Source organism: Thermodesulfovibrionia bacterium, from assembly GCA_030646035.1.
GTDB lineage: Bacteria > Nitrospirota > Thermodesulfovibrionia > UBA6902 > UBA6902 > JACQZG01.
In genome coordinates this window covers 115343-164003 of sequence record JAUSMY010000058.1, presented here as the reverse complement: position 1 = coordinate 164003, position 48661 = coordinate 115343, and the positions used below count along the sequence as shown (strand labels likewise).

50 protein-coding genes and 1 pseudogene (1 of these 51 only partly in view) are annotated in these 48661 nt (G+C 45.3%); 14 read left to right on the top strand and 37 right to left on the bottom strand.

Annotated features, from left to right (window positions below; all coding sequences use genetic code 11):
• The 10 genes from Q7U10_11155 to Q7U10_11110 form a co-directional block, all read right to left on the bottom strand.
• A partial coding sequence (locus tag Q7U10_11155) for a GTP-binding protein (protein ID MDO8283158.1) occupies positions 1–168 on the bottom strand: 168 nt, incomplete at its 3' end.
• A gap of 12 nt (positions 169–180) precedes the next feature.
• Positions 181–2259 carry an elongation factor G gene (gene fusA / locus Q7U10_11150; GenBank protein MDO8283157.1) on the bottom strand — a complete coding sequence of 693 codons (2079 nt, stop codon included), beginning with the start codon at positions 2257–2259 and terminating at the stop codon, positions 181–183.
• Between the two features lie 15 nt (positions 2260–2274).
• Positions 2275–2745: a 30S ribosomal protein S7 gene (gene rpsG, locus Q7U10_11145; protein MDO8283156.1), complete on the bottom strand. Its 471-nt coding sequence runs from the start codon at positions 2743–2745 to the stop codon at positions 2275–2277.
• A gap of 19 nt (positions 2746–2764) precedes the next feature.
• Complete coding sequence (rpsL, locus tag Q7U10_11140; protein ID MDO8283155.1) at positions 2765–3136, bottom strand: 30S ribosomal protein S12; 372 nt, start codon at positions 3134–3136, stop codon at positions 2765–2767.
• A 133-nt stretch (positions 3137–3269) separates the two neighbouring features.
• Positions 3270–3980, bottom strand: coding sequence for a YwiC-like family protein (locus tag Q7U10_11135; GenBank protein MDO8283154.1), 711 nt, complete (start codon positions 3978–3980; stop codon positions 3270–3272).
• A 4-nt stretch (positions 3981–3984) separates the two neighbouring features.
• On the bottom strand, positions 3985–4677 hold the full coding sequence (locus Q7U10_11130; protein MDO8283153.1) for a tetratricopeptide repeat protein: 693 nt from the start codon (positions 4675–4677) through the stop codon (positions 3985–3987).
• A 46-nt stretch (positions 4678–4723) separates the two neighbouring features.
• Entirely contained in the window at positions 4724–5269 is a 546-nt protein-coding gene (locus tag Q7U10_11125; GenBank protein ID MDO8283152.1) for a hypothetical protein, read from the bottom strand.
• Positions 5270–5347: 78 nt separating this feature from the next.
• A complete protein-coding gene (locus tag Q7U10_11120; GenBank protein MDO8283151.1) occupies positions 5348–6016 on the bottom strand; it encodes a hypothetical protein in 669 nt (222 codons plus the stop codon).
• Positions 6017–6049: 33 nt separating this feature from the next.
• Positions 6050–7963: a molecular chaperone HtpG gene (htpG, locus tag Q7U10_11115; GenBank protein MDO8283150.1), complete on the bottom strand. Its 1914-nt coding sequence runs from the start codon at positions 7961–7963 to the stop codon at positions 6050–6052.
• A 102-nt stretch (positions 7964–8065) separates the two neighbouring features.
• Entirely contained in the window at positions 8066–8773 is a 708-nt protein-coding gene (locus Q7U10_11110) for an alpha/beta hydrolase (GenBank protein MDO8283149.1), read from the bottom strand.
• 70 nt (positions 8774–8843) lie between these two features.
• Between Q7U10_11110 and bioC the strand changes: the two genes are divergently transcribed.
• Positions 8844–9620, top strand: a complete 777-nt coding sequence (bioC, locus tag Q7U10_11105) for a malonyl-ACP O-methyltransferase BioC (GenBank protein ID MDO8283148.1) — start codon at positions 8844–8846, stop codon at positions 9618–9620.
• Positions 9621–9755: 135 nt separating this feature from the next.
• Here bioC and Q7U10_11100 read toward each other — a convergent pair whose 3' ends face one another.
• Positions 9756–10331: a peptidylprolyl isomerase gene (locus tag Q7U10_11100; protein ID MDO8283147.1), complete on the bottom strand. Its 576-nt coding sequence runs from the start codon at positions 10329–10331 to the stop codon at positions 9756–9758.
• A gap of 122 nt (positions 10332–10453) precedes the next feature.
• Between Q7U10_11100 and Q7U10_11095 the strand changes: the two genes are divergently transcribed.
• The 7 genes from Q7U10_11095 to Q7U10_11065 all read left to right on the top strand — a co-directional run bounded on the left by Q7U10_11095 (position 10454) and on the right by Q7U10_11065 (position 17626).
• A complete protein-coding gene (locus Q7U10_11095) occupies positions 10454–12892 on the top strand; it encodes a TIGR03960 family B12-binding radical SAM protein (GenBank protein ID MDO8283146.1) in 2439 nt (812 codons plus the stop codon).
• A gap of 4 nt (positions 12893–12896) precedes the next feature.
• A complete protein-coding gene (locus Q7U10_11090; GenBank protein MDO8283145.1) occupies positions 12897–14378 on the top strand; it encodes an Rne/Rng family ribonuclease in 1482 nt (493 codons plus the stop codon).
• Positions 14379–14456: 78 nt separating this feature from the next.
• Positions 14457–15284, top strand: a complete 828-nt coding sequence (gene larE, locus Q7U10_11085; GenBank protein ID MDO8283144.1) for an ATP-dependent sacrificial sulfur transferase LarE — start codon at positions 14457–14459, stop codon at positions 15282–15284.
• Entirely contained in the window at positions 15281–16462 is a 1182-nt protein-coding gene (locus tag Q7U10_11080; GenBank protein ID MDO8283143.1) for a (Fe-S)-binding protein, read from the top strand. The genes larE and Q7U10_11080 overlap by 4 nt, the downstream gene beginning before the upstream one ends.
• Positions 16463–16511: 49 nt before the next feature.
• Complete coding sequence (locus Q7U10_11075; protein ID MDO8283142.1) at positions 16512–16844, top strand: PilZ domain-containing protein; 333 nt, start codon at positions 16512–16514, stop codon at positions 16842–16844.
• Positions 16845–17007: 163 nt separating this feature from the next.
• Positions 17008–17247, top strand: a complete 240-nt coding sequence (locus Q7U10_11070) for a type II toxin-antitoxin system VapB family antitoxin (GenBank protein ID MDO8283141.1) — start codon at positions 17008–17010, stop codon at positions 17245–17247.
• Positions 17231–17626, top strand: a complete 396-nt coding sequence (locus Q7U10_11065; protein ID MDO8283140.1) for a PIN domain-containing protein — start codon at positions 17231–17233, stop codon at positions 17624–17626. The genes Q7U10_11070 and Q7U10_11065 overlap by 17 nt, the downstream gene beginning before the upstream one ends.
• 6 nt (positions 17627–17632) lie before the next feature.
• On the opposite strand, the gene Q7U10_11060 is transcribed toward Q7U10_11065, so the two are convergent.
• The gene (locus tag Q7U10_11060) at positions 17633–18301 is read right to left on the bottom strand and encodes a cation transporter (GenBank protein MDO8283139.1); all 669 of its coding nucleotides are present in this window, start codon (positions 18299–18301) and stop codon (positions 17633–17635) included.
• 225 nt (positions 18302–18526) lie between these two features.
• Here Q7U10_11060 and Q7U10_11055 point away from each other — a divergent pair, with 225 nt between their 5' ends.
• The 5 genes and pseudogenes from Q7U10_11055 to Q7U10_11035 all read left to right on the top strand — a co-directional run bounded on the left by Q7U10_11055 (position 18527) and on the right by Q7U10_11035 (position 21608).
• The gene (locus tag Q7U10_11055) at positions 18527–18886 is read left to right on the top strand and encodes an endonuclease domain-containing protein (GenBank protein ID MDO8283138.1); all 360 of its coding nucleotides are present in this window, start codon (positions 18527–18529) and stop codon (positions 18884–18886) included.
• Between the two features lie 85 nt (positions 18887–18971).
• Entirely contained in the window at positions 18972–19364 is a 393-nt protein-coding gene (locus Q7U10_11050) for an ORF6N domain-containing protein (protein ID MDO8283137.1), read from the top strand.
• A 171-nt stretch (positions 19365–19535) separates the two neighbouring features.
• A pseudogene (locus Q7U10_11045) lies at positions 19536–19838 on the top strand (integrase core domain-containing protein).
• A 20-nt stretch (positions 19839–19858) separates the two neighbouring features.
• Positions 19859–20896 carry a glycosyltransferase gene (locus tag Q7U10_11040; GenBank protein MDO8283136.1) on the top strand — a complete coding sequence of 346 codons (1038 nt, stop codon included), beginning with the start codon at positions 19859–19861 and terminating at the stop codon, positions 20894–20896.
• A 424-nt stretch (positions 20897–21320) separates the two neighbouring features.
• Positions 21321–21608 (top strand): hypothetical protein, encoded by a 288-nt coding sequence (locus tag Q7U10_11035; protein MDO8283135.1) that lies wholly within the window; start codon positions 21321–21323, stop codon positions 21606–21608.
• A gap of 268 nt (positions 21609–21876) precedes the next feature.
• Here the strand turns inward: Q7U10_11035 and Q7U10_11030 are convergent, their stop codons facing one another.
• The 8 genes from Q7U10_11030 to Q7U10_10995 are packed head-to-tail and all read right to left on the bottom strand — an operon-like array spanning position 21877 to position 30842.
• On the bottom strand, positions 21877–23799 hold the full coding sequence (locus tag Q7U10_11030) for an aconitate hydratase (protein ID MDO8283134.1): 1923 nt from the start codon (positions 23797–23799) through the stop codon (positions 21877–21879).
• Positions 23800–23849: 50 nt separating this feature from the next.
• A complete protein-coding gene (locus Q7U10_11025) occupies positions 23850–24554 on the bottom strand; it encodes a thioredoxin domain-containing protein (protein MDO8283133.1) in 705 nt (234 codons plus the stop codon).
• Positions 24551–24988, bottom strand: a complete 438-nt coding sequence (locus Q7U10_11020; GenBank protein MDO8283132.1) for a disulfide bond formation protein B — start codon at positions 24986–24988, stop codon at positions 24551–24553. The genes Q7U10_11025 and Q7U10_11020 overlap by 4 nt, the downstream gene beginning before the upstream one ends.
• 53 nt (positions 24989–25041) lie before the next feature.
• Positions 25042–26388 (bottom strand): RIP metalloprotease RseP, encoded by a 1347-nt coding sequence (gene rseP, locus Q7U10_11015; GenBank protein ID MDO8283131.1) that lies wholly within the window; start codon positions 26386–26388, stop codon positions 25042–25044.
• Positions 26389–26413: 25 nt separating this feature from the next.
• Positions 26414–27559 (bottom strand): 1-deoxy-D-xylulose-5-phosphate reductoisomerase, encoded by a 1146-nt coding sequence (locus tag Q7U10_11010; protein ID MDO8283130.1) that lies wholly within the window; start codon positions 27557–27559, stop codon positions 26414–26416.
• On the bottom strand, positions 27556–28371 hold the full coding sequence (locus tag Q7U10_11005) for a phosphatidate cytidylyltransferase (GenBank protein MDO8283129.1): 816 nt from the start codon (positions 28369–28371) through the stop codon (positions 27556–27558). The genes Q7U10_11010 and Q7U10_11005 overlap by 4 nt, the downstream gene beginning before the upstream one ends.
• A 3-nt stretch (positions 28372–28374) precedes the next feature.
• Positions 28375–29070: an isoprenyl transferase gene (locus Q7U10_11000; protein ID MDO8283128.1), complete on the bottom strand. Its 696-nt coding sequence runs from the start codon at positions 29068–29070 to the stop codon at positions 28375–28377.
• The gene (locus tag Q7U10_10995) at positions 29067–30842 is read right to left on the bottom strand and encodes a hypothetical protein (GenBank protein ID MDO8283127.1); all 1776 of its coding nucleotides are present in this window, start codon (positions 30840–30842) and stop codon (positions 29067–29069) included. Before Q7U10_10995 ends, Q7U10_11000 begins: the two co-directional genes overlap by 4 nt.
• Positions 30843–31007: 165 nt before the next feature.
• Here Q7U10_10995 and Q7U10_10990 point away from each other — a divergent pair, with 165 nt between their 5' ends.
• The gene (locus tag Q7U10_10990; protein MDO8283126.1) at positions 31008–32801 is read left to right on the top strand and encodes a KUP/HAK/KT family potassium transporter; all 1794 of its coding nucleotides are present in this window, start codon (positions 31008–31010) and stop codon (positions 32799–32801) included.
• On the opposite strand, the gene Q7U10_10985 is transcribed toward Q7U10_10990, so the two are convergent.
• The 17 genes from Q7U10_10985 to fmt all read right to left on the bottom strand — a co-directional run.
• Positions 32782–34350, bottom strand: a complete 1569-nt coding sequence (locus Q7U10_10985) for an ATP-binding protein (GenBank protein ID MDO8283125.1) — start codon at positions 34348–34350, stop codon at positions 32782–32784. The genes Q7U10_10990 and Q7U10_10985 overlap by 20 nt on opposite strands.
• A 125-nt stretch (positions 34351–34475) precedes the next feature.
• Positions 34476–35951 (bottom strand): MlaD family protein, encoded by a 1476-nt coding sequence (locus Q7U10_10980; protein ID MDO8283124.1) that lies wholly within the window; start codon positions 35949–35951, stop codon positions 34476–34478.
• A complete protein-coding gene (locus tag Q7U10_10975; protein MDO8283123.1) occupies positions 35948–36706 on the bottom strand; it encodes an ABC transporter ATP-binding protein in 759 nt (252 codons plus the stop codon). The genes Q7U10_10980 and Q7U10_10975 overlap by 4 nt, the downstream gene beginning before the upstream one ends.
• A complete protein-coding gene (locus Q7U10_10970) occupies positions 36706–37479 on the bottom strand; it encodes an ABC transporter permease (protein MDO8283122.1) in 774 nt (257 codons plus the stop codon). The genes Q7U10_10975 and Q7U10_10970 overlap by 1 nt, the downstream gene beginning before the upstream one ends.
• Positions 37480–37564: 85 nt before the next feature.
• The gene (gene rodA / locus Q7U10_10965) at positions 37565–38689 is read right to left on the bottom strand and encodes a rod shape-determining protein RodA (protein MDO8283121.1); all 1125 of its coding nucleotides are present in this window, start codon (positions 38687–38689) and stop codon (positions 37565–37567) included.
• A gap of 9 nt (positions 38690–38698) precedes the next feature.
• A complete protein-coding gene (mrdA, locus tag Q7U10_10960) occupies positions 38699–40558 on the bottom strand; it encodes a penicillin-binding protein 2 (protein MDO8283120.1) in 1860 nt (619 codons plus the stop codon).
• Between the two features lie 19 nt (positions 40559–40577).
• Positions 40578–41084, bottom strand: coding sequence for a hypothetical protein (locus Q7U10_10955; protein ID MDO8283119.1), 507 nt, complete (start codon positions 41082–41084; stop codon positions 40578–40580).
• Positions 41081–41869: a rod shape-determining protein MreC gene (gene mreC / locus Q7U10_10950; GenBank protein MDO8283118.1), complete on the bottom strand. Its 789-nt coding sequence runs from the start codon at positions 41867–41869 to the stop codon at positions 41081–41083. The genes Q7U10_10955 and mreC overlap by 4 nt, the downstream gene beginning before the upstream one ends.
• A 59-nt stretch (positions 41870–41928) precedes the next feature.
• Complete coding sequence (locus Q7U10_10945; GenBank protein MDO8283117.1) at positions 41929–42954, bottom strand: rod shape-determining protein; 1026 nt, start codon at positions 42952–42954, stop codon at positions 41929–41931.
• 10 nt (positions 42955–42964) lie between these two features.
• Positions 42965–43423 carry a hypothetical protein gene (locus Q7U10_10940; GenBank protein ID MDO8283116.1) on the bottom strand — a complete coding sequence of 153 codons (459 nt, stop codon included), beginning with the start codon at positions 43421–43423 and terminating at the stop codon, positions 42965–42967.
• A gap of 251 nt (positions 43424–43674) precedes the next feature.
• Positions 43675–44712 carry a tetratricopeptide repeat protein gene (locus tag Q7U10_10935; GenBank protein ID MDO8283115.1) on the bottom strand — a complete coding sequence of 346 codons (1038 nt, stop codon included), beginning with the start codon at positions 44710–44712 and terminating at the stop codon, positions 43675–43677.
• A gap of 32 nt (positions 44713–44744) precedes the next feature.
• Positions 44745–44948 carry an exodeoxyribonuclease VII small subunit gene (gene xseB / locus Q7U10_10930; protein ID MDO8283114.1) on the bottom strand — a complete coding sequence of 68 codons (204 nt, stop codon included), beginning with the start codon at positions 44946–44948 and terminating at the stop codon, positions 44745–44747.
• Positions 44941–46182 carry an exodeoxyribonuclease VII large subunit gene (gene xseA / locus Q7U10_10925; GenBank protein MDO8283113.1) on the bottom strand — a complete coding sequence of 414 codons (1242 nt, stop codon included), beginning with the start codon at positions 46180–46182 and terminating at the stop codon, positions 44941–44943. The genes xseB and xseA overlap by 8 nt, the downstream gene beginning before the upstream one ends.
• 3 nt (positions 46183–46185) lie before the next feature.
• The gene (gene rpe / locus Q7U10_10920) at positions 46186–46839 is read right to left on the bottom strand and encodes a ribulose-phosphate 3-epimerase (GenBank protein ID MDO8283112.1); all 654 of its coding nucleotides are present in this window, start codon (positions 46837–46839) and stop codon (positions 46186–46188) included.
• A 42-nt stretch (positions 46840–46881) separates the two neighbouring features.
• Positions 46882–47583: a PASTA domain-containing protein gene (locus Q7U10_10915; GenBank protein MDO8283111.1), complete on the bottom strand. Its 702-nt coding sequence runs from the start codon at positions 47581–47583 to the stop codon at positions 46882–46884.
• 85 nt (positions 47584–47668) lie between these two features.
• The gene (locus Q7U10_10910) at positions 47669–48193 is read right to left on the bottom strand and encodes a DUF116 domain-containing protein (GenBank protein ID MDO8283110.1); all 525 of its coding nucleotides are present in this window, start codon (positions 48191–48193) and stop codon (positions 47669–47671) included.
• Positions 48174–48661, bottom strand: partial view of a methionyl-tRNA formyltransferase gene (gene fmt / locus Q7U10_10905; protein MDO8283109.1) — the 3' portion only. It continues 448 nt past the right edge of the window; the window shows 488 of its 936 coding nt (coding positions 449–936); its start codon lies beyond the right edge, outside the window; it ends in the stop codon at positions 48174–48176. Before fmt ends, Q7U10_10910 begins: the two co-directional genes overlap by 20 nt.

The window sequence follows — 48661 nt, the reverse complement described above, 5'->3', positions numbered from 1 at the left end:
CTCTTCAGGGGCGTTGTCTATCGAATCATATGCACGGTATACTGCTCCGCCGCTGAATGCCAGATATTTTGTTATAGCTGCCGTTAATGTGGTCTTCCCATGGTCAACATGCCCTATTGTTCCTACGTTAACGTGCGGCTTTCCTCTGTCAAATTTCGCCTTTGCCATAAATCCCCTCCTTTATTCCCCTTTGGCCTTGGAGATTATATCTTCTGAAATATTTTTTGGGACTTCTTCGTAGTGTTCAAACTGCATCGTATAATTAGCACGGCCCTGAGAGCTAGACCTCAAATCGGTAGCATAACCAAACATTGAAGAAAGAGGAGCAAGGCAAGTTATTACCTGAACCGGTCCCCTCTGCTGCATGCTCTGTATCTTCCCGCGCCTTGAATTCAGATCGCCGATAACATCCCCCATATACTCTTCAGGTGTTACTACCTCTATGACCATTATAGGCTCAAGCAAGGCTGGAGATGCATTTTTTGCTCCGCTCTTGAATGCCATTGACCCTGCGATCTTAAATGCCATTTCAGATGAGTCAACCTCATGATACGAGCCGTCAATGAGCGTCACCTTAACATCCACAACAGGGAAACTTGCCATCACCCCGTTCTCAAGTGCCTCTTTGACTCCCTTTTCAACAGCAGATATATATTCTCTCGGTATTGAACCGCCGACTACCTTATTAACGAACTCAAACCCACCGCCCGGCTCAAGCGGTTCCATATCTATAACAACATGGCCGTATTGACCGCGGCCTCCGGACTGCCTTATGAATTTGCCTTCTGCCTTTGTTTTCTTTTTTATCGTCTCCCTGTAAGCTACCTGAGGCTTTCCGATATTTGCTCCTACCTTGAATTCCCTGATAAGCCTGTCAACTATTATCTCAAGATGAAGTTCACCCATACCTGAAATAATCGTCTGGGCGGTCTCTTCATCAAAAGAGACCTTAAATGAAGGGTCTTCCTGTGCAAGTTTTCCAAGAGCGATAGAAAGCTTCTGCTGATCCGCCTTTGTCTTCGGCTCGATTGCAACAGATATGACAGGAGCGGGAAATTCCATTTTTTCAAGGATCACGGGATGGTCCTCGGAACAAAGAGTGTCACCTGTCAAGGTACTCTTTAATCCTACTGCCGCAACTATATCACCTGCATGTACATCCTTAATATCTTCCCTCTTATTTGCATGCATCTTAACAAGCCTGCCTATACGCTCTTTCACATCTTTCGAAGAGTTATAAACGTATGATCCGGTCTCTAAAACACCGGAATAAACCCTTAAGAAAGTAAGCTGTCCTACAAACGGGTCGGTCATTATCTTAAATGCAAGAGCAGAGAACGGTTCGCTGTCATCAGGTCTCCTAACTAACTCAGCGTCCGTATTAGGGTCGATTCCCATTATTGGCGGGACATCTAAAGGAGAAGGCAGGAAGTCTACAATTGCATCAAGAAGCTGCTGAACCCCTTTATTTTTAAATGCTGTGCCGCAAATTACCGGGGTAATCTTTAAGTCATTGGTGCCTTTTCTCAGAGCTTTCATCAAAAGGGCGCTATCGACATCTTCCCCTGCCAGGAACTTCTCCATTATCTCATTATCAACATCAGCAAGAGCCTCGATCATCTTCTCCCTGCATTGAATAGCCATTGGAATTAAATCATCGGGTATATCACATTCGCGATATGTAGCTCCAAGATCTTCAGCATCATATATATATGCCTTCATTTTTACGAGGTCAACAGAACCCTTGTATTGATCCTCACTTCCGATAGGCATCTGGAAGATAACAGGATTAGCTCCCAGCCTGCTGATCATGGAATTGACACTCATAAAGAAATCAGCGCCTACCCTGTCCATCTTATTGATGAACGCTATTCTGGGGACCTTGTACTTCTCTGCCTGGCGCCATACTGTCTCAGATTGTGGTTCAACTCCTGAAACAGCATCAAAGACAGCAACTGCTCCGTCCAAAACCCTGAGAGCACGTTCCACTTCAATGGTGAAGTCAACATGTCCCGGTGTATCAATTATATTGATTCTGTGATCATTCCAGAAGCAGGTTGTTGCAGCAGAAGTTATCGTTATGCCCCTCTCCTGTTCCTGAACCATCCAGTCCATAACAGCTGTACCCTCATGGACCTCTCCTATCTTATATGTCACACCAGTATAATAAAGTATGCGCTCGGTCGTAGTGGTCTTGCCGGCATCAATATGCGCCATTATCCCGATGTTTCTTGTCTTATCTAATGATATCGATGTCATAACCGCTTCCATAACCTACCATCTGTAATGAGCAAAAGCCTTGTTGGCCTCAGCCATCTTGTGAGTGTCTTCCCTCTTCTTAATAGAAGATCCAGTATTATTTGCCGCATCCATTAATTCTGCAGCCAATTTTTCTCTCATAGTCTTTCCGGGGCGTTTTGCAGCGAAACCAATTATCCACCTGTATGCCAAGGCCTGACGTCTATCCGGCATTATGTCAGTAGGCACCTGATAAGTAGCTCCGCCAACACGCCTGGATTTAACCTCTACTGCAGGCTTCACATTATCAAGTGCTGACTTGAAGACCTTTAACGGGTCGTTCCCTGTCTTTTCCTTGATGATATCAAGAGCGCCGTAGCAGATCTTTTCTGCCACAGACTTCTTCCCTTCTTTCATGAGCGAGTTGATGAACTTGCTCACTATCTTGCTGTTATGTATCGGATCCGGTAGGATCTCTCTTTTATCTGCTACTTTTCTTCTTGGCATTGTTTTTTACCTTTGGTAATTATTTTGGTCTTTTTGCTCCATACTTCGAGCGTCCCTGTCTGCGTTCAGTAACTCCAAGAGTGTCCAGCGTGCCTCTTACAATATGATATCTGACACCGGGAAGATCCTTTACCCTGCCGCCTCTGATCAGGACGATTGAGTGCTCCTGAAGATTGTGGCCGACTCCTGGGATATAAGCAGTCACTTCCATTTTATTGGTAAGTCTTAACCTTGCAACTTTTCTAAGAGCTGAGTTCGGCTTCTTTGGAGTTGTGGTATAGACTCTAGTGCAGACCCCCCTTCTCTGAGGACATTCCATCAGAGCCGGACCCTTGGCCTTCTTTACCACTTTCTTCCTGCCATTTTTTACCAGTTGTTGTATTGTCGGCACGTTTCCTCCGTTTTACCCTTCAAACACTGCTTTTGATAAACCAGTTGTAAGACTATACAGAATATCAATTAATACTTTTTTTGTCAACAGGTTGAGAGATAAAAACTTAAGTACCTGAAGATGTGGGGGTTTATTATATATAAAAAAGATATAAAAGTGTTAAAAACATAACGCCTTTTACAAGCTCGACATTCCCTGTGACCTTCAATCGCTCATCTCTGAACCAGATGGCATTTGTAATGTTTTCTACCAAAGGAAGCAGTATCATGCAGGATATATCACTGTAATAATAAAAGATCAAAACAGAGGAACAGTAGGTGACCATTACAGCTCTGAAGAAGGCCGTCTTTTTTATCCTCATTCTTACCTTGAATACTCCGGCACCAAAAAAGAGGAACACTGCAAGATAAAGTTTTAATGATAAGACTCCAGTTGCCATAAAATATATGATAGGAGCCGATATGGTAAGCAAAGAAAAACCTGAAAGTTCAGCAATAAGAAGATGCTCCTTATTAACACCAATGAAAAAAAGATAAAGAATAATAAGAAGGAAAAAGACATTGAAATGCGGCAGTCCTTTTTCTAAAAACGGCAACAGAAGAAGCAAGCCTGAAGTAAAAAATAAGACCGTCCATGCCAGAGCAGTTTTGTCCATACGCCTGCCTTTGACAAGAGGAGCAAGTGAAGCCTTGGAGTTAATAAGCAGAGCAATCCCTGCTGAGGTAAGAATTATATTAAATAATGTTTCATCCCAACTGATCGACTGGCCGGCCAGAATTCCTGCAGCGCAGGAAAATATAAAAACAAACCATGCGCCATGCTCTTTAACTAAAGGGACTCTCATGCCATTATTTCTTTATCAGATCCCAAAGCTCCTGAGCCGCATGGCCATCTAACAACTTAAGCTTTTCATATATCTCATTAGCAGAGCCATTGTCATGCAGGGCTATATAAGCGATCCCAAGATTATAATATGCCTCGGCATTATCAGGCCTGAAATTTATAAACTTCTCATAAGCCTCAACCGCTTCTTCAAATCTCATCAGCCTGGCATAGTTAAAGCCGAGGTCATAATAAATTTCAACATTATCAGGGCTTAATTGCAGTACCTTTTCATAAGCTGACACAGCATTCTTATGCATACCAAGTGTTCCGTAGTTCCAGCCAAGATTGATATATGCTTCTACAAAATCGGGCTTGAGCTTAATCGCCTCTTTATAAGCATCGACCGCCTCCCTGTACAACTCCAGGTTACTGTAGTTAATGCCGAGATTAAAATAGGCCTCAGCAAAATCAGGTTTAAGCCTGACCGCCTCCTTGTAAGCTTCTACTGCTTCACTATACTTTCCTATCCTGGCATAGCTCAGCCCGATATCAAATTGTATCCCGGCATCCCGGCTTTCTGTAGCAGCAATAGTGTTGCCTTCAATGGCAGTATTTAACGCGGCATCAGAGACCCCTGCAAACATAAGCAATATAAAATTAAGGACTACAAGATGCGCTAAAAAAAACCTGTCTCTAAAAATATTTATCTTATTCACCTTTACCGAATAAACCTTCCAATCTCAAAGTTGACCATAAAACTGATCAAGGAAATGTCACAGCCTGGAATTTACCGTTCTTGTCTGTGAAATGCAATTTTTTAATATCTTTCCCGGAGATAAGATACTCAAGAGTTGCATTTATCTCATCGGAAGAAACCCCCTCTATCTTCTTTCTGACAAGATATATGGCATCTACCACCTTGATACTGCGATGATGCGAATTGATATATAACTCATCCAGCCCGGCAACAAGCTTATCGCTTGCTATCCCTTTGATAAAGAAGCGGGTCATATCCTTCTCATTATCATCCTGAAGATACATTATAAGTGAAGTTATCTCATCCTTCTTCTCTCCCGGCTTTTTTGTGGATACTTCTTCATTTTTCATGTCCTTATTGATCATGTCAGCCTGACTGCTTATTGCGACATACGCCCCTCCGGCAATGAAACCGCCTATAAAACCATATTTTGAAGGGACATCCCATCTTACCCATTCATTCCCTGAAAAATGAAAGACATCTAAAACCTCGGCATTGCCTGTGGAAACAAAACTAAAGAGCAGCGCTATTAATAAAAACGTTCTTTTCATAATACCCTCCTGATGTAGTCTCTTATGGTCTATACCTATTATTGTAAATCAAATGGGGAGATTATGGAAAAATGGAAGTTATTTGCTGCCGGCAAGCACTCTTTCCAGATCAGAAGAAAACTGTTTTGATTCCCGCTTAAGAAAGCCCTTAACCTCATCCCAGCTGACTTTCTGACCTTTCATGTACACAGGTTCAGGATTAAAATCCGCACTTGAAAAATCAACAAGCGAATGGCCTATATCAATGGCGTTCACCATCTCTTTTCCAAAGCGTTTTATCATATGCTTGGCAACATCCTGAAAAGGAATGCTCTTGAGGACAAAATATATATCTACAAAATCCCCTTTGGTGCCGTTCTGGCTTACAGCCATAAGCTTCATAGTGACTATATCCAGAACACCTGCGATATTAATATCCTCAACAGATAACGACTCCTGAATAAACGGGTAATCATATTCAAACAGAGAGAACCTTATGCCATCCACTTCAGCAAAGAGATACCCGTCTTCCTCGGAAATGATATTAAAAGGCCGACCGGTCCTTTTAATATCTGAGATGAGGGATTCCATACTGAAGAAAGTATCTGTATAAAAATCCAGGTTGCCGGAGATCCTGTGCCCGACCTGCAATGCCAGAGCGGTGCCGCCTGCCATAGTCCCATGATATTTTTTGATTATATCCTTGAGGCTGAGCAACACCTTCCAGCCTGCCTCTGAGAGACACTCTTTATGGATCTGTATTGTCATATAGATGAAATTCTCATGTAAATAAAGATACCTCTAATTGTCATTATGCCCGACATTCTCAACCATGAGTTTTGCTATGGCCTTTGCAAAAGCGGCAGAATCCTTTGGCTTGGAACCCTCAAGCAGAAGCGCCTGATTATAAAGAAGGTCTACGTACTCCTGCAGTATCGGGCTGTTCTTGTCTTTTTCAAACATGCCGTTCATGGAATGCAGGATAGGATGTGACGGGTTTACCTCAAGTATCCTAAGATTTCTGGGCACATCCTGGCCCATCTGTCTCAAAAGCTTCTCGACCTGCGCGTCCATCTCCCCTTCATCCGCCACAAGGCAGCATACCGAATCCCTGAGCCTTCCGGAAAGCCGCACATCCTTCACATCATCCTTAAGCCGGTCTTTTATAAGGTCAAGGAGTGCCTTATACTTCTTCCCAGCCTTCTCTTTTTCCTCTTTATTGTTACTGTCCAGCGTCACATCGCCTTTGATCACTGACTTCAGCTTCTTCCCTTTATACTCAAGAGAACTCATTACGATATCATCAATATCATCCAGCATTATGAGGACCTCGTAATCTTTCTCCTTAAATACCTCAAGATAAGGGGAATTAAGAGCATCATCAAGTGACGCAGCTGTTATGTAAAATATCTCACCCTGACCCTCTTTCATATCCTTAACATAGTCCTGGATGGTCCTGAGCTTGTCGCCTTCGGCCTTGGTGGACTGGAAGAGAAGCAGCTCAGCGATCGCCTCTCTTCTTTGAAAGTCAAAGTGAATACCCTCTTTAAGCACCCTTCCAAAGTCATAATGAAACTTAAGGTACTCGTCATAATCATTGTTCTTCATCTCAGCGAGGGTATCGAGTATCTTCTTGGTAAGGTTATTTTTTATGATATCGATCTGCCGGTTGTTCTGAAGCATCTCTCTTGAAACATTCAGCGGCAGGTCTGAAGAGTCAACGACGCCTTTTACAAATCTCAGATAAGGGGGGATCAGTTCCTCACAATAATCCATGATCTTCACCCTCTTGACATAGAGGGATAGGCCTATCTTGTACTCCTTGTATAAAATATCCAACGGCCTCTTTGCCGGGATATAGAGAAGCGCTGCAAATTCATAATTCCCCTCAGCCCTGAAGTGTATCACCTTTGCAGGGTCAGAAAAATCATGCGCTATGTGCTTGTAGAATTCATTGTATTCTTCGGCAGAGACATCTGATTTCGGCTTAAGCCATATCGCCTTCTGGGAATTGAGCTTCTCTTCCTCTTTTATCTTTATCTTATCACCCTTCACGATCGAGCTCTCTTCTTCATGCTCAACATCCATAACTACAGGGTGTTCAATGAAGTCAGAGTATTTCTTGACAGTCTCCCGTATGGTCCACTCATCAAGATACATCTTCTCTTCTTCTTTGAGATGCAGGATCACATCCGTGCCCTTCTTCTCTTTTGCCGCATCCTCAACTGTAAAAGTCCCGTCAGCAGCAGATTCCCACCTTACACCTGTGGCCTTATCATGTCCTGCCTTTCTCGAAAGTACGGTAACCCTGTCCGCAACCATATATGACGCATAAAACCCCACGCCGAACTGCCCGATAAGTTCGGGGTTGTCCCTGACCTCCTTGCTCTGTATCGCTGCAAGGAACTCCCTGGTGCCGGAGTGGGCGATGGTGCCTATCTCCTCAATAGCCTCTTCCTTTGTCATGCCGATGCCGTTGTCGCTTATGGTCAGAGTCCCGGCAGCCTTGTCAGCGGATATCTTTATCTTCCACTCCTTATCATCTTCAAGGATGTTCTTATTCGTCAGGGATTCATAACTCGCCTTGTCGATAGCGTCAGACGCGTTGGAGATAAGCTCCCTGAGAAAGACCTCCTTATGCGAGTATAGAGAGTGAATCATCAGATCAAGTATCTGCTTTGTCTCTGTCCTGAATTCCATTGTCTGTTTAGTCATTAGAGTTACCTCGCTCAATTAAAGATGAATTTAAAAACACAACCATATATATAATTTAAAAAATAAAAAAATGTCAATTTTTCGCGAAAGCAGATAGCAGAGTTATATCATTTTTGTAAATCTTCGGACCTCTTCCGCAATTGACCCTGAAAACCGTATCGGCAGGTCATGCCCGGCGCCTTCAATTAGTTTAAATGAAGCGTTAGGAAGCCTTTCTGCCAGAAACCTGCCTGCCTGCCAAGGGATTATGGAATCTTCTTTGCCGTGAATCACTAAAGAAGGGATCTTAATGTTCTTAAGTAAATTACGAAGGTCTGTATCCTTAAGATATCGAAGCCCTTTAATCAATCCTTCATTTCCTATCAGACAAGACGCATCCGCTTCCTTCCGGACTAAAGCAGTATCTTCCATAAAAGGCTTGTGAGTATTTATCAGGAAATTGGTGAGCGTTGTCCTTGCATCCTTTTTAATTCCGCTGATCATGGCGCGTAAAACTGAAGGTGAAGTCCCGATATCATAATCCGCGCTTGAAGAGAACCGGGAAGTTGTGCTGATCAGGACCATGCCGTCTATCTTATCTTGGCAATGAACAGCAGCCTCAAGAACTGCCATCCCGCCTGTTGACCAGCCTGCCAGCAGACAGTTTCCGCCTGCATCGTTGATGATATCCATAAGGCCCGTAGCATAACCTGAATGGAGATCATGTATTGATATGGTCAGGACATTAGAGAATAATGAACATGCATCAGAAAGTTTTTGCAATGACTCTTTTGGAGACGCCCAGCCTGACACAATAATTATTTTAGTCACAAGAAAGATCCTTTCTGCAGCAAATCTGGTCTAATCCAACGCTGAAAGACTATAATTACAATACCACAAAATGATACTGCAAAAAGATAAAATAGAGTCGGCATTTTCTCAGGCGGCAAAAACATATGACGCCCATGCGGATATCCAGAAAGAGTCAGCTGCGAGGCTTATGCTTCTGCTTGAAAATATTGATCCGACATCAATTCTTGAAGTAGGCGGTGCTACCGGAAATTATACGATACAGCTTTCAGAAAGATTCCCAAAAGCCTCCATAACCTCAGTTGATTTCTCTCCGGCAATGATAGAGATAGCAAAGACAAAGCTCTTTGGAAACTCTCATGTGAACTTCATCTGTAGAGACGCGGAGAAACTGCTCAATGAGACCGATAAAATGTATGGCCTGATAACCTCAAACGCGGCGCTGCAGTGGTTTACTGATATAAACAACTCTCTCATCAATATCAAAAAGCTGCTCTCGCCTCATGGAATTTTTCTTTTTTCTGTCTTCGGCCCTCAAACCTTTCATGAACTTTCCAACGCTCTTGACCATATTTACGGCAGACCTATAACACTTCCGGCGCACAGCTTCTCTCAGGAAGAAAAGCTGCTGTCAATGCTGCATGACATCTTTGAAAGAGTGGTTTTAGAGGAGGTCAATTTAACACGCAAATATGCCTCAACTCTTGAGCTTCTCAGGCATATAAAAAAGACCGGCGCCACCGGCGGCCGGCCTTCTTTAAGCCTTAACAAGTCTATGCTCAGAACAATGGACGATTGGTTCAAACAAAATCACGGGGAATGCACAGCGACATATCAATTGTTCTTTGTCACAGCCCGCAATAAATAAGGTCCATTAATAAACTCCACTTTAAGATGTCATTCCCGAGGTCTGTTAATCGGGAATCCAGTGTTTGTAATATTTCCTGGATACCCGCTTTCGCGGGTATGACAAACAAAATGAAATCACAATCAAACTTTTCCGCTATTCAACGACACTAACCTTCATCTCGATCTTTTCGTTCGGCTTATCATTGGCGTTGCGAGGCTGGCTCACTATCTTATCCACAGCATCCATGCCTGATACAACCTCGCCGAATACCGTGTACTGCTTATCAAGGAATTTGGAATCAGCGACACAGATGAAGAACTGGGAACCAGCGCTGTTAGGATCTGAAGACCTTGCCATTGAAACTATCCCGCGCTTGTGGGACTTATCATTGAACTCAGCCTTAACTGAATATCCCGGCCCGCCGGTGCCGTTTCCGCTTGGGTCTCCGCCCTGTATCATGAAGCCCGGAATTACGCGGTGGAACGTCGTGCCGTTATAAAAACCCTTCTTTGCGAGATCAATGAAGTTCTTTACATGGTTAGGCGCGACATCAGGAAAGAACTTTATCTCTATCTTCCCGAACTTGGTATCTAAAACAGCTTTTGTCGTTGACATCTTCTTGATCTCCTCTTTTGTAAACTTAGCGTTTTTTGTCTCAGCAGCATTCACATGAAAAGTGAAAACAGCCGTAAGCATCAATACTAAAATTCCTGCCTTGAAAAATCTCATATCCCCTCCATGAAAAATTGAAAGTTAAAAGTTTTGGGTGTTTTTATTATATCAGAACCGATCTATGGAAGTCCGACTCCAATAATTGCATTAAAGACAGCCCTATGAAATAATAACAGGCTATGAATCTTGCTTCTTTTCAGAGACCCAGTCAATACATTGGCAATGAGATAAATATTATCCGCAAAGAGGCCGATATTAAGGTTGCTTTGTGCTTTCCTGATACTTATGAAATCGGGATGTCTCATCTGGGACTGAAGATACTCTACTCGATAATAAACAGCATCCCTGAGACTTCTGCGGAAAGGGTATTTGCCCCGTGGACAGACCTTGAGGCACACCTGAGAAAAGAGAGGCTGCCGCTTACATCGCTGGAATTCGGGAGGCCGCTTAAAGATTTCAGCATCATCGGCTTTACACTTCAGTACGAACTCTCTTATACGAACATCCTGAATATGCTTGACCTTGGAGGCATCCCCGTCCGTTCTAAAGACAGGAACGACAGCTATCCTCTTGTAATTGCAGGCGGCCCATGCGCGATGAACCCGCTGCCTCTGGCCCCGTTCATCGATGCCTTTGTGATAGGTGACGGAGAAGAGGTCATCCTTGAGATCATCGAGACATGCTCAAAGATAAAAAACAAAACTGAACTGCTGGCTGCACTCTCAAAAATAGAGGGGATATACGTGCCTTCCATTCATGATACACAAAAGGACATTATCAGGAAACGGATAGTCCAAAACCTTGATGATGCGCCGTTCTCTGATGCCCCGCTTGTGCCTTATGCCGCACCTGTGCATGACAGGGTCGCGATCGAGATATCAAGGGGATGCACTAAAGGATGCAGGTTCTGCCAGGCAGGCATGATCTACAGGCCTCTTCGTGAAAGGTCCAAGGAGAATCTTCTCTCCATTGCGCTGAACTCACTCTCAAAGACCGGGCATGAGGAGTTATCTTTCTCATCATTAAGCACAGGCGATTACAGCAGCCTTCTGCCTCTGATAAAGTCTATTAACAGCGCCTGCTCAGGTTCCCACATATCAGTTGCCCTTCCATCGCTCAGAGTAGGCGCGATAACCCGGGATCTTCTTAAAGAAGTAAATAATGTGAGAAAAAGCGGATTCACCATGGCGCCGGAGGCAGGGACCAAGAGGCTGCGCGACATCATCAATAAGGACTTCACAGAAGAAGAGTATAACGAGACGCTGGAGATACTCTTTTCTGAAGGATGGCAAAGTATCAAACTCTATTTCATGATCGGCCTTCCAACAGAGACGCGGGCTGATCTAGACGGAATAATAGATATGGCAAAGATAGCCCTGACAAAGGGCAGAAAGATCACGGGGAAACGGGTGAATATAAATGTCGGCATATCCGCGTTCGTGCCGAAACCGCATACACCGTTCCAGTGGCATGGCCAGAGCCCTTCTGTTGAACTTCGCGCTAAACAGGACCTGCTGAGAAATGTCCTCAGGAAAAGAGGCATGAACTACAAAGGCCAGCATGTTGAAGTGACGCTTTTAGAGTCTGTCTTTGCAAGAGGAGATGCTCAGAGCGCGATCCTTCTGGAAGATGCATGGAGGTCAGGATGCCGGTTTGACGGCTGGTCAGAGATGTTCGACTTTAATAAATGGACAAAGGCAGCAGAAAAGTCAGGCATGAACCTTGAGAGTTATGCTTGCAGGACATTCTGCCTGGATAAGAGATTGCCTTGGGAATTCATAGACACCGGAGTGACCACTGACTTCCTGAGGTCTGAATATAACAAAGCGCTTGAAGGCATAGTGACCCCTGACTGCACCGATGTATGCACCGGATGCGGGCTGAAATGCGTAAGCAAAAAGAATATAACGGAATGCAGTCCCGCTCAAACAGATATGCTTCCAATGACTCAAACCATCAACAAGAACCTGCCGCCGTCAAAGATACGGGCCAGATATTCAAAGACCGGAATAATGCGCTATCTTTCCCATAGTGAGGTTATGACAGCTATACTGAGGGCTGCAAGAAGGGCAAGGCTGGCTGTGGGTTATTCATCAGGTTTCCACCCTCACCCGAAGCTCTCATTCGGGCCTGCGCTGTCTGCTGGCGTTGAGGGGTTCAATGAGTATTTTGACATTGAACTGTCTAATATAATGAATCCTGCGGATTTCCTGAACCGGATAAACATTGAGCTGCCTGAGGGGCTGAAAGTGTCAGCTGCTGAAATGGTCCAGTTAAAGGCCAGGGCGCTGGATGATTTCATATGCCGTTACAAATATGAAATTTCTATTGACAATAATGCTGAAAAACATATAAATTCCTTTATGCAGTCGGCTTCTGTTCCTGTTTCAAGAGAGAAAGGCGATGTAGATATCAGGCCTTTGGTTGAGCAGGCTGAAGTAAATAATGGCAGGCTCTACCTAACTCTTAAAGATGATGGTAGAATAAAAGTCAGGCTATGGGAGATATTAAAAGAGTTGCTCAAAAAGCCGGCTGAGGAATTATACTCGCTGTCGATAAGCCGGACAAATGTATACGGCCTTGATAACGGTGAGTGGAAAGAACCTTTAAAGGATTAACAATATGCCCGGAAAAATAATAATGAACGTAACTCCTGAAGAGACCCGAGTGGGGCTTCTGGAGACTGACAACCAGCTGCTGGAGCTCTATATAGAGAGAAAGAAGGATGCCAGCCTGGTCGGCAATGTATATAAAGGAAAGATCGTAAAGATACTTCCGGGGATGCAGTCAGCTTTTGTTGATATAGGCCTTGAGAAGGCCGCGTTCCTTCATGCTGCTGATGTTTATTCATCTTATGACAACTCGATCTTCAGTGAAGACCTGGATGAGCCGATACCTGTCAACCTTCCAATAGAGGACATGCTTCAGGAGGGACAGGATATCTTTGTGCAGGTCTCAAAAGACCTCATAGGAACCAAGGGTGCAAGGGTCACCTCCTACATCACTCTGCCCGGCAGGCACCTCGTATTGATGCCGGGTGTCGAGCACATCGGCATCTCAAGAAGGATCATGGATGAAGACGAGAGGGACAGGCTCCTGAAGATAATTACCAGGCTCAAACCTGACAACTTCGGCTTCATAGTAAGGACTGCGAGCGAGGGATGCACTGAAGAAGATATTGAAAAGGATATCGCATTCCTTATGCTTCTGTGGAAGAACATCCAGAGCAAGATGGGCAACCCTGATGCGTCCCGCCTGATCTACAGCGACCTGGACCTGGGACTAAGAAGTGTAAGGGACCTCCTTGGACTCGAAGTAGACCAGCTTATCATCGACTCTGAAGAAGAGTATGACAAGATAGTTGATTTCATTAAAAATTATTTTCCGAAATTAATAAGCAACGTTCATCTTTACGAAGGGCCTGAGCCTATATTCGACGCCTACGGCATAGAGCTTGAGATACCAAAGGCTTTGGGAAGGCGTGTCTGGCTCAAGTCCGGGGGATACATAGTTATCGACCAGACAGAGGCGCTGATATCAATTGATGTCAATACCGGAAAGTATGTCGGCAAGGCATCGCTTGAAGATACCGTTCTCAAGACAAACCTCGAGGCTGTAAAGGAGATCGCGTATCAGATAAGGCTCAGGAATCTGGGCGGCATAGTAATTATTGATTTTATTGATATGGAAAAAGATGAGAACAAAGAGAAGCTCTTCAACGTCTTTCAGGAAGCAGTGAACAAAGACAGGGCAAAATGCACTGTGCTGCAGGTATCAGAGTTCGGTCTTATCGAGATGACAAGAAAGAGGGTAAGAGAGAGCCTCGGCAGGGTGCTGGCGCAGACATGTTCATATTGCGAAGGCAAAGGCTTTGTTAAATCTCCAACCACCGTATGCTACGAGATATTCAGGGAGATAAGAAAGATAGGATCCACAAAAAGAAACGGAAAGGTCGTTATCACTGCCCACCCTCTTGTCGTGGACCTTATATACGAGGAAGAGAGAGAGGGGATTGAAAATATTGAAAAAGAGAACAATCTCAAGATAATAGTCAAAGCCGATAAAAATTATCATCAGGAATACTACGAACTGGTTATAATGTAAAGTCTTTGGCAAATCCCCGGCTGAACCTGTCATAATAATATATATCCTGCCTTAAGGAGTTGTTGCGGATACCGTCAGATGAAGACCAGTGAGAAGCTCAACATATTAAAGCAAAACCTGAAGAACATGGAACGGGTCATCATAGCTTTTTCAGGCGGTGTTGACAGTACATTCTTACTCAAGGCAGCCTCTATCTCAGGGCTTAAAGAGATACTTGCGGTGACCGCGGTCTCCCAAAGCCTTCCTGAAGAAGAGCTCTCTTTCGCAAAAGAGATCACCGCTGAATTAAATATCCCTCACAGGATCATCACGACAGATGAACTGCACGATGAAAACTACTCAAACAATCCGCCCGACAGATGCTATTACTGCAAAAAAGAGCTCTTCACAAAGCTGAGAGAGATCGCAGTTGAAGAAGGAATTTCTTACATACTTGACGGCAGCAACATTGATGACATGAAAGACTGGAGGCCCGGAAGCCGTGCGGCAAAGGAACTGAATGTAATAAGCCCTTTATCAGAAGCCGGCCTTGGCAAAGATGAGATAAGAGACCTGTCAAAAAGCCTCGGCTTAAGGACATGGGACAAACCATCATCTCCCTGCCTCTCATCACGATTCCCTTATGGGCAGAAGATCACATCTGAAGCGCTCGAGCGTGTCGGCCGCGCTGAATCTTATTTAAAGACATTTAAACTGAAAGAGCTGAGGGTGAGAGACCATGGCGATATCGCCAGGATTGAGGTTCTTCCCGAAGAATTTCATATACTCTTTGACGCGTCTGTCAGAGAAAAGATCAACGCGTACCTCAAGGCCCTCGGGTATAAACATGTAACGCTTGACCTCCGGGGTTTTAAGAGCGGCGGATTTAATGAGCATCTTAAGATACAGGGTTCAGACAAGAAATGAATGAGGCTAAATACTGCAGCGAGCTCTCCAGGTGCGTAAAATGCGGCACGTGTAAATCACTCTGCCCTACATATCTTTCTTCCCTGAACGAATCCATGGGCGCAAGAGGCAGGGTCGCGATGCTCGGAGAGCTGTGTTCAGAAAGGCTTGCCCCGAGCAGAGGAATGGCTGACAGAATATTCAACTGCATACTCTGCGGCGCGTGCAAGGGCCTCTGCCCGTTAGGCATCAATATCCCTGAGATGATATACCATGGAAGAACCCTTCTTAAGGATTCATACCGCAAAGGCAGCCTGCTGAGTAAAGCAATGCGGTATTCAGCCTCAAGAATGGACACTGTTTTTTCTATCTTAAGCGGACTGCAAAAGATACTCTACCGTCCGCTCTACAAGTCAGGAAAGCTGCGCTACATGCCTGCCATCACTTCACACCCATTCAAAAGCGGAATACAGGTCTATAAAAATACAAAAAAGATAGGGAGAGTTGCGATCTTCACAGGCTGCCAGATCAATTATCTATACCCACATCTCGGTGATGCGCTTGTAAATATACTCCTCACAAAGAGATACGAGGTCATAGTATTCAAGGGAGAGGTATGCTGCGGCGCGCCCATGAGAGGAGCCGGGCTTGAGGATGAGGCAAGGGCTGCGGCAAGGAAGAATATTGATACCTTTAAGATGACAAGGGCTGAAGCTGTGATCAGCATGTGCCCTACATGTACAAATACCATCAGGTCAGAATACCCTGAACTTGCAGGCGACACAATTCCAAATATAATGGATGTGAACGAGTTCTTTATAAAAAATAATATAACTCAGGGACTGAAGCTGCCGCACGAAATTGTGACATACCATGACCCATGCCATGCCCGGTACGGGATGAAGATGACCAGAGAACCGCGCGAGATACTCAAAAGCATTAAAGGGGTTGCGTTTGTTGAGATGAAGAATGCTGATGAATGCTGCGGATTCGGGGGTTTCTTCAGCATGAATTACAAAGACCTCTCAAGGTCTATCGGAAGAAAGAAGTTTGAGAACATAAACAACACCCATGCCGGTACTGTAGTAACATCATGCCCCGGCTGTGTCATGCAGCTTGAAGATATGAAGAGGGAGACAGGCAGCGATATCAAGATCAAACATATCGTTGAAGTGGTTGATGAGGCGATGCACGGCTGAGTGCTTACTGTCCCTGTTAACAATGAAATATCATCTGCTATAATACTTCATGGAAAAAAGGCGTTCAGAAAGAAAACAGGTACATATCAGGGTCAAGCTTAACGTAGGCGATAACAGCCATGATGCTTTTATAAATAATGTTTCATACGAAGGCATAGGCTTAAATATAATATTAGCCCCTGAAGAAAGGGTGGACGGCATCCTTCCCAATACAATACTCGGATTAAGATTTCAAACCAGCCCGTCAAATGAGACAACCCTGAAGTGCGATATCAAATGGGTGAATATATCTTCAGATAAAAGTGTCGGGCTTATATATATGATAGGCTCTGAAATTTTAGACCCGCCTGCTGAATATAAACATTTCATAAAGAATTTGTAGATTTTATTGCTCTTCCGCTTTCCTCTGTGGTTAATTCCTTATCTTGAAAATTCAAACCATTATGGTTTTTAATTATAGCCATGAAAGGCGGGACAATTATCATCTGTTTGACTTTTCACTAAAAACACGCATACAATTAATGCATATCAAGGAGGTGCATAATATGCGTGCAACATTAAACATACCCGACGACCTCGTTTCTGAAGTTCAGAAGCTGTCCGGCGAGAAGTCCAAGACAAAGGCTATAACAGCAGCCATGAAGGAATTTGTCCGGCAGAACAAAATTAAAAAACTGATAGCTCTAAGAGGGAAAGTACAGATTGATTATGATTGGCAGAAGGAAGAAGAACTCGAGATGAAAGCGCAGAAAGAACGGGAGAAACTCCATGGAAGAAAAAAATAAAGGCATATTAGCTGACACAAGCGTATGGATAGAGTTCTTCAAACTGGAATCCTTAACAGGCAAGAAACTTGAGTCGCTTATAATTAAAAACTCCATATGGACCTGCGGAGTGATACTCTTTGAATTGCTGCAGGGAGTAAGGTCAGGAGATGAAAAAGCATTGATCCTTGAAGCCCTGTCAGATATGAAGTATATGGAAATGACACAGCCTCATTGGAAAAAAGCTGCTGAACTTTCCGCCTTATTAAAAAGGAAAGGGTTGAATCTGCCGCAGTCAGACATATTTATCGCATCCATTGCCATAGAGCATAACCTCTCTGTCTTTACCCTCGACAAGCATTTTGAACAGATACCCGGGGTAAGAATATATAAGGCATAACATTTATCACATTTCCTTCGCCTTACATCCGCACCCGCACGCTAAACTTTTCGCCTTTGCTTTTCCGAACGCTTCCTTCCCTTCCTGATAACAGAGCCACGCTATCACGAACGTCCCGGCTGAATCTATCCAGCCGATATGTGTCAGTTCATACCCCGCGCTTGCGATCAGAAGCACGATGGAGAGCCGCAGACATGCGCGTGTGCAGGCTGCGTCTGAGAGAATGGCATCGGAATTGAGCTGCTTACCGACCTTCATCTTAAAGTGTATCAACAGCCACATCGCTGCAATGGAGACAAGGGAAACCACAATGCCCCAGAAAGCTGTATCCGGTTTATGCCCCTGATAAAGATTGACAGCAGCGGTGATCGAAAGCCCGATGGTCAGGACATAGAACCCGCCTCCTGTGATCCTGAGCGCGCTCTCTTCGAAATGATCGAGTTTCTCTGTACCGTTATTTCTGATCCTCCGCACCATATGCCATATGCCAATACCCGAGACCACCTCGACAAATGAATCCACACCAAACCCGAAGAGAGACATGCTGCCATCCTCAATGCCGAAGCTGACGGAGACGATGCCTTCAATGATGTTGTAGAAGATCGTAAAGAGCGCCAGCGCCGCTGCCGTGGAGTAGAGTTTGCTGTTTTGTTGTTGAGAATTGAAATTTATCATGGATGATTCTCTTTATATAATAGATTATTGGAATGGGATTCAGATAGTTTTACTTTTCTCTCTGGTTAATTTCTTATCTTGAAAATTCAAACTGTTATAAATCATTATCATTAACCTCCCCTACCCCTCCTTGGTAAAGAGGGGATTACATTCTCCCCTTACCAAGGGGAGATATAGAGGGGTACTTTTACTCCTCACCATATTAAAAAGAAATACAAAATAGTTATGACAAAGGCATTTAATAAACACACCGAAAAGGAAAAACGAAGGCAACTGAGAAAAAATATGCCTAAGGCTGAAATCATACTATGGTCTAAACTTAAGAATAAAAGCCTATGCGGATACAAATTCAGACGTCAATATAGTGTTAACAAATTTGTAATTGATTTTTATTCACCGGAACTAAAATTAGCCATAGAGGTTGATGGTGATTCTCACTTTACAGATGGAGCAGATATTTGCGATAAAGAGAGACAAATAATTATCGAATCATACGGCATAGAATTTCTTCGATTTACTAATAGAGAAGTATATGAAAATGTTGATGGAGTAATTGAGTTTATTATTGAAAATATCAAAAGATAACCTCCCCTACCCCTCCTTGGTAAAGAGGGGATATAATTCTCCCCTTTACAAGGGGAGACACAGAGGGGTCTCTTTTCTCTTTATCATATTAAAAAGAAATATAAAACGATTCCCTGATGATTTCATGTTTCAATTAACAAAAGAGGAATACTCTGAGCTTTTAAGGTGCCAATTTGACACCTTAAAGCAAGGCCAACACAGCAAATATCTTCCATACGTCTTTACAGAAAATGGCGTTGCGATGCTCTCAGGTATTTTAAACAGCAAAAGAGCTATCCATGCAAATATCCAGATAATGAGAACATTCACCAAACTGCGTGAAATGTTAGCAACCCATAAGGAGTTGAGACAGAAGATCGAGGAGATGGAAAAAAAGTATGACCATCAATTCAAGATCGTTTTTGATGCCATCCGCCAGATGATGACACCGCCTGAGACGAAGAGTAAAAAGATAATCGGATTTGGAGGAGAGAAGTAAGAAATTAAGAAAAACGGGTTAAGTGGCTCTCTTAACCCTCTTAGGCAAAGAGGGGCAAGGGGAGATTTTACAATAAATGTTGTTACCTGCCTGGTCATTCCGGCTTGTCTGGAATCGTTCACCTTCCAAACGCTTCATAAAATACAAGTTTATTCTTGACATTCCCAAACGAATAAAGACATATTAGCCATAGAGATAGATACATCGATAACCGGAAAGAGACTGATCCGGGTATTTGAAAGACTGCGGGACAGCAGTGGACTGCCGGATGAGATGCGCTGTGACAACGGCCCTGAGTTTTTAAGCGGTGAGTTTATAAGTTAAGCAGAAGCAAACGGTATGAAGATAAGATACATACAGCCTGGCAAGCCGAATCAGAATGCATCCATTGAACGGTTTAACCGGACATACAGGGATGAAGTGCTTTATCTGTATTTGTTCAGAAATTTACAGGAAGTAAGGGAACAAACATACTGTCGGAGAGGTAAAAATAGGTGAAACTCCTGATCATTGACGAATTAAGTAAAAACAATGCTGGCTTTCTAATGGCTTTGCAGGGGGCAGAGCTGGAATTTTTTGATGCTTCAAAAAGTTCGCAGCAAAAGTTTTCCCATAGATCAAGTCAAGCACTATGGAGCAAAATTTCCGCTGGTGTCTATGATGCCATCATCATAGGCCATATAGGAACATTCAGCGACAAAGGATACATCAGCCGACAATGGGCCAACATCAAGTGGCCCAATGCTTTTATTTGGCAAAGGTTGATCAAGAACAATAAACCGAATCCGGGGGGGGGGCCGGCCATCGTGGCCATTAATCTTTCGGACAGTCCCGCTTTTACCGTTGAGGATACCGATTTACTCCTTAGCTGCGATCTCTATTTTAAACGAGAATTGCCGCAAAATGTGATCAATGGTTTTATTAACATCCACACCCTGCGCCGAACCAGTATTGCCAGCTATCACTTTTTAAAGAACAGGGGAGCCATTGATAAATTACGGCCTATCTCGGTTGGGATCGACCCTGAAGCTTTACCTGATCACCTAGTTGGCAGTGAAAAAAAGTATGATCTCTTTTTTGCTGGTATGATCCACCCACCCATGACCGTTCGTAATGCTGGTTTGCCCATTATCCAGCTTTTAAAAGAGCAAGGTTTGCGCATCTATCACCCGGAAAAACCAATCCCCAGAGAACTTTTCTTGCAAAAATGTGCGCAATCCTATCTGGTATGGTCTCCTGAAGGGGGCGGCTGGGATTGCTATCGACATTACGAGGCCACTATGGCGGGTTCGGTACCGGTGATCAACTATCCGACCATTCGGCGTTACGCCCCTCTGGTCGATGGCCAGCATGCCCTATACTACGGTTGCGAGAATGACCACTTAGCCCATGTTGTCCTAAAGGCTCTTCAGGATAAAGCCCGTCTGGTAGAGATGGGCCATGCGGCCCATGAACATGTCCGCCGATTTCATACCTACCAAGCGCTAGCGCGCTATGTAGCCGACACCATAAAAACCCATTGCGGCATCTGACAGCGATTGACTTTAAGAGTTAATCATCAATTACAATGTCTACACGAGTTATTGATAACATGATATTATTAATACCCTTACTCTTTTTGTCTCTTTTTTAATTCACATTTCCCCATAAATCCCATACCACTCATCAACCCATTAAACCAGAATTATTATTCATATTCTCTCAAATCAATGCGCAAATATATTATTATTCGCTGATAGTTGTCAAGGAAAGGCTTTTCATATATGCATAAACCTCCCCTACCCCTCCTTGCCAAGGAGGGGATTTAATTCTCCCCTTACCAAGGGGAGACACAGAGGGGTTTCTTTTATACAACCAGTATGATTTAAATCATACATATCTCACCAGCCATTATTGTTATAATTAATAAAGACACAATTAAGAATCTTAAGATGATAAATAACAGGAGGCATTGATATGGGAGAAGGATGCGGATGTGGTTGCGGTAGTGGGGGGGGAGGGCCTTTTGCTGAAGGCAGGGAGCTTGTGGAGTTTGTTTCAAAGGCGCATGGCGGAGCTATAAAGGACCAGCTGCTCCAGGGCGGCGGGCTTAAGACAAAGTGCCAGGGATGCGGTGAGCCTTTTATACTTAAAACATTTGTAGGCAAGTGCCCGAAATGCGGGGGCGTGCATGCTGTCTCGCCGCCGAGATGTTCTGATGCTGCTAATATTCAGTATGCGGGTAAAGACTTTAAACTGCCGTAATAGATACCCATTGCTATAAAAAAAGACCCCTGTGTTTTTCAGGGGTCTTTTTTTGTCTGCTTAACCTAATGTGAAAGATCGTGAATTATTTCTTTGTAGTATCAGACTGTTCCTGTTTCACGGCGTTATCCCTGTACTTGCAGGTTGTGGTGCAGCCGACCAATGTAAATGAGAGCACGATCAATAATACGGCAAGTTTTTTCATATGATGCCTCCTTTTATTATTCAAGTTAATGTTATATAAATTATAAGTATTATTTGCAAATATTCAAGCTTTTTTTGTCTTTATGTAATTAAGCATCCCGCCGGCAAGGATCATCTCCTTCTCCCGCTCAGTAAGGCCATGCTCTATTTTATACTCTGTGCCCGGCTTCCCGCCTGTCATCGTGACTGAGGCGGATGTCTTTATATCCTTTGCGAGGGACGGGAAGAATATCTCATCATCCTCGCTTAACAGATCATATATTTCATCCTTCACCGTAAGAGGAAGTATTCCGAAGTTCACAAGATTATCCCTGTGGATGCGGGCGAAAGATTTTGCCAGGACAGCCTTGATGCCCAGATACATCGGAGCAAGCGCGGCATGCTCCCTGCTTGAGCCCTGGCCGTAATTTGTTCCGCCGAGGATTATGCCTGAGCCTGCGGCCTGAGCCCTTGCAGGAAAAGAAGGATCGACCTTTGAGAAGACATATTCACTTATCGCAGGTATGTTAGACCTCAGCGGCAGTATCTTGGCGCCTGCAGGCATGATGTCATCGGTGGTTATATTATCACCAACCTTAATTATTACCTTGGCTTTTAAAGATTCCCCGATCTCATCAGCCAGAGGGAACGGCTTTATATTCGGGCCTCTTAATATCTCAACCTTCTCAGGCTCGTTAGACGGAGGTATTATGAGCGAGTCATCTATGTCATATTTCGCAGGAACGCCTACAGGCGCAAAGTCTTTAACATATTCACGTGCATCGGTTATCGTGCCTGTGATCGCAGAAGCTGCTGCCGTAAGAGGGCTGCAGAGATAGACCTTATCATTCTGAGTGCCGCTTCTTCCTGGGAAGTTCCTGTTGAATGTACGAAGAGAGACCGAGCCGGTTGGCGGAGACTGTCCCATGCCTATGCACGGCCCGCATGTGCATTCAAGCAGGCGCGCTCCTGCGGCTATGAGGTCGGACAACGCGCCATTCTCAGTTATCATCTTTAAGACCTGGCGTGAGCCCGGGCTTATCGTGAGGCTCACCTTTGGATGCACCTTTCTGCCTTTCATAATCCTCGCTGCGGAAACTATATCAGCAAATGATGAGTTGACACAGCTGCCGATACAGACCTGGTCTACGGCCATTCCTGAAAGCTCTTTAACGGTCATCACCTTGTCCGGGCTTGACGGCGCTGATGCAAGAGGCTCAAGTTCGTTCACAGCTATAGTTATCTCTTCATCATAAGATGCACCTTTGTCAGCCTTAAGTTCAGTCCAGTCTTTCTCACGACCCTGAGCCTTGAAGAATGCGAGTGTCTGTTCATCAGAGGGGAATATCGAAGAAGTGGCTCCAAGCTCAGCGCCCATGTTGGTTATCGTTGCCCTTTCAGGAAGGGTCAGGTCTTTAAGCCCTTCGCCGCTGTATTCTATGACCTTTCCGACGCCGCCCTTTACAGTCAGCTTTCTCAGCACCTCAAGTATTATGTCCTTTGCGCTTACGCCCGGCTGAAATGTGCCTGTCAGATTTACACGCACAACCTTTGGCATCACAAGCCAGAAAGGCTCACCTGCCATGGCAAGAGCGACATTAAGCCCTCCCGCTCCTATGGCGAGCATGCCTGCTGCGCCTGCATTCGGGGTATGGCTGTCAGAACCTATGAGCGTCTCTCCGGGTTTTGCAAACCTCTCAAGATGAACCTGATGGCATATGCCGTTGCCGGGCTTGGAAAAATAGAGGCCGTATTTGCTTGCGATGGACTGAAGGAACCTGTGGTCATCAGCATTCTCATATCCTGACTGAAGTGTATTGTGGTCAACATAGCTGACCGAAAGTTTCGTCTTTACCCTGGGCACGCCCATGGCCTCAAACTCAAGATACGCCATCGTGCCTGTCGCATCCTGGGTCAGGGTCTGGTCAATGGAAATGGCTATCTCATTTCCGGGCTTCATAGTTCCTGATACTAAATGCGCAGCTATAAGTTTCTGAGTAATATTCATAAAAGCAGCTCCTTCGTTATTAAAAGGTAAAAAACAAGAAAGACAATATACTAATAATTTGCTTTGATCTCAGATTCTATTAACTCTTTTAATGGGTCATAGCCAAAGTTTGGAAGCGGCTTCCCATTTACAAAATATTCAGGTGTCTGCGTGACATTCAGGGTTTTAGCATCCGCAAGATCCTGCGCAATGAGTTTTGCTATTTCAGGGTCATTCATATCACTTCTGATCTGTTCAATATTCAGCCCTGCCTCCGGCAGAAATTGCCATATTAATTCAGGCTGGGGATTATGATGGCTTGCCCAGTAAGGCTGATATTTAAACATGACCTCCAAGGTTTCCCAATACCTTCCTTGTTTCCTCGCGGCTTCAAGTATCTTTACAAAATAATCTGAACCGTCATGAAAAGGGGCATACCTGGCAATGAGTTTTATTTTGCCCTGGTTAGCAGTCATCAGGTTTTTAACGAAAGGATAAAAATCTCTGCAGGTTTCACACGCAGGGTCAAAGAATTCTACGATATAAACCTTTGCGTCATCATTGCCGATCGTTGGTGAATGTTCCCGAATAAATGTTGAAATGTTTTCCCGGGCCATAAAGCTGATCCCCTCAGCCTGCTGTTTCTTATAGAAATAACCACCGGTCACAAAAGCAAGTATCAGAAGAATACCTGCTATTAAAACTATATTTTGCTTTTTCATTGTTTTCTGTTTTGTGTCTGTATTCTGCTTTTTGTTTGTTTTCTGCTTTTTCATTCAGAAAGCCTCCTCCTTAATATAAATAATAATACTGCTATGGATGAAAACGATATTAACGACAGCATGGGAATTGTCACAAAACCAAACAGGTCCAGATTGACCTCTGTGCATGAAACACCTTTACTGCAAGGCTGCAAGCTTTCAGGAATGATGCCGGTATACAGAAGGTTATGATAAAACGCGATAACCCAGCCTGCTAAAGCTAAAGGGAGGGAATATTTAATAACGCTTTTATCAAAAGGGAAGAGCCCTGCCAGGATAATTATCACCAACGGAAACATTGAGATCCTTTGATACCAGCATAAAACGCAGGGAGGAAATTTAACTATTTCACTGAGAAACAATGCCCCCAATGTAGAGATACCGGCTATCAGCCAGCATATAAAAAGAATGGTCCAGTTTGAATTGGAAGTTTGATCTAACTGAGACATGTTCCTGTTTTCCATAATTATTGATTATCAATTTAATCTGTTACAGATAAGGATTACCACTGGCCCCAGACCTTCTGCGCCCACGGCACGATAACCTTGATGGTGTCGTTATACAGAACAAAAGCTATAAGCATCAGAAGCAGGCCGAAGCCGATCTTTGTCAATATATCCTGAAATTTTTCATTTAAGGGTTTTCCCCTGACAGCTTCAATGCACAGGAATACAAGATGCCCTCCGTCCAGTACCGGAACGGGAAAGAGGTTGATGACAGCAAGGTTAACGCTGATAAGCGCGATGAGATAAAAGTAATCAGCCATGCCTGATGATGCAGCCTTGGACGCCTCATTCACAATTACTATCGGGCCGCCTAACATCTTCGATGACATGTTGCCTGTTATCAGCCTTCCGGCCACATCCAGCGTTAGCGCGCACCATCCGTAAACCGCCTGAAAACCTTTTACAGGCGCAGACCATATACTTGAACTCTGGATGACATTGAAACCCATTCCCTTTGATATGCCTATCCTGCCGTCAGCATCTGTCCTGACGTTAATGTCAAAAACAGCATCACCTCTTTTCACATTAAGAGTTATCTCTGTATCAGGATTCCCTGATATCAGCTTTGCCATCTCACCCCAGTCGCCCACCGCCTCACCGTTTACAGAAAGGACCGTGTCGCCTTCTTTCAGTCCGGCCTTCATCGCAGGCGAATCCTTGACAATGCCCTCGAGCCTGGTAGAGAGCCTTGATATGCCGATATCACCGATAGTGCTCTCATCCCCATTCTTGTTTCTGACCTTAGTCTCCTGAGGAGTTACAGTAATATCAATAATGCTCTCGCCTCTCTTCACCTTCATAAAGACCTCTTTAAGAGGGCTCTTCATAACAACCTCGTCTATCTCCACCCAGGTGCTGATCTCCTTACCGTTCACGGAAAGCACGGTATCCCCGGACCTCAGGCCTGCATTCATTGCAGGCGAGTCTTTGGTGATGCCCTCTATCTTTGTATTGGTCAGGTCGCTCAGTACCGGTATTACAACCGGAAGGCTGGCGCTAAGGAAGACAACAAAAATAAGGTATGCAAGGACCAGGTTAAATATGGGCCCGGAAATCACTATGGCAGCCCTCTTCCAGACAGGCTGATTGTTGTAAGCCCTCGGTATGTCTTCCTCAGGTATCTCGTCTTCCGAATCCTCACCTAACGGTTTTACATAGCCGCCAAGAGGCAGAGCTGAGAGTATGTATTCCGTCTCACCTATCTTCTTCCCGAATATCTTCGGCCCGAAGCCGATCGAGAACTTGAGTACCTTTACATTTACAAGCTTTGCAACGAGAAAGTGTCCGAGCTCATGAAAGAAGATCAGAAGCCCGAAGAGTATTACTGCCCATAGTATTGTCATAAATTAATTTCTCCAGTGATTGTTATCAATTTCCTATTAACTCCCCTGCCTTATTTCTTGCCCACTCCGAAGCATGCATTACATCTTCAATGCTCTCACATGGCTTTACATCGTGAGCAGTCATTGTATCAGAAACGAGGCCCGGGATTCCTGTGAAAGGTATCTTTCCCTGCAGGAATGCCTCTACCGCGACCTCGTTTGCCGTGTTTAAAACAGCAGGCATGGTCCCGCCCGCCCTGATAGCGTCATAACAAAGTGAGAGAGATTCATATTTATCCATATCCGGCTCCTCGAACATAAGCCCGCCGAGCTTTCCAAAGTCCAGATAAGGCATTACATCCCCGAGCCGTTCAGGATATGAGACAGCATAGCTTATGGCGCCCTTCATATCCGGGACCGACATCTGCGCGATAATGCTTCCGTCAATAAACTCGACCATTGAATGAACAACGCTCTGCGGATGGACCACGACTCCTATCTTCTCAACAGTCATCCCAAAGAGCCAGAACGCCTCTATGACCTCAAGCCCCTTGTTCATGAGTGTGGCAGAGTCTATACTTATCTTCCGCCCCATTTCCCAGTTCGGATGATTTAGCGCCTCTGCCGGTGTTACTTTGACCAGCTCTGCCTTGCTCTTTTTGAGGAACGGCCCGCCTGAAGCAGTAAGGATTATCCTTCTGACCTCATTCATATCCCTGCCATGCAGGCACTGAAATACAGCGCTGTGCTCGCTGTCAACCGGAAGTATCCTGACATTATTTTCAGATGCTTCGGACATGATTATACCGCCTGCCATGACCAGCGCTTCCTTATTGGCAAGCGCGACATCCTTGCCTGCACGCACCGCCGCGAGTGTAGGCAAAAGTCCGGCTGAACCTACTATGGCCGAAACCACCATATCAACACCATTGAGCCGGGCTACTTCAATAACACCCTCTTCGCCTGAAAGTATCTCAACCGGAAGGCCCTTCTTTCTGAGTTGCGCTGCTGAGGATTCATCAAATACAGCGACGACCTCCGGCCTTAAAGCAGTTATCTGCGACTCGAGCAGTTCTATGTTGCTCATAACAGCAAGCCCTGAGACCTTGAATAGTTCCGGATGGCGCCTGACGATCTCTACGGTGTTCTTTCCGATGGAACCGGTCGATCCTAAAATAGAGAGGTTTTTCAAATGAACCCCAATAGAAAATAAAGAACAGGGCCTGCGACAAGGACCCCGTCAAGTTTATCAAGAACGCCGCCATGTCCCGGAAAGAGAGAGCTGGAATCCTTCACACCGGCATCGCGCTTGAACATTGATTCGATCAGATCGCCGAAGATCGTTACTGATCCTAACACAGCTCCAATGATCACAACTGTAAATACTGTCAGGTCCTCAAAACCAAATATAGAAGTTATTATTAGGGCTCCGGCAATACCTCCAACTATGCTGCCGGCAGCGCCTTCATATGTTTTGTTCGGGCTCAGAGAGGGGCATAGCTTATGCTTCCCAAGATAAGTTCCGACATAATAAGCCGTACTGTCAGCAAGCCAGACCGAACCGTAAAGAAGAAAAATATTATACCTGCCGTATGCGTCGCTTCTCAGCAGCCATTGAAAGCCCATAAACCACAATATATACAAATACCCTGTTGCAACAGGCCCTATCCCGCTCATCGCCCCTGCAGGTGAAGCAACGGCAAAGAGCCTTATCAGAAGAAGGGCAATGAAACAGAAAAACATAGTTTCAATGATCATGTAAGGGTAAAAACATATTACAAAAAATAATAATGCTCCGGCGATCAGCGCTGGAATGCTTAATGTCAGGGGGACCTTATACATTGCGTGAAATTCACGAAGCGCAATAAGGCTTACTAACAATAAAAGAAGAAAAAAATCAGGATAATGCCTTCCGTATTGTATAAACAAGACCAGAAGGGGAATTACAAAAAAAGCGACAACCAGTCTTTTAAGATCAAATGGCTTTTTTACAGTATCCTGCATCTCTTAACTCTTGGCCGGCAAAGCACCAAACCTTCTGTCTCTTCTCCCGTATTCTGCTATCGCTCTCCTGAACTCCTCTTTGCTGAAATCAGGCCATAGCGTCTCGGTAAAATAAAATTCAGAATAAGCAGACTGCCATATAAGAAAATTGCTGAGCCTTAGCTCGCCGCTGGTGCGGATTATAAGGTCAGGGTCAGGTATGCCGTATGTATAAAGATGGGATTGAACTGTCTTCTCATCTATCTTGCCGGACGGAACACCCTCTTCAACAATGCTCCTGACCGCGTTCACGATCTCATCCCTGCCGCTGTAACTTAGCGCGCTGTTGAGCATCAGGCCTGTGTTATTCTTTGTCATCTCCTCAAAATCCTTAAGCAGTGACTGTATCCCGGTTGGTAGTCTCTGGAGATTGCCTATCGCCCGAAAAACTATATTCTTGCGTGCCAGGCCTTTCATCTCGTTCTTCAGATATGAACGGAGAAAACGCATCAGCGCGTTTACCTCAGCCTTGGGCCTCTGCCAGTTCTCCATGGAAAAGGTATACAGGGTAAGCGCCTTAAGCTTCTGCTCGATAGACTCGTCAATAATATCGTTGACGCGCTTTATGCCTTCCCTGTGCCCTTCAATGCGGGAGAACCCGCGCTGCTCTGCCCAGCGGCCGTTCCCATCCATAATGACTGCGATATGCTTGACTTTCATTTCTCTTCAAAATTGTAATAATAAAGAATACTGGGCCTTGATATCTCGCCCCTTACGGCATTATTCGCAAAAGCAAACAGCCCTGCCCTGGCAAGAAGGTACAGCCGCTTGCCCTCTATCCAATAATCTGAGACTGTGCCTGATACTCCCTCAAGCATAAGTTCTTCTTCCATGCTGCTTCCGTCCCACGACAAGGTATAAACCTCTGCGCTGTAAGAACCAAGTCGCGGTGCCCGCGGCACCAATTCCTCTCTCTTTACCGCAACGACCTTCTGCCCCTTATCAGTATTTACCGCGATGAGCCTGCCCCTTACTATCCACTCAGTTGCAGGATTGATCATAGAGCCTGTAGCTTTCTTAAAAGATATCGCAGGCCTTCCATAAGTATCGCTGCTTTCCCATAGCAGCTCGTTATTCCTGTACAATCTCAGGAAGCCGTTATCGCTAAGGGTCATTATATGAACATCCCCTTTATTCTGCCAGTCAACATGGACAAAACCATAGATATTGACCCCTTCAGGAAGCTGAAGCTCTTTGTCCTGCTCATAGCGGCCCTCACTCCATCTGCCTGTATAAACAGGCGTGGAAAAGATCTCTTTATCAGCAAAGCCCTGCATGAGCAGCTTGCCTGATGTTACCCTTAGAAAATACGGCAGGCCTTCTGATGTTTTTTTGTATCCTTCTGCAGGGCTGTATTCGATGACAAAAGAACTTATCCTGCCCCTGTCGCTGCCGGCCCCGTTGCCGGTCATTGAGCTGATCCTTTCCTCGTTGCTCATTGATGTAACAAAGATCTCATCTATCCCGTTTTTATTAAGGTCAAGGACATCTATAGAGATATGCCTGTCCTTCGTACTGCCGGCTATGGACCAGACCTCCTGCATCTCCTTGTCCATGTTATAGATCCTTATCACATTGCCGTCACTGGCGATCAATTCCTTTGTGCCGGTGCCGGTTATATTGCCTATCGCAAACAGCTCTCCGCCATTCAGCTCAGAGGTGTTCCACGGCTCTTTATCAGAAAGGCTTTTTGATAAGAAATCATCATATTGAGTCAGCTCATTGAGGTATTCAGAAGAGACTTCAGAGCTCATGTCTGAGAAAAGTTTTGAATCATCAACCCGGTACAGCTCGATCCGCAATGATTTTTTATTCTTCACAACAGGAGTGGACAAAAAGAGCAGAACCTCAGCTCCAAGTTCCTTTGATATCCCGATCAGTTTATTCCTTTCAGTACTTGGAGAGTACTTTTCGAGCATATCAAAACGGCCTGTATCTTTTAAAGAACTGAAGAACGCCTCAGAAAGCGTCCAGTCTGATCCCCTGTCCTGAAAAAAAGCAATCTTCACTTGTGAAGAGGTGATCCTGACTATATCTCCGCTCTTGAGCTCTCCACTGACAACGATGCAGGTATAACGCCCTGTAACGGCAGCTCCTTTGATGACCTCAACGATGCCTGCGAAGTCTTCAGCAGCGCCGATCAGCTCTTTGGTGGTAGGATGATAAAATGGCTCGCCCTTTCTGAAGACAGAAAGCCTCGCCCCTTCCTTAAGCTTCCTGCCTTCGCCTATGCTTATCGTGACGATTCCAGCTTCAACCTCATCGATATTGCCGGTTACAGGCTCAAAATAAGAGAGCACCTCGCCCTTCAGGAAACTGACGGCATTATTTTTGCCTAAGTCCTGTGAAACGGTCTCAGAGGCATAGGCAACGCCGCAGATAAAGCATATAGAAAAAATACTTATGAGGCAGAATTTGATTGTTTTATTCATGAACCGTCCTTAATCCATATTTAGAAGCTAAATAGTATAACCTATTTATATCGTTAATCCAAGAAGAGGTCAGGGGCGGGATATCTGTTGCTTTCACATTCTGAGCTGGCGTATGATATATAGTTTTTTAATATTGAAAATAGTAGAATCTAACAGGTATATACGATGACAGGAATTCTTAAAGCATTAGGGCTTGTGTTCGGAGACATCGGAACAAGTCCTATATATACTGTTACAGTAGTTTTCATCCTTCTGCGCCCGACACCGGACAACATCATCGGCGTCATGTCGCTGATCATCTGGACGCTTGTGATCCTCGTCTTTCTGCAGTACAACTGGTTTGCGATGGGCCTTAGTATCAGGGGTGAGGGCGGGACTATCGTGCTCAAAGAGATACTTTCTCCCCTTATAAACGGCAAAAAGAAGGCAGTGTTTATAACAATACTCACCTTTATCGGCGTCTCGCTCCTCATAGGCGACGGTGTTATAACTCCTGCCATCAGTATCCTGAGCGCGGTGGAGGGTTCGGCCCTTATTCCGGGGTTTGAGAATATTTCGCGGGGCACCATTGTGTCAATTGCGATACTTATCGCCATAGTGCTTTTTCTTTTCCAGCGCAAGGGTACTGAAAAGGTCTCCTTTGTCTTTGGCCCGATCATGTGCGTCTGGTTTTTTGCACTCGCTTTTCTCGGCATCGCAGCTATATCCGAGGCTCCTGAGATAATAGGGGCGCTTAACCCTTACTGCGGGATAAGCTTTCTTGCAGAGAACGGATTTAAAGGATACATAGCGCTTGGCGAAATAATTTTATGCGCCACAGGTGGTGAAGCTCTTTACGCGGATATGGGGCACCTGGGCGCAAAGCCGATACGCGAGGCATGGGGCGGGGTATTTTTTGCACTTGTACTGAACTACCTCGGCCAGGGCGCATTCCTGTTAAGACATCCTGAGGCAAGCAATGTGCTTTTTGAAATGGCATTCCATTACATACAGATGCTGTATGTGCCGTTCCTCCTGCTCAGCATATTTGCGACTGTCATTGCATCTCAGGCGATGATCAGCGGGATGTTCTCGGTCATATATCAGGCGATAACGATACGCATCATGCCTCCGCTGAAGGTAGGCTATACCTCTATTGACAGAAAGTCCCAAATTTATATTCCTTCTGTAAACTGGTGCCTGCTGGCTGCAGTTATCTTCATAATGCTGGAGTTCAGGGCTTCAAGCAGCCTTGCCGCTGCTTATGGGCTTGCTGTCACAGGCACAATGACCATTACCGGCATCATGATCACATGGATCTTCTACCGCCGGAGAAAAACCATGTACGCGCTCCTGGCATTGTTTATCACCTGCGTTGACATGGTATACCTCTCTTCCAATTTCTATAAGATCCCTCACGGCGGTTACTGGTCATTAATACTCGCATCTGTTCCGCTTGGCCTGATATTTATCTTTACAGAGGGGCAGAAGAAGCTTTACCAAGTGATGACCTTCATGCCTTTTGCGGAGTTCATCAAAAAATTCAATCTGTCATATGCCGCAGGGCCGAGGATAAAAGGCACTGCGCTTTTTCTGTTAAAGGATGTCAAAAACATCCCACCTTATATTACACAGACAATGTTCTCTCACGGAATAATGTATGAGGAGAATATCTTTATCTCCATCATGAGCAGGAGCGACCCTTTCGGCATTACAGGTTTTTACCGCGAAGATTTAGCAAAAGGCCTGAGATTCTTTGAGATACAGGCCGGCTACATGGAACTTGTCTCAGCAGAAGATATCCTGTTAGAGGAAGGAATTGAGGAAAGGGCGGTATATTACGGGCTTGAAGATATCTCCGCCGGGCATATTGTATGGAGGATATTCTCTCTCATCAAGAGAACAATGCCTACATTCATAAAGTTCTACGACTTCCCGCCTGAAAAACTGCACGGGGTTATTACGAAGGTGAGGATGTAAGCATTACGCCGGGCAGTTCCACAAAGAACCTGCTCCCCTTGCCTGCCTCAGACTCAAGCCATACCTTCCCGCCGTGCCTCTCAACTATCCTCTGCACTATCATAAGCCCCAGCCCCTCTCCTCCCTTTGCAGGATCAAGCTGGTGGAATATGTGGAATATCTGCTTCTGATGCTCAAGTGCAATGCCGATGCCGTTATCCTCAACGCAATAGACAGAGCTGTCACCTTCCTCATAGCCTGTGACTTTTATCTCACCTTTTCGAGCAGGGTCAAGATATTTAACAGCGTTTTCCATAAGATTTGAGAAGACCATACTTATCTGTTTCCTGTCTCCATTGCATCCCGGCAAGTCCGTTACTTCAATACTTGCGCCTGCATCCTTTAATTTATAATTAAGATTGCCTGATATCTCATTTATCAGCATATTCATATCTATATCTTCTTTCTTTAATTCAACACTGCCGGAACGCGAAAACTGCAAAAACCCGTTAAGAAGAATGTCCATATGTGAAACGCTCGTGCTTATAAAACCAAATGAATCGGGAAGTTCTTTTGTAAGTGATGTTATCTCTTTCCTGATCTCTGAAGATATATCTGCCGTCTCTATCAGATTCACTATGCCCTCTATGGATTTCTTTACCTCACCGGTGTAACCGTTAATGTTGACAAGCGGTGTCTTCAGGTCATGCGTGGCGGCATAGAGTATCTGCTCAAGTTCACGGTTCTTGATGTCAAGTTCACTTATTAAAAGATCACGATCCTCCTCCGCCTTCTTTTGATCACTGACATCACGAATATTACACTGTGCCAATTCTGCTTTGTTGACCATATATATATCCGCGTCGATATGTTGTCCGGACTTGGTTTTTATCGGAACATCCTTATAATTAATAATGCCGCTCTTATCTAAGGCTTGTATTATCGTTGGCATATCACTTGTGTCGAGCGATATGCCGATATCCTGAAGTTTTTTTCCGATGCTCTCATGTTTGGTATAACCCAACATTTTCTCTGTGGCCGGATTGACATGTGCTATAGTCCCTTCGCTTTTTTCGAGAAGCACTATCCCGTCGTTTGCGGTCTCAAAAATTCGCCTGTAGCGCTCCTCAGACTTCATTAACAACTCTACCAACCAAATGCGCTCTGCAGTGTTTTCATCTGCTAACAAGACTTCCATTCGCTTGCGCTCGGTGATGTCCTCGATGGCAAGGAGGATTATCGGCTGTCCGATTGTCTTTTCTGTGATTTTGCAGGCGTTAAGGAGCATGGCTTTCTGTCCGATGCTCTCAAAATTATGTTCAATTGTGAAGTTCTCAACGCTGGTTTTCTTCGGAAGAATATCCTCAAGCAGAACGCGAAGAGCCGGGACATTCCATTGTCCATTTCCAAGATCGTATAAATAAGTACCGATAGTATTTGCAGAATCTACTTTGAAAATATTGAAGAAGCTCTGATTGGCCGACAGAACTTTAAGGTTTCCATCCAGAATGAGAATAGGTTCACGAACAGTGTTGAAAATATTTTTGAAATAGTCGCTCTCTATTAACATCGAATCTCCATAAGAGAACTGACTGACTGACTGACTGACTGACTGAGCAAATTGTATGCCAATACCATTTAGTTATCGTATCAAACAAATAGGGAATTGTCTAATTATTAAAGAAATGAAAAGAGTTACGGCAATGAAAGGTTTGGTGATTTGCCGAAGATGTATTTGAAGTCCTCATCCTCAAACATGAAGCCGCCGCCGATGTATGCGCCGACCTGGTCTTCATTAAAGAAGTTATCTATACCGCCGCTTACAAACATATAATTAAAGAATTTATAATCGACACCTATCTTTGCATGGGCCCTGTCTGCATTTACTTCATCGGCATTAAAGTCCCAGATATCAAACCTTACCCTGCCGATATCATCATTAAAATAATAATCACTGCCGACCCCGAGAGTTGACTCTGTCATGCCTATCCTGAGAGCAAGATTCTCAAATCGTTTTGCAAACTGCGCAGTAAACTCGACTTTACTGGCAACCTCCTCTTTGGTTGATATGACCCCGTTTATATCTGTAACTGTTGTTTCCACCGAACCATTGGGGTCTTTTACCACTCCGAGAATATAGTATTTATCAGCCCTCGGCTGAAGCGTAAGGTCAAAATACCCTCTCCAGTCACTGCCCCTGATACTGTAGTCTGTCCTGAAGTCCATGTAGGTCCTGAGCTTGTCAGCAACATCCATCGCCTTTCCTGCCCCATCGGCAACCTTGTTCAGAGAGTCATACAGATCCTGCTCTTTCAGAAGTTTCCCGATCGTGCCCTCGCCTTTTTCCAGCTTGGTGGTGATCTTATTGACTGACGCAGACACATCTCTGATATTTTCAACACTATCCTTCAGCGCATAACGGTTCTCCTCGATCACAACTTTAAGGTCTCCGACAACCTGCTGAAGATCATCAACCAGCCCGGGCGCCTTTTCATCCAGCTTGGCAGCAACCCTCTCAAGGCTGGCAATAAGGCTCGGGCCTTTTTCAGCAAGCGTCTTTGAAAATTCCTCAAAATTAGCAAGGGTAACATGCAACGGCTCCTTATTTTCGGTAAGTATGACCTTCAGGTCTTCTGATATTATCTTAAGGTTATGGATCATCTCTGATATCGCCTTTTTTTCAGGATCCTGAAGTATGTCGCCTAATGTTCCCGCAAGTGTGCCTACGTTAGCACCGGCAGCTGTGAGCTCAGTGGCAAGCACATCCATATCAGCGGAAGGGTCGATATGAGTTATATAATCGCCGTCTTTAAGAAGGGCATGGTCAGAGGTTCCTGTTGTAAGGGAAAGGTACTTGTCACCAAGAAGCCCTGTCATCCTCAAAGAGGCTTTGGCATTCTCATAGATCTTGTTCTCAGGCCTTATCATGAGCGTCAGCTCTGCCTTGCCATCCTTAAGCTCTATCTTTTTCACAATGCCTGAGTCAACGCCTGCTATCTTTATCCTTGAGTTCTCGTCAAGGCCGCTTATATTGTCAAAGACCACATGCAGCCTGTAGCCCTTATCCAATATATTTGAGAGGATACCAACCTTCAGGGTCATATAAGAAAGGATAAGGATGACTATGATTGCAAATATCCCCACTTTTAGCTCTGCTGATAAATTTTTCATCTTTCCATTCCCTGAAGTGTTATAGGGCCCTCGGCATTTCCCTCGACAAACTGTTTCACCGCAGGGTCTTTGGTATTTTTAATCTCATCCGGTGTGCCTTCTGAAATAATAACTCCATTATAAAGCATGGCGATCCTATCTGCAATCTTATAAGCGCTCTTCATGTCGTGAGTTATGGCGATAGAGGTGATATTCAGCCTCTCCCTCATCTCTATGATAAGCTCATCTATTACATCAGCCATTATAGGGTCAAGCCCTGTGGTCGGCTCATCATAAAGCAGTATCTCAGGCTCCATCGCTATCGCACGGGCAAGCCCGACGCGCTTTCTCATGCCTCCTGAAAGCTCTGAAGGCATAAGGTCTTCCACACCGGCAAGACCAACGAGTTTGAGCTTCTGCGACGCTGCCTCTTTGATCTCCTTTTCAGACATCCTGGTATGTCTCATCAAGCCGAAACCCACATTCTCCCAGACTCTCATGGAATCAAAGAGCGCTGCTGACTGAAATAGCATTCCGAACTTCTTCCTGATATTGTTAAGCCCGTCTTCATCAAGCCCGGAGAGGTCAACGGAATCAATGAATACCTTCCCCTTATCAGGGGCCAGCAGCCCTATTATGTGTTTAAGGATAACGCTCTTTCCCGAGCCGCTTCCGCCTATAACAACAAGGCTCTCGCCCTTCTCTATCTTCAGGTTCACGCCGCGCAGGACATGGTTATTGCCGAAAGATTTATGTATATCGATCAGCTCTATCATCAGAAAAGCCATGCTGACAGAAAATAGTCAGAGATAAGTATCGTCATTGATGAAAGCACGACAGCGCCGATAGTGGCCTTGCCTACGCCTTCAGCTCCGCCTCTTGTGTAATATCCGCGGTAGCAGCTGATAAGAGCGAAGGATGCGCCGAAAAATGCAGCCTTTATCAGGCCGTTATAAATATCCGCAGCCTCGAGATAGTCCCATGTCGCGTTCAGGTATGAAGTGGAGCTTGCGCCTAACAGAGTCACTGTGACAAAGTATCCGCCCATTATCCCTATGATATCAGTGACAATGACAAGCGCAGGCATCATTATCAGGCCTGAAAGGAACCTCGGCACGATGAGATACTTGACCGGGTTGGCGGCAAGCGTCTCAAGCGCGTCTATCTGCTCGGTGACCCTCATGGTCCCAAGCTCTGCCGCCATGGCTGCGCCTGCGCGTCCTGTTACAATAAGGGCGCAGAGAACAGGCCCGAGCTCCCTCGTCATAGACAGTGCAACAACAGAACCGACAAGCCCCTCTGCACCGAACCTCTTAAACCCGGTATAACTCTGAAGCGCAAGAACCATCCCTGTGAAGACAGCGGTAATAATGACCACAGGGAGCGAGTTTATCCCTATCTCAACCATCTGCTTTGCTGTATTTCTTATCTCATAGGGAGGCTTAATAGTCTGCTTTATAACAGAAACCAGCAGGAGGATCACCTGCCCAACCTCTTCTATCGGTTTTTTTACAGCCCTGCCTATGAACTCCGCGGTCTTAACAAACATTACCCACCTGCTTTTATAATTAATGGATCAGTTAAAAAATTATACGACATTTGGCCGGCAACATAAAGACAATAAATAATCCAGCTTAATTAAAAGGGTTCGGGAGCCTCCGCATCCTAACATTCTCTATCAGCGCTAATGAAAGAAAATTTGAAAGAAGCGCGGTGCCTCCATAGCTCATTAAAGGCAAAGGCGCGCCGACTACCGGTGTCATCCCCATCGTCATGCCTGCATTGATAATGAAATAGAAAGTGAACATGAATGTGATCCCTGCCGCAAGGTAAGCCCCTTCAAGGTCCCTCGCCTTTTTTGCGGTATCAAATCCCCGCAGAATTATGAAGAGATAAAAGAGAAAGAGGATGAGCGAGCCGACAAATCCCCATTCCTCGGCAAAGATGGCAAATATGAAATCCGTATGCTTTTCAGGAAGGAACCTCAGCGGCCCCTGTGTGCCCTTCATATAACCCTTGCCTGTAAAACCGCCTGAACCTATAGTGACCTTTGACTGCTTGATATGATAACCGACCCCCTGAGGGTCAACCTTAGGATCCATGAATGCCACTATCCTGTTCTTCTGGTATCCCTTCAAACCTCCCCAGAATACATTCCCGACAAAGGGGAGAGAGATTATCCCTATGATAACCGCGATCACCAGCAGCCTTCTTCTTATGCCTGCAATGAAGAGCATGGATATGAAAATAAAGAGCAATATAAGCGCTGTGCCCAGGTCCGGCTGTGTGGCTATAAGGATAGCCGGGACTACAAAAAAGACCGCGGCGATCTTTGAGATCTTTAACATGCCGAGGTCTAAATTCTCTCCCATTGCGGCAAGATAACGTGACATTGCCAATATAAAAAAGAGCTTGAAGAATTCAGACGGCTGAAAAGAGAGGAATCCGAGAGGTATCCACCTCTGCGCGCCCATGCCCTTCCTGCCTATGAAGATTACCAGGATCAGAAGAATTATCCCGGCTCCGTATATCAGAAAAGAATATCTGACGATCTGCCTGTAATCAACACTGATAACTGCCAGAAAGAATATTACGCTGAGCCCGATCCAGTAAAGCTGCCTTATATAAAAAGACTGCTGTTCAGCATCAAAGACAGGCCTGGTGGCGCTGTAGATAGTTGAAACACCTATCAGAGCCAATAAAAGCGCGGCAATGAACATGCCCCAGTCAAAATTATATATCAGCCTTCTGTCTATCATAAAAGTTTTTTAGTCCCCGCTTCCGGGTTCTGAGCTCTCAGTTCCGGATGCCTCATTCACGATCTCCGGCATGGACTTCTCAGTCATCTCTTTCAGTTTCTCAAGCCTGAGCTTCTCGTTCTCTGTTTTGGATTTCATGTAAGCCTCTATTACATTTTTTGCTATAGGCGCGGCAGCCACTCCGCCGAAACCTCCGTTCTCCACAAAGACAGCTACAGCTATCTCTGCGTTATTTACAGGTGCAAAAGAGATGAACCATGCATGGTCTTTGAACTTCTTATTATAGCCTTTAGAAAAAGAGTCCTTGCCAACTACCTGCGCAGTCCCGGTCTTGCCCCCGATGCTGGTAAGTTTTGAATTTGCCGACCAGCCGGTCCCTGACCTTTCCTGAACCGCGCCTCTCATCCCACTCATTATAATATCAAGCGTCTCAGCCCTTACGCGGACAGACTCCTCATTCAATGAAGGCCCGCCTTCATCCCTCATCAATATTGACGGCTTGATCAGCCTGCCGCCGTTGACAACAGCAGCGGTAAGCATCGCCATCTGCAGTGGCGTAGCGGTCATGTATCCCTGGCCTATTGAAGCGCTGACCGTCTCTCCCATATACCACTTTTCGTGCTTCACCCTCTCTTTCCATTCAGAAGTTGGAACCATGCCTGTTATCTCTCCGTTAATATCAATGCCTGAAGTCCTCCCCAATCCGAACCTTTGAGCATAATCCGCAAGCGTATTAATATTTATCCTTTTGCCTATCTCATAAAAATAGACATCGCACGATTCAGCCAGCGCCCTGTGCAGGCCGATCCTGCCGTGGCCCTTTTTTTGCCAGCATCCGACATCTCTGCCGCCGATCTTCAAAGAGCCTCTGCAGTCAAATGTTGTGTCTTCAGTGATTATCCCCTGCTCAAGCGCGGCTATAGCTGTGATGACCTTGAAGGTCGAGGCCGGCGGATAACGGCTCTGTATCGCCCTGTTAAGAAGCGGCTTGTCAGGATTATCCGCAAGGCTGCTCCATTCATCATGGCTTATGCCTCCGGAGAAAAGGTTGGGGTCAAAGGACGGCGAACTTGCAAGCGCTAATATCTCGCCTGTCTGAGGGTCAACAGCAACAACAGCGCCGGTCTTCCCTGCGAGGCTCCTCTCAGCCTCAAGCTGGGTCATCATATCAATGGTCAGCCTGATATCCTTCCCCTTTATGGACGGCTCGAAACTGACAACCCTTATCTCCCTTCCCATTGCGTCAACTTCAATTATCTCGCCCCCGGCAACTCCCCTTAACAGGTCATCATAGAACTTTTCCGCGCCGTACTGCCCGACAAATGCCTCCTGCGGGACATCGCTGAAATCATCATTCTTCAGCTGGCCCGGGGTCAGCCTGTTCAAATAACCTAAGACATGGCCTGCAAGCGCTCCGTAAAGGTACTTCCTTCCTGTCCTCACATCAACCTGAAGGCCGGGGAACTCCATCTTTCTCGCCTCAAGAGTTGCAACCTCATCGAACGACAGGTTCTCCTTGAGCTTTATCTCATCAGAATTGTTGACAGGCGGTTTATTAAGGATCGCCTTTAATGTTTCAGTGGAAATATTAAGAAGTGAGCTAAGAGAGAAGAGAGTATTCCAGTCTTCAGGCAGGCCTTTCTTCACAGCAGAAGCATCAAAAAAAGGCATGTCGCTCACAAAGGCCATGCCGTTCCTGTCGTATATGATGCCGCGGGGCGCAGGCCTTCTCACGATCTTCAGCCTGTTATTGTCTGAGACCTTTTTATATTCCTCGCCTCTTATTATCTGAAGATTGAATAGCTTCAGCACAAGGAGGGCAAAGACAAGTAATACCAAATATGAACTGGCAAGGATCCTTCTTTCCATAATGATCGATCAACAAAACTTAAGATTTCCAATAAAGGTTCTTTGTGTAAGATGATTCCTGCTGTATAAAATCTGTATCAGGCATCATGACGCGATAAAAAACAAACGCTGCGGCAGCTGTATAAATAACCTCCAGCATGAAAGCGCCGGATAAGATGTCCACAGGAGAGATGGTGGAGAAGGTCTTTGTGTAAATATAGATGAATATTATATCAGCTGCCGTGACACAGGTGACCACAACGACAAATATAAAAGAGTTCCACTTGAATAACTTCTCTCTGAGAAAATTCATTACGACAGACGCAGAAAGCATCGAGATAATATGAGGCCCGATCAAAAAGCCGCTTGCAGAGTCTGCCATCAGCCCTGCCGCAGATCCGAATGCCACACTCTTTGCGCCGCCGTATCTCAGGCTGTAAAGACATACAAGAACAAGCAGCAGGTCAGGTTTGACAACCTTGAACAATACAGCCTGAAGTGAGATAAGCAGAAAAGCCGCCAAGGTATACAGGAGAAAGTCTTTCATCTCTTCAGGATCGCAACCTCCTCCAGTGCATTAAGATCCTGTGAAGGCGCAACCTTGATGGTATGAAAGATACCGCCCTCATCCTTTACCAGCTCTGTGACATAACCAACCACAAGACCTTCAGGGAATATCTTATCAAGCCCGGAAGAGATAACAGCATCTCCGACCTCAACCTCGGCCTCTGAAGACACGTATTTAAGGTAGCATATATTGCCGCCCCTGCCTTCCAGTATTCCTTCAGCCCTTGTAGACTGCATCCTCACGGCAAGCGCTGAACTCGCATCCGTAAGCAGTATAACGCTTGAGCTGTCATTGAATATCCTGTGTATCCTTCCGACAACTCCGGCCGGCGTGACAGCTATCATCTCCTTCTCAACGCCGTCATCAGAACCCTTGTTTATCCAGATGACCTGATACCAGTTTGAAGGGTCTCTTGCAAAGACCTCTGCGGAAGTTACAAATTCAGGCCTCTGAGATTTCAGGTCAAGCATATCCCTCAACCTCTTGTTCTCAAGCTCAGCCTCAATGTATTTATTGCTCTCTTCCTGAAGCTTTCTGAGCCGGGCATTAAGCTCCCTCTTCTCAAGGCCCTCACGCGGCAATATATATGTCCTGAAAAAATCTCCGGTTCCTTTTGTTGCAGATGAGAGAACCTTCTCGATCGTCTTGATGGGGTAGACAGGTGTGTCAGTGATACGGCCCTTCCCGATCCTGCTCTGGAAGACAAGTATAGCGGCGATTAATACAACAAGAACTGTGGATACAACATATCTTTTTTTAAACACATTATATAATTTTATTTTAGAAGCTTTTTATAAACTACGACATTTGTCATAACGGGTCTCTACTTAATTGATACCCTGCTCAGTATATCAAGGTTATCAAGCACCTTGCCCACGCCATTTACAACAGCAAGAAGCGGGTCATCGGCTACTGTCACAGGCAGGCCTGTCTCCTCTCTCAAAAGAACATCCAGCCCTCTTAATAATGCTCCGCCGCCTGCAAGTATAATACCCCTGTCAACTATATCCGAAGCCAGTTCAGGCGGAGTATTTTCAAGCGCGACCTTTATCGTGTTTATGATGACCATGACAGATTCATGTATGGCTTCCCTGATCTCTTCTTCATTGATAGTGACCGTCTTTGGAATACCTGAGACAAGGTCCCTGCCCTTGATATCCATTGTCTTGTTCTCTTCATTGACCGGAAAAGCTGAGCCGATCTCCCTCTTGATAAATTCAGCTGTCCTGTCGCCGATAAGTATCCTGGCCTTGCTCTTGATATAGCTGACGATAGCCTCATCCATCTTATCGCCGCCGACATTGACAGCCTTGCTGTATACGACACCATGCAGTGATATGACCGCAACGTCTGTAGTGCCGCCGCCGATATCAACTATCATATTGCCGAAAGGCTCGCCTATAGGCATTCCAACGCCTATCGCAGCTGCCATCGGCTCTTCGATAAGATATATCTCCCTGGCGCCTGATGCCTGCGCCGCATCCTTGACCGCCCTCTGTTCAACCTGAGTAATGCCGGATGGAACACCGATAACGATCCTCGGAGAGATAAAGCTCTTTCTGTTATGCACCTTTCTGATGAAGTATTTGAGCATCTCGCCTGTCTTATCAAAATCAGCGATAACGCCGTCCTTTAACGGCCTCATTGCTATAATATCCGCCGGTGTCCTGCCGAGCATCTTCTGCGCCTCAGCGCCTACAGCGATGACCTTTCCCGTCTGCCTCATAACAGCCACGACCGAAGGCTCATTGCTGACTATGCCCTTGCCTTTTACATATACAAGCGTATTTGCAGTGCCGAGGTCAACTGCAAGATCATTTGAGAACCAGCCTAATATTTTCTGAAACATCTATTCCTCCCTATTTCCCTTCAATAACCATTGTCTTGGCGATCTCGTCACCGAAACGCCCTCCATCCACACTGCCGAACATGATAAGCCATTCAAAAAATACAACAACTCCAAAGACCGCAATCGATAATATCCACCCTATTAACGGTATCACTCTTAAAACGCCGAAAATAAGGTATGCGACGCCAAAGAAAAAATTTCTCAATATAGACTCTTTCAAGCTGCACTGCACCGAAGGAGAACCCCTGAGAACGACCCTCAATCCGATGAGCCACTTACCCAGGCTCCTGCCCTCATTCACCCCGTCAGAGATCAGAAGATATACCAGCCCTGCAAAATAGCCTGCCACAGGAATTATCTCAACAAGCGCTCCGACAATTATAAAATCGATCGTCTTGGCAATGACCCTGTCAAGCTGTCCTGCCTTTCTTGGTTCTTCCTTTACAGTTAGAGCATCGGGGGAATTCATCTTGAAATTGCATTTAGAGTAACAGAAAGAATGGTTTATTTCAAGGAAGTTGATTACAACAACTTCAGCGGAAATCTCGTGCTAATCAGTGAGGATTTGGGTGGGCTTTTGGCATGATTCGGGATTGTCACTTTACTTTAAGTTCAACCTAAAGTAAAGTGCATATTGTTTTAGTTCAGCCAGCCATAGCGGTATGATAATGACAAACAGAGGTTGTTCGCTTGTCATTGTCATAGTATTAATTAAATAACCTATGGCAGGTTCAATGGAAAAACATTACCGGACGCTATCGCTTTGGAAAGTCTTTTCGCGTATCCCATCTCAAGCTTGAACTGATATTTCTCTGCGAGTTTTATCGCTTTGGAAGCTGTCGCCTCTGCTTTCTTCTTTCTGCCTGAGAGATAATCAAGTTCGGAAAATCCGAGCATGCAGTAGATCCTGCCTCTGGGGTCTTTTGTCTCTATGAAAAAACTGTCGGATTCATCAAAACTCTTCTTTGCCTTTTCAAAATCACCAAGCATGATATTCGACACGCCTACGCTCCATAAGGTGTAAGCATAGCTGACCCTGTCGCCTATCTTTTTGTATAGGACGCCCGCTTTTTTGAAATACGCGAGCGCCTCTTTGTAATTGCCGTGCATCCTCTGGACATTGCCAAGCCCGCAGTATGAATACGCCATGCCGAAGCTGTCGTTCAGCTCCTGGAAGTTCTTATTGGCAAGCGTGTAATACTTCCCGGAGTCACTGAAATTATTTGAGACCCTTGAAGAGCCTCCAAGACCGCAGTAGGAATACGCTACCCCTGACTTGTCTTTGAGCTTTCTGAAACGGACAAGCGCGTCATGAAATGTCTCGACCGCCTTTTTAACATCACCCTTTATCCTGTATGTCCCTGCCTTTGCCCAAATGGAAAACGCCTCTCCATACCTGTCATCCATAGAGCCGTATATCCTGTTTGCCTTATCTATTAGACGCATCGCCTCTTTCCAGTCGCCTAACGCTCTTATGGAAAGCCCGAGCCCTGTCATCGCGTCCGCCTCTGATGCCCTGTCATCAAGCGCCTCGGCAATGCCCAATCCTTCTTCATAGAATACCTTTGCAAGACTGAAATCGCCTTTCGCTCTGAGTGTATCGGCTATCGCGATAGTGCAGTTGAGTATGCCTGTAAGGTCTGATTCCTCTTTGAAAATATCAAGAGCGGTTATATAGGAAGCGACCGCCTTTGCGTATTGCGCTGATTTTCTCTGCTTCTCTGCTGCTTCAAAATATTTTATTGCTGAATTATTCATCTGTCTTCTCCATTGTTAATAAAATTATATTTTCAACTCTCTTTTTCAAACTCTTTTAAAACCTTCTTGACCTCATTATCGGTATTCTTTAATTTCGTCTTGCAGTATTTGATAAGATAGGCAGCCCTTTTGACCTTTTCAGCCAATGCGTCAATGTCTATGCTCTCGTTCTCGATCTCTCCGACAATTGATTCTATCTCTTCAATTGCGTCTTTATAACTTGGCGTATCATCCATGAGTCTTCCTCCTGCTTTGCTTTTCAACTGTGCTTGTCAATTCTCCCTTATGCAGAACTGTGCGCAATATATCTCCAGCCTCTGCTTCTGCAGAAGAGCTTATCGCTTTGCCGTTGTGGTATGTGATGCTGTAGCCCCTCTTAAGCACATTCGCCGGATTGAGATGGCCTACATTGCCCTCTCTGGAGCGAAGCCTCTCCTTTTCAGACTGTATCAGCTTGAGGGAATATTTTAAACCTTTTATAAAAATACCAAGCCTGTATGCGTTATCAAGCTGTTCTTTTCTGACGGCAGCCTCAAGGTTTTTTGCAAGAGCTGATATCCTCTCTCTCTCATCTGATGTAAGCCGCTGAGTGCCATGGACAAGATTATGCGTCAATGAATCAAGCCTGTCCTCAAAATCTTTCACCCTTGTAATTATAAGGTCTGCGACAGCGGTCGGAGTCTTGGCGCGCATGTTTGATACCTCATCAACAACGGTGATGTCACGCTCATGACCTATGCCTGCGATCACAGGAACAGGCATGAAGGCGATGGACTTTGCTATCTCGTAGCTGTCAAAGCACTGGAGGTCTGCCTGTCCGCCTCCGCCTCTCACAATGACGACAACATCAAGCCTGGCAGCATCAGCCATACACTTTTGAAGTGCGCTCACAACCGACTCCTCAGCCCTGTCGCCCTGCATAAGTGCTTCATAAAGTCTGCATGTGAATTTATATCCGTAGGAGTTGTTTGCCAGGTGAGTCATCAGGTCTTCATAACCCGCAGCTGTTGATGAAGAGATTATACCTATCTTCTGCGGGACAAGGGGGAATTCAAGCTCTTTGTTCCTGTCTTTGAGCCCCTCTTTGACAAGCCGCTCTAATATCTCTTTTCTCTTTACAGCCATCTCGCCGATGGTGTAAGAAGGGTCAATGTTTACGATATTGAGCTTAAGCCCGTATCTTTCGTGGAAACTTACAGAAGCTTCAAAGAGTATTTTAATTCCTTTAGTAAGTTCAACACCTGTGGCTTGTGTGAATACTGCAGAGAGTTTTTTATATTTATCAGCCCAGATGACAGCCTTGATCTCAGCCCTGATGGCATCATTCTCTTTATCAACAAGAGAGAGGTAGCAATGATTCTTCACATCGCATGATGCTATCTCAGCTGTGATAAGGAACGTCTCAGGAAATGAACCTTCAAGAACAGCCCTGATGAGCTGATTAAGTTCGTATAGGGAAATAATTTTCACAGCTCACTTGCACCTTTCCCTGACCATCCTCACTGTCTCAGTATAATCCTTGGAGTTGTAGAACGCGCTTCCCATGACGACTATATCCGCGCCTGCCTTCTGCACTTCAGCAACATTGTCAACCGTGACACCGCCGTCAACCTCTATCTCAGCCTTTGAGTCTCTGTCGAGCAGTATGTTCTTCAGCATCTCTATCTTCTGCAAGGACTCGGGTATGAACTTCTGCCCGCCGAATCCCGGATTGACAGACATGATAAGCACCATATCAAGGTAAGGCAGTATGAACTCCAGTTCGTGCAGAGAGGTTGAGGGGTTGAAAGAGACAGCTGCCTTAACTTTGCGCTCCTTTATCTTCTGTATCGTCCTGTGCAGGTGGACGCATGACTCTGCATGCACTGTTATGATATCCGCCCCGCTGTCAACAAATTCATCAATATATTTATCAGGATCCTCTATCATAAGATGCACGTCAAGAGGCAGTGATGTGCTCTTCCTGGCAGCTTTGACAACAAGCGGCCCGATAGTTATATTCGGGACAAAGTGCCCGTCCATTACATCAATGTGAATGAAATCAGCCCCTGCATTTTCAGCAGCCTTTATCTCATCTCCAAGCCTTGCAAAATCAGCAGACAATATCGACGGCGCTATCTTGATCATGTTTTCTCCTTATATTTATTGAATAATGTCAGCATATTATATCTAAAACCAGACGCCCCCGCGCCGTCCTAATGTCACCTCAATAGAGTCATCCCTTTGAATGGTTGCTCCTGCCTCAGGTTTCTGGAATATTACGACATTGCCCTCTTCCTGCTCAACAAGCTTTATGCCGAGTGTCGCTGCCAGCGCTCTGGCATCATCAACAGTCATCTTGACAAATGAGGGGCATAAGTATGAAACATCGTACGGCCCGAGGCTCACAAGAAAGTTCACCTTGCTGCTCTGCACATTCCCGGGCAGAGGCCTCTGTGCGATTATCACACCCTCTTCTACAGAATCAGAATGCACGCTTGTGACCTTGCCGACATTCATCCCGAGATTTAAAAGGGTCAGTTTCGCCTCTTCAAAAACCTGCCCCTCAAAAGAGGGCATGGAAAACATTTCAACGCCTTTGCTTGTTATGACCTTTATCTCGCTTCCTGACTTGACCTTCTCTCCGGCAGGGATGTCCTGCTTTAGAATATGATCTTTCGGGATATCTGTATCATATTCCTCGCCTTCAACCACGAGCGATAATCCTCCGGGCTGAAGAAGTTCCTGTGCCTCAAAGATGCTCTTGCCTGTGAGAGAGGGCATGGCTACTTTATTGAAATTCAGCAGTTTATATACCAGAAAGAATGCAGCTGCCGCAAGAAGGACAAAACCAATGAAATATGAGAACATCCTGATGAAATTTTTAAACATAGATAAGATTAAAATAATTACGGAAACATTGCAAGATAAAGCATTCAGAGAAGAAGCTGAGTCTGCGGGAGTTATTTAAGTAAATTTATCCGGCGAAAAAAGCTATCGCCTTCTCGACAAGGATTATATCAACGCTTGTGTTGAAACACGGGCCGAAGGGCCTCTCGTTCAATATCCCCAGAGTGGGAACGGGGTATATATCCCTGATACCGCTTATGAGGTCGCGCTCGCAGGCAACAGCCACCACGGCATCAGGCTTGACACTATCAACTGTTCTCCTTGCGATACCGCCGCCTGTTGCCACCGAGAGGTTCAGCTTATGTTTATCCGCAACCTTTACAAGGTCACCGACCGGGCATTTCCCGCACATCTTACAATTTGTAATATCAAATGTGATCCTTATGCTGCATTCGCTCCTCTGTATGCAGTGCGGGAGCAGAAGAAGCAGAGTTTTGACAGGCCCTGTCCATGCCCTCATGACAAGCGCATTATTGATCTTTATCAATATGCCCTGAATCCTCCTGCTGTCTATCCTGAAGAGCCATCCCCATATAATGACCACGGGAAACCCTGCCTTAAAGAAGAGCCATCTAAGCAGCCGGTTTGTCATTGAACCTCACCCCTTCATGAATGCGCCTGCCCTGTAAAAAAGCTTTTATATCCATCGGCCTTTTGCCCGGAGCCTGTACCTCAAGTATGGATAGCAGCCCCTTGCCCGTTCCTACGAAGATCTCTTTCTTGGTTACCATGCTTACGACACCTGCCTCTGCCTCGCCGTCCATTCTTTCTGATCTTAATATCTTTATCATATCACCTTCAAGAAAAGTGTAAGCGCAGGGCCACGGGTTCATGCCCCTTATGAAATTGTACAAATCTATTGCCGTCCTTTCCCATTGAATAATAGCGTCGCTCTTTTTAAGAAGAGGGGCAAAAGAAACTTCCCCTGCCTGAGGCTTTGGGACAATGCCGCCTTCTTCCAATCTTTCAAGGGTGAGAAGAAGAAGTTCAGCCCCGACAACAGAGAGCCTCCGGGATAAGCTTCCAGCAGTATCAGTATAAGATACCTCAACCTTTTCCT

Bases quoted from the DNA above. Each gene is read 5' to 3' on its own strand.
- fusA (MDO8283157.1), bottom strand. From the start codon at position 2,259: ATGACATCGATATCATTAGATAAGACAAGAAACATCGGGATAATGGCG.
- rpsG (MDO8283156.1), bottom strand. From the start codon at position 2,745: ATGCCAAGAAGAAAAGTAGCAGATAAAAGAGAGATCCTACCGGATCCG.
- Q7U10_11135 (MDO8283154.1), bottom strand. From the start codon at position 3,980: ATGAGAGTCCCTTTAGTTAAAGAGCATGGCGCATGGTTTGTTTTTATA.
- Q7U10_11125 (MDO8283152.1), bottom strand. From the start codon at position 5,269: ATGAAAAGAACGTTTTTATTAATAGCGCTGCTCTTTAGTTTTGTTTCC.
- Q7U10_11120 (MDO8283151.1), bottom strand. From the start codon at position 6,016: ATGACAATACAGATCCATAAAGAGTGTCTCTCAGAGGCAGGCTGGAAG.
- htpG (MDO8283150.1), bottom strand. From the start codon at position 7,963: ATGACTAAACAGACAATGGAATTCAGGACAGAGACAAAGCAGATACTT.
- bioC (MDO8283148.1), top strand. From the start codon at position 8,844: ATGATACTGCAAAAAGATAAAATAGAGTCGGCATTTTCTCAGGCGGCA.
- Q7U10_11100 (MDO8283147.1), bottom strand. From the start codon at position 10,331: ATGAGATTTTTCAAGGCAGGAATTTTAGTATTGATGCTTACGGCTGTT.
- Q7U10_11095 (MDO8283146.1), top strand. From the start codon at position 10,454: ATGAATCTTGCTTCTTTTCAGAGACCCAGTCAATACATTGGCAATGAG.
- Q7U10_11090 (MDO8283145.1), top strand. From the start codon at position 12,897: ATGCCCGGAAAAATAATAATGAACGTAACTCCTGAAGAGACCCGAGTG.
- larE (MDO8283144.1), top strand. From the start codon at position 14,457: ATGAAGACCAGTGAGAAGCTCAACATATTAAAGCAAAACCTGAAGAAC.
- Q7U10_11080 (MDO8283143.1), top strand. From the start codon at position 15,281: ATGAATGAGGCTAAATACTGCAGCGAGCTCTCCAGGTGCGTAAAATGC.
- Q7U10_11075 (MDO8283142.1), top strand. From the start codon at position 16,512: ATGGAAAAAAGGCGTTCAGAAAGAAAACAGGTACATATCAGGGTCAAG.
- Q7U10_11070 (MDO8283141.1), top strand. From the start codon at position 17,008: ATGCGTGCAACATTAAACATACCCGACGACCTCGTTTCTGAAGTTCAG.
- Q7U10_11065 (MDO8283140.1), top strand. From the start codon at position 17,231: ATGGAAGAAAAAAATAAAGGCATATTAGCTGACACAAGCGTATGGATA.
- Q7U10_11060 (MDO8283139.1), bottom strand. From the start codon at position 18,301: ATGATAAATTTCAATTCTCAACAACAAAACAGCAAACTCTACTCCACG.
- Q7U10_11055 (MDO8283138.1), top strand. From the start codon at position 18,527: ATGACAAAGGCATTTAATAAACACACCGAAAAGGAAAAACGAAGGCAA.
- Q7U10_11035 (MDO8283135.1), top strand. From the start codon at position 21,321: ATGGGAGAAGGATGCGGATGTGGTTGCGGTAGTGGGGGGGGAGGGCCT.
- Q7U10_11030 (MDO8283134.1), bottom strand. From the start codon at position 23,799: ATGAATATTACTCAGAAACTTATAGCTGCGCATTTAGTATCAGGAACT.
- Q7U10_11025 (MDO8283133.1), bottom strand. From the start codon at position 24,554: ATGAAAAAGCAGAAAACAAACAAAAAGCAGAATACAGACACAAAACAG.
- Q7U10_11020 (MDO8283132.1), bottom strand. From the start codon at position 24,988: ATGTCTCAGTTAGATCAAACTTCCAATTCAAACTGGACCATTCTTTTT.
- rseP (MDO8283131.1), bottom strand. From the start codon at position 26,388: ATGACAATACTATGGGCAGTAATACTCTTCGGGCTTCTGATCTTCTTT.
- Q7U10_11005 (MDO8283129.1), bottom strand. From the start codon at position 28,371: ATGCAGGATACTGTAAAAAAGCCATTTGATCTTAAAAGACTGGTTGTC.
- Q7U10_11000 (MDO8283128.1), bottom strand. From the start codon at position 29,070: ATGAAAGTCAAGCATATCGCAGTCATTATGGATGGGAACGGCCGCTGG.
- Q7U10_10995 (MDO8283127.1), bottom strand. From the start codon at position 30,842: ATGAATAAAACAATCAAATTCTGCCTCATAAGTATTTTTTCTATATGC.
- Q7U10_10990 (MDO8283126.1), top strand. From the start codon at position 31,008: ATGACAGGAATTCTTAAAGCATTAGGGCTTGTGTTCGGAGACATCGGA.
- Q7U10_10985 (MDO8283125.1), bottom strand. From the start codon at position 34,350: ATGTTAATAGAGAGCGACTATTTCAAAAATATTTTCAACACTGTTCGT.
- Q7U10_10980 (MDO8283124.1), bottom strand. From the start codon at position 35,951: ATGAAAAATTTATCAGCAGAGCTAAAAGTGGGGATATTTGCAATCATA.
- Q7U10_10975 (MDO8283123.1), bottom strand. From the start codon at position 36,706: ATGATAGAGCTGATCGATATACATAAATCTTTCGGCAATAACCATGTC.
- Q7U10_10970 (MDO8283122.1), bottom strand. From the start codon at position 37,479: ATGTTTGTTAAGACCGCGGAGTTCATAGGCAGGGCTGTAAAAAAACCG.
- rodA (MDO8283121.1), bottom strand. From the start codon at position 38,689: ATGATAGACAGAAGGCTGATATATAATTTTGACTGGGGCATGTTCATT.
- mrdA (MDO8283120.1), bottom strand. From the start codon at position 40,558: ATGGAAAGAAGGATCCTTGCCAGTTCATATTTGGTATTACTTGTCTTT.
- Q7U10_10955 (MDO8283119.1), bottom strand. From the start codon at position 41,084: ATGAAAGACTTTCTCCTGTATACCTTGGCGGCTTTTCTGCTTATCTCA.
- Q7U10_10945 (MDO8283117.1), bottom strand. From the start codon at position 42,954: ATGTTTCAGAAAATATTAGGCTGGTTCTCAAATGATCTTGCAGTTGAC.
- Q7U10_10940 (MDO8283116.1), bottom strand. From the start codon at position 43,423: ATGAATTCCCCCGATGCTCTAACTGTAAAGGAAGAACCAAGAAAGGCA.
- Q7U10_10935 (MDO8283115.1), bottom strand. From the start codon at position 44,712: ATGAATAATTCAGCAATAAAATATTTTGAAGCAGCAGAGAAGCAGAGA.
- xseB (MDO8283114.1), bottom strand. From the start codon at position 44,948: ATGGATGATACGCCAAGTTATAAAGACGCAATTGAAGAGATAGAATCA.
- rpe (MDO8283112.1), bottom strand. From the start codon at position 46,839: ATGATCAAGATAGCGCCGTCGATATTGTCTGCTGATTTTGCAAGGCTT.
- Q7U10_10915 (MDO8283111.1), bottom strand. From the start codon at position 47,583: ATGTTTAAAAATTTCATCAGGATGTTCTCATATTTCATTGGTTTTGTC.
- Q7U10_10910 (MDO8283110.1), bottom strand. From the start codon at position 48,193: ATGACAAACCGGCTGCTTAGATGGCTCTTCTTTAAGGCAGGGTTTCCC.